General features: G+C 63.4%; 55 protein-coding genes and 1 pseudogene (2 of these 56 running past the window's edge). 28 read left to right on the forward strand and 28 right to left on the reverse strand.

The genetic code is table 11. The features are described 5' to 3' along the window. The 11 genes from RFM40_RS02850 to RFM40_RS02900 form a co-directional block, all read left to right on the forward strand. Positions 1-35, forward strand: partial view of a DUF1289 domain-containing protein gene (locus RFM40_RS02850; RefSeq protein WP_320277090.1) — the 3' portion only. Its footprint begins 196 nt before the window's first position; 35 of the gene's 231 nt are visible here — the last part of the coding sequence; its start codon lies off the left edge, out of view; its stop codon occupies positions 33-35. A 24-nt stretch (positions 36-59) separates the two neighbouring features. Beyond that, on the forward strand, positions 60-764 hold the full coding sequence (locus tag RFM40_RS02855; RefSeq protein WP_320225908.1) for a TIGR02281 family clan AA aspartic protease: 705 nt from the start codon (positions 60-62) through the stop codon (positions 762-764). Between the two features lie 229 nt (positions 765-993). Then, positions 994-1326, forward strand: a complete 333-nt coding sequence (locus RFM40_RS02860; RefSeq protein WP_320220468.1) for a BufA1 family periplasmic bufferin-type metallophore — start codon at positions 994-996, stop codon at positions 1324-1326. A 67-nt stretch (positions 1327-1393) separates the two neighbouring features. Then, a complete protein-coding gene (gene bufB, locus RFM40_RS02865; RefSeq protein WP_320277091.1) occupies positions 1394-2257 on the forward strand; it encodes an MNIO family bufferin maturase in 864 nt (287 codons plus the stop codon). After that, a complete protein-coding gene (locus tag RFM40_RS02870) occupies positions 2241-3032 on the forward strand; it encodes an HvfC/BufC N-terminal domain-containing protein (RefSeq protein WP_320273936.1) in 792 nt (263 codons plus the stop codon). The genes bufB and RFM40_RS02870 overlap by 17 nt, the downstream gene beginning before the upstream one ends. Further along, positions 3029-3514, forward strand: a complete 486-nt coding sequence (locus tag RFM40_RS02875) for a DoxX family protein (protein WP_320273935.1) — start codon at positions 3029-3031, stop codon at positions 3512-3514. Before RFM40_RS02870 ends, RFM40_RS02875 begins: the two co-directional genes overlap by 4 nt. After that, positions 3511-4116 carry a sigma-70 family RNA polymerase sigma factor gene (locus RFM40_RS02880; RefSeq protein ID WP_320220464.1) on the forward strand — a complete coding sequence of 202 codons (606 nt, stop codon included), beginning with the start codon at positions 3511-3513 and terminating at the stop codon, positions 4114-4116. The genes RFM40_RS02875 and RFM40_RS02880 overlap by 4 nt, the downstream gene beginning before the upstream one ends. Continuing rightward, positions 4113-4769: an NrsF family protein gene (locus RFM40_RS02885; protein ID WP_320277092.1), complete on the forward strand. Its 657-nt coding sequence runs from the start codon at positions 4113-4115 to the stop codon at positions 4767-4769. The genes RFM40_RS02880 and RFM40_RS02885 overlap by 4 nt, the downstream gene beginning before the upstream one ends. After that, positions 4766-5146 carry a mercuric transporter MerT family protein gene (locus tag RFM40_RS02890; protein WP_320277093.1) on the forward strand — a complete coding sequence of 127 codons (381 nt, stop codon included), beginning with the start codon at positions 4766-4768 and terminating at the stop codon, positions 5144-5146. The genes RFM40_RS02885 and RFM40_RS02890 overlap by 4 nt, the downstream gene beginning before the upstream one ends. A 9-nt stretch (positions 5147-5155) precedes the next feature. Then, positions 5156-5437 carry a heavy-metal-associated domain-containing protein gene (locus RFM40_RS02895; RefSeq protein WP_126100385.1) on the forward strand — a complete coding sequence of 94 codons (282 nt, stop codon included), beginning with the start codon at positions 5156-5158 and terminating at the stop codon, positions 5435-5437. Then, the gene (locus RFM40_RS02900) at positions 5434-5661 is read left to right on the forward strand and encodes a GDCCVxC domain-containing (seleno)protein (RefSeq protein WP_320277094.1); all 228 of its coding nucleotides are present in this window, start codon (positions 5434-5436) and stop codon (positions 5659-5661) included. Before RFM40_RS02895 ends, RFM40_RS02900 begins: the two co-directional genes overlap by 4 nt. Before the next feature lie 54 nt (positions 5662-5715). Here the strand turns inward: RFM40_RS02900 and dusA are convergent, their stop codons facing one another. After that, positions 5716-6702 (reverse strand): tRNA dihydrouridine(20/20a) synthase DusA, encoded by a 987-nt coding sequence (gene dusA, locus RFM40_RS02905; RefSeq protein WP_320277095.1) that lies wholly within the window; start codon positions 6700-6702, stop codon positions 5716-5718. Between the two features lie 526 nt (positions 6703-7228). On the opposite strand from dusA, the gene RFM40_RS02910 reads away from it, so the two are divergent. From RFM40_RS02910 to RFM40_RS02920, 3 genes are all read left to right on the forward strand, one after another. Next, positions 7229-10753 (forward strand): DUF5801 repeats-in-toxin domain-containing protein, encoded by a 3525-nt coding sequence (locus RFM40_RS02910; protein ID WP_320277096.1) that lies wholly within the window; start codon positions 7229-7231, stop codon positions 10751-10753. A 108-nt stretch (positions 10754-10861) separates the two neighbouring features. Further along, a complete protein-coding gene (locus RFM40_RS02915; RefSeq protein WP_320277097.1) occupies positions 10862-12610 on the forward strand; it encodes a type I secretion system permease/ATPase in 1749 nt (582 codons plus the stop codon). Between the two features lie 3 nt (positions 12611-12613). Beyond that, positions 12614-14140, forward strand: a complete 1527-nt coding sequence (locus tag RFM40_RS02920) for an HlyD family type I secretion periplasmic adaptor subunit (RefSeq protein WP_320277098.1) — start codon at positions 12614-12616, stop codon at positions 14138-14140. Positions 14141-14248: 108 nt separating this feature from the next. Here RFM40_RS02920 and RFM40_RS02925 read toward each other — a convergent pair whose 3' ends face one another. Further along, the gene (locus RFM40_RS02925; protein WP_126102720.1) at positions 14249-14551 is read right to left on the reverse strand and encodes a DUF982 domain-containing protein; all 303 of its coding nucleotides are present in this window, start codon (positions 14549-14551) and stop codon (positions 14249-14251) included. Positions 14552-14845: 294 nt separating this feature from the next. On the opposite strand from RFM40_RS02925, the gene RFM40_RS02930 reads away from it, so the two are divergent. Beyond that, positions 14846-16303 carry an NCS1 family nucleobase:cation symporter-1 gene (locus RFM40_RS02930; RefSeq protein ID WP_320277099.1) on the forward strand — a complete coding sequence of 486 codons (1458 nt, stop codon included), beginning with the start codon at positions 14846-14848 and terminating at the stop codon, positions 16301-16303. A 39-nt stretch (positions 16304-16342) separates the two neighbouring features. Here RFM40_RS02930 and RFM40_RS02935 read toward each other — a convergent pair whose 3' ends face one another. The 5 genes from RFM40_RS02935 to tpiA form a co-directional block, all read right to left on the reverse strand. Continuing rightward, positions 16343-16882, reverse strand: coding sequence for a DUF1697 domain-containing protein (locus tag RFM40_RS02935; RefSeq protein WP_320277100.1), 540 nt, complete (start codon positions 16880-16882; stop codon positions 16343-16345). A gap of 22 nt (positions 16883-16904) precedes the next feature. Continuing rightward, a complete protein-coding gene (gene pyrG / locus RFM40_RS02940; RefSeq protein WP_320277101.1) occupies positions 16905-18542 on the reverse strand; it encodes a CTP synthase in 1638 nt (545 codons plus the stop codon). A 195-nt stretch (positions 18543-18737) separates the two neighbouring features. Beyond that, complete coding sequence (locus RFM40_RS02945) at positions 18738-19856, reverse strand: L,D-transpeptidase (protein ID WP_320277102.1); 1119 nt, start codon at positions 19854-19856, stop codon at positions 18738-18740. A gap of 214 nt (positions 19857-20070) precedes the next feature. Continuing rightward, positions 20071-20589, reverse strand: coding sequence for a preprotein translocase subunit SecG (secG, locus tag RFM40_RS02950; protein ID WP_320277103.1), 519 nt, complete (start codon positions 20587-20589; stop codon positions 20071-20073). A gap of 168 nt (positions 20590-20757) precedes the next feature. Next, the gene (gene tpiA, locus RFM40_RS02955; protein WP_320229185.1) at positions 20758-21525 is read right to left on the reverse strand and encodes a triose-phosphate isomerase; all 768 of its coding nucleotides are present in this window, start codon (positions 21523-21525) and stop codon (positions 20758-20760) included. Positions 21526-21669: 144 nt separating this feature from the next. On the opposite strand from tpiA, the gene RFM40_RS02960 reads away from it, so the two are divergent. From RFM40_RS02960 to lexA, 6 genes are all read left to right on the forward strand, one after another. Further along, positions 21670-23562: a peptidyl-prolyl cis-trans isomerase gene (locus tag RFM40_RS02960; RefSeq protein ID WP_320277104.1), complete on the forward strand. Its 1893-nt coding sequence runs from the start codon at positions 21670-21672 to the stop codon at positions 23560-23562. After that, positions 23559-24569, forward strand: coding sequence for an anthranilate phosphoribosyltransferase (gene trpD / locus RFM40_RS02965; protein ID WP_320219248.1), 1011 nt, complete (start codon positions 23559-23561; stop codon positions 24567-24569). The genes RFM40_RS02960 and trpD overlap by 4 nt, the downstream gene beginning before the upstream one ends. Positions 24570-24573: 4 nt before the next feature. Continuing rightward, positions 24574-25386 carry an indole-3-glycerol phosphate synthase TrpC gene (gene trpC / locus RFM40_RS02970; RefSeq protein ID WP_320273920.1) on the forward strand — a complete coding sequence of 271 codons (813 nt, stop codon included), beginning with the start codon at positions 24574-24576 and terminating at the stop codon, positions 25384-25386. 2 nt (positions 25387-25388) lie between these two features. Next, positions 25389-25868 (forward strand): cyclic pyranopterin monophosphate synthase MoaC, encoded by a 480-nt coding sequence (gene moaC / locus RFM40_RS02975; RefSeq protein ID WP_320277105.1) that lies wholly within the window; start codon positions 25389-25391, stop codon positions 25866-25868. A gap of 1 nt (position 25869) precedes the next feature. Continuing rightward, positions 25870-27075, forward strand: coding sequence for a molybdopterin molybdotransferase MoeA (locus tag RFM40_RS02980; RefSeq protein WP_320277106.1), 1206 nt, complete (start codon positions 25870-25872; stop codon positions 27073-27075). 117 nt (positions 27076-27192) lie between these two features. Further along, entirely contained in the window at positions 27193-27927 is a 735-nt protein-coding gene (gene lexA / locus RFM40_RS02985) for a transcriptional repressor LexA (protein WP_126100401.1), read from the forward strand. On the opposite strand, the gene RFM40_RS02990 is transcribed toward lexA, so the two are convergent. Further along, positions 27911-30373, reverse strand: a complete 2463-nt coding sequence (locus RFM40_RS02990; RefSeq protein WP_320277107.1) for a ComEC/Rec2 family competence protein — start codon at positions 30371-30373, stop codon at positions 27911-27913. The genes lexA and RFM40_RS02990 overlap by 17 nt on opposite strands. A 102-nt stretch (positions 30374-30475) precedes the next feature. Here RFM40_RS02990 and gltX point away from each other — a divergent pair, with 102 nt between their 5' ends. Together gltX and gltA are read left to right on the forward strand one after the other, a co-directional pair. Further along, a complete protein-coding gene (gene gltX, locus RFM40_RS02995) occupies positions 30476-31900 on the forward strand; it encodes a glutamate--tRNA ligase (protein ID WP_320277108.1) in 1425 nt (474 codons plus the stop codon). A 182-nt stretch (positions 31901-32082) separates the two neighbouring features. Next, positions 32083-33411: a citrate synthase gene (gene gltA / locus RFM40_RS03000; RefSeq protein WP_320277109.1), complete on the forward strand. Its 1329-nt coding sequence runs from the start codon at positions 32083-32085 to the stop codon at positions 33409-33411. A 68-nt stretch (positions 33412-33479) separates the two neighbouring features. On the opposite strand, the gene lpxB is transcribed toward gltA, so the two are convergent. The 13 genes and pseudogenes from lpxB to RFM40_RS03065 form a co-directional block, all read right to left on the reverse strand. After that, the gene (lpxB, locus tag RFM40_RS03005) at positions 33480-34661 is read right to left on the reverse strand and encodes a lipid-A-disaccharide synthase (RefSeq protein WP_320277110.1); all 1182 of its coding nucleotides are present in this window, start codon (positions 34659-34661) and stop codon (positions 33480-33482) included. Continuing rightward, positions 34651-35553 carry an LpxI family protein gene (locus RFM40_RS03010; RefSeq protein WP_320277111.1) on the reverse strand — a complete coding sequence of 301 codons (903 nt, stop codon included), beginning with the start codon at positions 35551-35553 and terminating at the stop codon, positions 34651-34653. Before RFM40_RS03010 ends, lpxB begins: the two co-directional genes overlap by 11 nt. Further along, positions 35540-36376 (reverse strand): acyl-ACP--UDP-N-acetylglucosamine O-acyltransferase, encoded by an 837-nt coding sequence (gene lpxA / locus RFM40_RS03015; protein ID WP_320277112.1) that lies wholly within the window; start codon positions 36374-36376, stop codon positions 35540-35542. The genes RFM40_RS03010 and lpxA overlap by 14 nt, the downstream gene beginning before the upstream one ends. Before the next feature lie 15 nt (positions 36377-36391). Further along, positions 36392-36853, reverse strand: a complete 462-nt coding sequence (gene fabZ / locus RFM40_RS03020; RefSeq protein ID WP_320229175.1) for a 3-hydroxyacyl-ACP dehydratase FabZ — start codon at positions 36851-36853, stop codon at positions 36392-36394. Then, positions 36846-37901 (reverse strand): UDP-3-O-(3-hydroxymyristoyl)glucosamine N-acyltransferase, encoded by a 1056-nt coding sequence (gene lpxD, locus RFM40_RS03025; protein WP_320277113.1) that lies wholly within the window; start codon positions 37899-37901, stop codon positions 36846-36848. The genes fabZ and lpxD overlap by 8 nt, the downstream gene beginning before the upstream one ends. A gap of 78 nt (positions 37902-37979) precedes the next feature. Then, positions 37980-40349 carry an outer membrane protein assembly factor BamA gene (bamA, locus tag RFM40_RS03030; protein ID WP_320229173.1) on the reverse strand — a complete coding sequence of 790 codons (2370 nt, stop codon included), beginning with the start codon at positions 40347-40349 and terminating at the stop codon, positions 37980-37982. Between the two features lie 218 nt (positions 40350-40567). Beyond that, entirely contained in the window at positions 40568-41710 is a 1143-nt protein-coding gene (gene rseP / locus RFM40_RS03035; protein WP_320277114.1) for an RIP metalloprotease RseP, read from the reverse strand. A gap of 103 nt (positions 41711-41813) precedes the next feature. After that, complete coding sequence (locus tag RFM40_RS03040; RefSeq protein WP_320229171.1) at positions 41814-42629, reverse strand: phosphatidate cytidylyltransferase; 816 nt, start codon at positions 42627-42629, stop codon at positions 41814-41816. A gap of 12 nt (positions 42630-42641) precedes the next feature. Then, positions 42642-43376: pseudogene (locus RFM40_RS03045) on the reverse strand (isoprenyl transferase); the annotation flags it as partial. A gap of 17 nt (positions 43377-43393) precedes the next feature. Beyond that, positions 43394-43948, reverse strand: coding sequence for a ribosome recycling factor (frr, locus tag RFM40_RS03050; protein ID WP_126100414.1), 555 nt, complete (start codon positions 43946-43948; stop codon positions 43394-43396). Between the two features lie 90 nt (positions 43949-44038). After that, positions 44039-44761, reverse strand: coding sequence for a UMP kinase (gene pyrH, locus RFM40_RS03055; RefSeq protein WP_126100415.1), 723 nt, complete (start codon positions 44759-44761; stop codon positions 44039-44041). 149 nt (positions 44762-44910) lie between these two features. After that, positions 44911-46020 (reverse strand): aldo/keto reductase, encoded by a 1110-nt coding sequence (locus RFM40_RS03060; RefSeq protein WP_320277115.1) that lies wholly within the window; start codon positions 46018-46020, stop codon positions 44911-44913. A 28-nt stretch (positions 46021-46048) separates the two neighbouring features. Beyond that, positions 46049-46576: a nuclear transport factor 2 family protein gene (locus tag RFM40_RS03065; RefSeq protein WP_320277116.1), complete on the reverse strand. Its 528-nt coding sequence runs from the start codon at positions 46574-46576 to the stop codon at positions 46049-46051. Between the two features lie 114 nt (positions 46577-46690). Between RFM40_RS03065 and RFM40_RS03070 the strand changes: the two genes are divergently transcribed. Next, positions 46691-47617, forward strand: coding sequence for a LysR family transcriptional regulator (locus tag RFM40_RS03070; protein WP_320277117.1), 927 nt, complete (start codon positions 46691-46693; stop codon positions 47615-47617). A gap of 27 nt (positions 47618-47644) precedes the next feature. Here RFM40_RS03070 and tsf read toward each other — a convergent pair whose 3' ends face one another. From tsf to RFM40_RS03100, 6 genes are all read right to left on the reverse strand, one after another. Next, positions 47645-48565: a translation elongation factor Ts gene (gene tsf / locus RFM40_RS03075; protein WP_320229167.1), complete on the reverse strand. Its 921-nt coding sequence runs from the start codon at positions 48563-48565 to the stop codon at positions 47645-47647. 119 nt (positions 48566-48684) lie between these two features. Beyond that, complete coding sequence (rpsB, locus tag RFM40_RS03080) at positions 48685-49464, reverse strand: 30S ribosomal protein S2 (RefSeq protein WP_059188654.1); 780 nt, start codon at positions 49462-49464, stop codon at positions 48685-48687. 174 nt (positions 49465-49638) lie between these two features. Then, entirely contained in the window at positions 49639-50250 is a 612-nt protein-coding gene (locus RFM40_RS03085) for a LysE family translocator (protein ID WP_320229166.1), read from the reverse strand. Next, the gene (locus RFM40_RS03090; RefSeq protein ID WP_040971682.1) at positions 50247-50525 is read right to left on the reverse strand and encodes a DUF4031 domain-containing protein; all 279 of its coding nucleotides are present in this window, start codon (positions 50523-50525) and stop codon (positions 50247-50249) included. Before RFM40_RS03090 ends, RFM40_RS03085 begins: the two co-directional genes overlap by 4 nt. Before the next feature lie 63 nt (positions 50526-50588). Continuing rightward, positions 50589-51884 (reverse strand): hypothetical protein, encoded by a 1296-nt coding sequence (locus RFM40_RS03095; protein WP_320277118.1) that lies wholly within the window; start codon positions 51882-51884, stop codon positions 50589-50591. A 96-nt stretch (positions 51885-51980) separates the two neighbouring features. After that, positions 51981-52811 carry a cell envelope integrity EipB family protein gene (locus RFM40_RS03100; RefSeq protein WP_320273905.1) on the reverse strand — a complete coding sequence of 277 codons (831 nt, stop codon included), beginning with the start codon at positions 52809-52811 and terminating at the stop codon, positions 51981-51983. A 138-nt stretch (positions 52812-52949) separates the two neighbouring features. Between RFM40_RS03100 and RFM40_RS03105 the strand changes: the two genes are divergently transcribed. The 3 genes from RFM40_RS03105 to RFM40_RS03115 all read left to right on the forward strand — a co-directional run bounded on the left by RFM40_RS03105 (position 52950) and on the right by RFM40_RS03115 (position 55561). After that, complete coding sequence (locus RFM40_RS03105; RefSeq protein WP_320277119.1) at positions 52950-53414, forward strand: RidA family protein; 465 nt, start codon at positions 52950-52952, stop codon at positions 53412-53414. Between the two features lie 11 nt (positions 53415-53425). Then, entirely contained in the window at positions 53426-54154 is a 729-nt protein-coding gene (locus RFM40_RS03110) for a glycerophosphodiester phosphodiesterase (RefSeq protein ID WP_320277120.1), read from the forward strand. A 192-nt stretch (positions 54155-54346) separates the two neighbouring features. Next, positions 54347-55561, forward strand: coding sequence for a GNAT family N-acetyltransferase (locus RFM40_RS03115; protein WP_320277121.1), 1215 nt, complete (start codon positions 54347-54349; stop codon positions 55559-55561). 18 nt (positions 55562-55579) lie between these two features. Here RFM40_RS03115 and RFM40_RS03120 read toward each other — a convergent pair whose 3' ends face one another. After that, on the reverse strand, positions 55580-55744 hold the full coding sequence (locus RFM40_RS03120; RefSeq protein ID WP_320277122.1) for a cytochrome oxidase subunit III: 165 nt from the start codon (positions 55742-55744) through the stop codon (positions 55580-55582). Between the two features lie 168 nt (positions 55745-55912). Here RFM40_RS03120 and RFM40_RS03125 point away from each other — a divergent pair, with 168 nt between their 5' ends. Beyond that, positions 55913-56863, forward strand: partial view of a sulfatase-like hydrolase/transferase gene (locus tag RFM40_RS03125; RefSeq protein ID WP_320277123.1) — the 5' portion only. 717 nt of this gene lie beyond the right edge of the window; the window shows 951 of its 1668 coding nt (coding positions 1-951); the start codon lies at positions 55913-55915; the stop codon falls past the right edge of the window.

Consider the following 56863-nt stretch of genomic DNA (forward strand, 5'->3'; position numbering starts at 1 on the left):
GCGCCCGCATGGCGCGCGAGCGCGGCATGTTGTGAGCAAGGACTGAGAAAGGGCTGGCCATGAACCGCCTGTTCTGGATCGTCATGCTGGTGATCGGCGCCGGGCTGATCCTGCTGATGATGAATGATTCCGCCGGCCGTACCTTCGGCATCGAGAACCACGATTTCAGCCGGCTGATCTGGGTTGGCGTCCTAGTAACGGTGATTGGCGCCAGCCTCGTTCGCTCGGGCCGGCCGCTCGGTGACATGGCGCGCAATATCGGCGTCTGGGCGGCCATCGTGCTGGCGCTGATTGCCGGCTACCAATACCGCTACGAGCTGCAGGACGTTGCCAGCCGCGTCACGGCCGGCCTTGTTCCGGGAAGCCCGCTGGCGCTGGGCGTTGACAATGGCCGCGCCACCGTCACGCTCGACAAGGCCGACAACGGCCATTTCGAAGCGCGAATCCTGGTCAACGGTACTCCGGTGCGGACGGTTGTCGACACCGGCGCGACCAGCACGGTGCTGACGGCGCAGGACGCCCAGGCGGCCGGGTTCAATCCGGCGGCGCTCAGCTACACCGTGGACGTTTCGACCGCCAACGGCATGGCGCGCGCCGCCACCGTGAGGGCCAATGAAATGGCTATCGGCGGCATCGTGCGCAAGGATATGCCGGTGATGGTCGCGGCGCCCGGCATGCTCGAGCAGAGCCTGCTCGGCATGAACTTCATCAGTTCGCTGTCGGGCTTCGACGTGCGCGGAGACCGCATGGTGCTGCGCGATTAGACCCTCAAGCCGGTTCGGCTGACGCCTTGCTGAGGCCGGCTTTATGGCTGTGCTTCAAGTGCATCGTTTTTTGCCAACCATTCCTGACCCCAACTACACGAATTCGTGAACCGCGGCGATCTGAACCGCCGTAACCTCAGAAGGCGCCGCCGCGAACCTCCAGAAGAACCTGCCGCTTCCAGCATCGCCGGGGGAGAAGGTTCGTCCAACAATGCCAATGGAGGATAGCATGTCAAACCGCCTGATTTCCGCCGTCGTCGCCAGTGCCTTTGCCGGAGCAATTGGCGCCGCCGCCATCGGCTCCGCATCCGCCGCTATGAGCGAGGCAGAGATGATGAAGATGCGGGAGATGACCAAGAAAGAGGTCGCTTCCGGCAAGATGGAGAAGTGCTTCGGCGTAGCGCTGAAAGGCCATAACGACTGCTATGCGGGCGCTGGAACCACCTGCGCGGGCACCTCCACCAAGAACTACCAAGGCAATGCCTTCAAGCTGGTGAAGAAGGGAACCTGCACCGCCATGACCACGCCCAATGGCCATGGCTCGCTGAAGCCGATCGGCTGATCTCCAGGAAACTCCGGCGGATGGCGAGGCCATCCGCCTCCTGTCCGTGACTTTCCGGGAGATCGACATGAACATACCTCGGCGCGCCGGAGTGGGACTTAAGCCGCAGCACTACCGCGAGATCCTGGAAACTGTGCCGGATATCGGCTTTTTCGAGGTCCACGCCGAAAACTACATGGGGGCTGGTGGACCGCCGCACCGCTACCTTGCGGCAGTGCGCGATCTCTATCCGCTGTCGCTGCACGGCGTCGGCCTGTCGATCGGCGCGGCCGGGCCCCTCGATCAAGACCATCTGAGGCGCCTGAAGGACCTGATCGCCCGTTACCAGCCTGGGCTTTTCTCCGAGCACCTTGCATGGTCGAGCCATGGCGAGGCGTTTCTGAACGATCTGCTGCCGATGCCCTACACCAAGGAAACGCTCCAGCGCATCGTCTCTCATATCGACGAGGTGCAGGAGACGCTCGGCCGCCAGATGCTGCTGGAAAATCCCTCCACCTACATCGCCTTCGCCGAAAGCACCTATGCCGAGCCTGATTTCATCGCCGAGGTGCAGCGGCGCACCGGCTGCGGTCTGCTGCTCGATGTGAGCAACGTCCACGTCGCTTCGACCAATCAGCAATGGGATCCCTTCGCCTATATCGATGCCTATCCGCTCGTCGCCGTGCAGGAAATACACCTTGCCGGCTTCACGCCGGAGACCGACGAGAAACAGAGGCCGCTGCTTATCGATACCCACAACCGGCCGGTCGATCCGTTGGTTTGGCAGCTCTACGCCTACGCTATCGGCAAGCTCGGTCCCACGCCGACGCTGATCGAATGGGATGCCGATTTGCCATCATGGGGCGAGCTGCACGCCGAGGCCATGCGGGCCGAAGCGCATATGAAGCCTCACGCGACACCGCAGGAGGTGCGCCTTGCAAGGACTGGCTGAACGGCAGCAGGACTTCGCGATGGCCCTGCTCGATGCTGCTCGCGCCACGCCGCCGGGCATCGTGGGTCCCGACGGCTTGCCAAGTCCACGCCGCTTTGCGGTCTATCGCAACAACGTCGTGGCCGGCCTCATCGAGACACTGAAGGAAAATTACCCAGCGGTTCATCGCATCGTCGGGGATGAATTCTTCCGTGCCATGGCCGGGCAATTCGCAACAACACATCCGCCGCAGTCTCCGATCATGCTGGGCTACGGCACGGGCTTCCCGGAATTCATTGACGGATTCGAGCCTGTGGCGACATTGCCCTATCTCGCCGACGTGGCGAGGATCGAGCGCGCCTGGATCGAGGCCTATCACGCGGCCGATGCGGAACCGCTTACAGCCGCCGATCTCCTCGCCATCGATCAGGACCGCCTCGCCCAGGTCAGGCTGGCGCTCCACCCTTCGCTGCGTGTTACGCAATCGCAGTTTCCCGCCCTCACCATCTGGCGCATGAACATTGCGGGTGGCGAGCCCGCAGTCGTCGATCTCGACGCGGGCGGCGAGGATGCTCTCATCATCCGGCCAGGCGCAGAAGTTCGTGTTCACCAGATCCCGGTGGGCGCAGCGGCCCTTGTCAGGAGCCTGGGCGCCGGCAGGCCAGTGGTGGCCGCCGCCATCGCCGCACTTGAGGTCACAGTCCACTTCGATCTCAGCGCTGCGTTGGCCGGACTGATCGAAGCCGGCGCTTTCGTCGGTTGGAGCCTCGAACGGGATGCCGGAGGTGAGCCATGACGATCTCAACTCCGGAACTCGTCCGTACACTGACAAGGCGGCTTTCCTCGGTTGCCATGGCTGTGGCGCCCGTGTTTCTGCGAGCAGCACTCGCGGTGCCGTTTTTCCGCTCCGGCCTTACCCGCTGGGACGGCTTCCTGCAGCTCTCGGACAGCACCGTCTATCTGTTCGAAGAGGAGTTCAAGTTGCACATCTTCGGTGCCGAGTATGGTTTCCCCATGCCAGATGCCGTGGCCTATCTGGTCGCGACCGCCGAACTCGTTTTGCCGGTGCTGCTGGTCCTGGGCCTCGCCACCCGCTTTGCCGCGCTGGCGATGCTCGTCATGACCGGTGTCATCCAGCTTGTGGTGCCCGATGGCTGGGCCAACTTCCACCTGCCCTGGGCCGCCATGGCGATCTCCATCATCGCCCTGGGCGCAGGGCCGATTTCCCTCGATCGGCTGATAGCCTTACGATTTGCTTCGGAGGCACACCGGCAATGACCACCAAACCGGTGCTGAAACTTGTGCGGGGGCCGGCTGCTCCCTCGCCGCAGGTGCGAGAACTGGATTGGTCGATCCTCATGGCCAGGGCTCAGGACGGTGACGCCGATGCCTACCGGCGGCTCCTCGAGGGCATCACGCCTTACCTCCGCGCTCACGCGGCGCGCTGCCACCGCAATCCCAGCGATGTCGAGGATGCGGTGCAAGATATACTGCTCAGCCTGCATACCGTGCGCCGGACCTATGATCCCGCGCGGCCGTTCGGTCCCTGGGTTACGGCCATTGCCCGGCGCAGGCTGATCGACCGCCTGCGCCGTCAGGGCCGCCGCCGGGCCTACGAAACGGAATTTGAATCTGCTCACGAAACCTTTGCCGATCCGCCCGCGAACCTTGAGGGCATGACGAATATCCATGAGATTGCGGCGGCCCTCGACCGCCTTCCTGCCGGACAGCGCGAAGCCGTCCGGCTCACCAAGATCGAAGGGCTGTCGCTGAAAGAAGCCTCGGCGGTGAGTGGTACGAGCGTGGCGGCGCTTAAAATCGCCACGCACCGCGCCATCCAGCGTCTGCGGCGATTCTTCCATGGCGGGAGTGAAACATGATCCCCACGGATGATCTCATTTCCGCGCTTGCGGCCAATCTGAGACCGGTCAGGCGGCTCCGCCCACCGCTGCTGCGCGCCACCGGTTTCCTGCTTCTGGCCGCATTGATCCTCACCATGATCGCCGCTGCCCATGGCTGGCGGCCAGGCCTCCTTGTTCGCCTGGCCGATATCCGCTTCGCCTTGAGCCTCACAGGGGCTGTCCTAACCGGCATCCTTGCCGCGCTGGCGGCATTCTTCATCAGCCTTCCCGGCCGTTCACGTCACTGGCTTTGGCTGCCGCTTCCGGCGCTTGCCTTGTGGCTTTTCTCGATCGGCTATCAGTGCCTGCGTTTCTGGACCCCGATGGTTCCCGGTGGCGCGGCTCCTGGTGAGACGGCCTCCTGCATTGCCACATTGGTGCTGACCAGCCTGCCGTTGTCGCTCGCCTTGGCTCTGATGCTGCGCCATGCCGCCAGTTTCAACCCAGCGCCGGTGATCTTCGCCGCAAGTCTCTCCGTCGCTGGAATTACTGCGGCGGCGCTGACCCTGTTCCATCCAATCGACGCCAGCATCGAGATTCTGATGTTCAATCTTGGCACCGGATTGTTGATCATGCTGTCGGGCGCCGCCATCAACCTGTTCCTGTCGAGCCGCGTGGAGATGCCGGAATGATCGCACCATCGCCCGTCAGCAACCCAACGACATCACAGACTGGCCTGTCGTTCGCTCTTGGCGGCCTTTCGGCAGGTCTCCTCGCCTCCGCCTGCTGTATCCTTCCGCTCGCTTTCGCACTCGCCGGAATTAGCGGCGCCTGGATCGCGCGCCTCACTGCGCTGGCGCCCTACCAGCCGTACTTCCTCACGCTCGCAGCCGTCTCCATCGCTCTCGGATACTGGCGCTACCGCCGCAGTGAAGCGGCCGCCTGCCTTCCGGGCTCCCTCTGCGCCAGTCCCGTCTATCGCAACTCCACCCGATGGATCCTATTGGCCGCGAGCCTGATTGCAGCGTCTGCGGCCGCTGTCGATGTCTTCGGACGGCTCAATCTGTAGGAGATCTCCATGCGCATTGCGATTGCAATCGCTGTCCTGCTCCTCGTCGCCGCGCCCGCTGCTGCGGGGCAGCGTACCGCCACGTTCTCGGTGCCCGACATGACGTGTCCGCTCTGCCCGGCCACCGTTACGACCGCAATCAAGCACCTCGACGGCATTGTCTCCGTTTCAACCGACGTCGATGCCAAGACTGCGACGGTTGTCTTCGACGACAGCAAGACGAGCCCGGCAGCGATTGCCGATGCTTCCACAAACGCCGGCTATGCTGCAGCCTTGGTGAATGAGCAATGACCGGACTCACCAGCACCATCACCTGTCCGGCCTGCGGTCACCGCAAAACCGAGACGATGCCGGCCGATGCCTGCCAGTATTTCTACGAATGCGAAAGCTGCGGGGTTCTCCTCAAGCCCCTGGCGGGAGATTGCTGCGTATTCTGCTCTTACGGTGATCACCCCTGTCCGCCGAGACAGAAGGAACTGCAGTTCAGTCCCGCAGGCCAGCATTGTTGCTGCTGAGATCTGTGACATCAATACGGACAGGATGGCCTGCGAGATTTGAGTTGCAGCCTCTTAGGCGGCTTCGGCTGCAGCCTCGCTGAGATCGACCGCCGCAAAGGCTGCCTTCAGCACCTCCGGCCCCGCTCCGGGTTTGTTGGCATCGGTGGACAGAATCTGCCGGTAGCGGCGCGCGCCCGCAAGGCCATGGAACAGGCCGACCATATGGCGCGTAATATGGCCGAGCCGCCCGCCCTTCTCGATGTGGCGCGCGGCGTAAGCAGCCATTGCATCCATCAGCGCTGCGTAGTCGAAAGCGATCCGCGCCTCGCCATAGAAAGCCGCATCGACGCCGGCAAGGATGCCCGGCGTATGATAGGCCGCACGGCCAAGCATGGCGCCGTCGACATGGCCGAGATGTTCGGAAACCTCGTCGAGCGATTGAATACCGCCATTGATGCCGATGAATTCGTTCGGCTTTCTGGCCTTCAGCCGATAGACGCGCGAATAATCGAGCGGTGGGATATCGCGGTTTTCCTTAGGGCTCAGCCCCTCCAGCCACGCCTTGCGGGCATGCACCCAGAGGGCATCGGCACCGGCCGCGAGCACACCGTCGGCCAGCGTATCGAGAGCCGGTTCGGGGTCCTGCTCGTCGACGCCGATGCGGCATTTGACGGTGACGGGGATTTTCACCGCCGCCTTCATCGCAGAGACGCATTCCGCCACCAGCAGCGGCGTCTTCATCAGGCAGGCGCCGAACGTGCCCGACTGGACCCGATCCGACGGACAGCCGACATTGAGATTGATCTCGTCATAACCGAACGCCTCGCCGATGACGGCCGCCTCGGCGAGCTTGCGCGGATCCGAACCGCCAAGCTGCAGCGCAACCGGATGCTCGGCGTCATCAAAGCCAAGCAGCCGCTCGCGCACACCATGGATGACCGCGTCCGCCACCACCATCTCGGTGTAGAGCAGCGCACGGCGCGTCAACTGACGGTGGAAAAACCGGCAATGACGGTCTGTCCAGTCCATCATAGGTGCTATAGCGAGCGTCGTTTGCATTAGGTGCTATTCATTCTTTCAGGCGGTCCCAAATCCAAGGACACGATCTAGTGTGTTCCTTTTGATTTTAAATGGTTCGAATCATGGGGACAAAAGTCCGTGCCCTGGAGGGACTATTTCCGATTCACACTTTTTATTAAAAGGCAATAGTCCGATTTCAAATCTCCACAAATAAGAGTAAAGTTTTCGCGCTCATGTTCTGAGCGGGAGGCGTACAGGCAGTCAATAGCCTGTTGAAGAGGGGCGGGGTTGAGTATGCCCTCATTGTCGATCCTTGGTGCCCGCCGTTGGTGGGTCACCGATGCGCATAGGACGCATCCGCCCAGAATTGCCTGACGGGGCAAGGGGCGGAGGATTAGCGGCGGCTCCTCCTACCCCCTCTACCCCCTGAGTCAATCGAAACTTCAGGTCCCTTTTAACAATGGCGCGCAGCGCCGGCCCTGCCGGCGAATGCACGCCCATGCGACCGGTTGCCAGCGTTGGGGCTGATTTCGCGCCTGTCGCATTGAACCAGGGAGAATTCGCAATGGCACTCGACATCACAGCTCAAGACATCATCATCGACGAAACAAGCGGCTTAACAGACGACGATATCAATCCGGCCGTTCCGCCGCACGACACCAACACCACACTGACATATCTTCTCACTCTCGGCACATCAATAGAGGTCGCCTTCCAGTCCGACTTCGTGGTGGCCTCGGCGAGCGCAGGGGAAACCATCACATCGGTCGTTCTCACCCAGAACGCCTCCGGAACCCCGTTTTCCACCACCGTCGGCGTGAACAGCGGCATTCAGACGGTCGACGGCAATTATGTCTGGCTGTTCCAGGACGCAACTCACCCAAATGTCGTGATCGGCGTCATTGGTACAGCCGATCCGAACGTTGCACCCGCCGCGAACGGCCCGCTCGCCTTCTCGTTCGGGTTGGATGGCGGCGGCACCAGTCCAGACCTGTACCTGGTCCAGTATGTGCCGTTGTTCAATCCGATCGCGACCGATCCGGACGACCGCATCGATCTGACCGACAAGGTGTTCGCATCGATCGAGGGGACCTCCCAGATCAGCTTCTCCGGCCAGAATGCTGCTCCCGGCAATCATGATTTCTACCTGATCAATTCGCCCGATGACGCCTCCAAGCAGCTTCTGGTGATCGGTTTGAACGGCGGCACCGCCAACGTGAGCACGCAGGGCTTCGGCATCAACAACCAGAGCATAAATCCGAACGAAACGCTGCAGGTCGACTTTGTGACCGGCGGCGACCTCGCCGCAGGTAGCGCTTCGCAAATCCAGTACGACAACCATATCGAGACCATCACCGAGGCCGGGTTCACGATCAACCAGATCACGCCCTCCCAACCGGATAAGCGGGTGGACATCACGATCAAGGCCTTCGACAACACGGCCGACCAGCAAGGCACGGACTTCTTTGACGGCACCACGACCAACCCGGTTGACATCACCAGCATCAAGTTGACGGGCACATCGGGGTTTGCTTCCACCATCACCGTTGATGGCACCTATGCAACGGGAAGCGGCAACGTCACCATCACAGGGCTTAGCGGCACCGGCAACGCGGTCACCATTACCGGGCTCGACAACGTCACCACGGTCGATATCACGACCGCCACCAAGATGGATCGGATGACGGTTACGGGGGTCGACGCGAATGAAGGCTGCGACATCACCGAGTTCCACTTCTCGGCGACGACAACCAACGCCCACACCGAAGAGGTCGGCTCCTTCATCAACTTCGATGACGACGGCCCGAGCATCACGGCAACTGGTGAGCCGCCGACGCTCACGGTTGACGAGTCCGACTTTTCAATCGACGACAGCGCGGATTTCTCGACTGTCTTCACCTCGAATGCCGGTGCGGATGGTGACGCCATCAGCTATGCCCTCGGCATCAGCCAGATCACCAACGATAGCGGCCTGACCGACACCTTGAGCGGCCAGTCCGTTCTGCTTTTCGTCGAAGGCGACGACGTGGTCGGTCGTGCCGGTTCAGCCGTCGGCGATATCGTGTTCACGGTCAGCGTCGATGATCAGGGTAACGTGACACTCGATCAGGCGCGTGCCGTCGTGCACTCGCCCGACACCGGGCCGGATCAGGAAACAACTCTAGCATCCGCCGATCTCGTCACCTTGACGGCAACCATCACCGATGGCGACGGCGATGAGGACTCGGATTCTGTCAATATCGGCACAAGCCTCGTCTTCAAGGACGATGCTCCGACGATCACGGCAACCGGCGAGCCGCCAACGCTCACGGTTGACGAGACTAATTTGGGCAACAATAGCGGCGACTTCTCCACTGCCTTCACTTCGAATGCCGGTGCGGATGGTGACGCCGTCAGCTATGCCCTCGGCATCAGCCAGATCACAAACGATAGCGGCCTGACCGACACCTTGACCGGCCAGTCGGTTCTGCTTTTCGTCGAAAGCGGCGAGGTGGTCGGCCGCGCTGGCTCAGCCGTTGGCGATATTGTGTTCACGGTGAGCGTCGATGCTGACGGCAACGTGACACTCGATCAGGCGCGTGCCGTCATACACTCGCCCGACACTGGGCCGGATCAGGAGACGACTTTGGCGTCCGCCGATCTCGTCACGTTGACGGCGACCATCACCGACGGTGACGGCGATGAGGACTCGGATTCTGTCGATATCGGCACAAGCCTCGTCTTCAAGGACGATGCTCCGACGATCACGGTGCCATTCGACGGTGACCCTAGTACGGTGGCTATCGAGCACGAGACCCTGGCCAACGCGGCCAACGCATTTGCCAGCGGAGCCTTCGGCTACGATATCGGCGCGGATGCTCACCCGGCCGCGTTCTACGACGCCACGCATTCGGACTTTGTCGACCAGGACCTCGTGACTGCCGGCATCCAGATCGGGCTCACCGGCTCGATCACCGGCGGCGGCGGCGGCAGTATCCTGACCCCGGACGTGACGCTGGCATCGGAGACTGATGCCTCCGCGACGTTCAACTTCAGCTTCACCTACGACAAGGATCCGGCCGCCGGCGTCCAGACAGGCACAGCGGGCGGTACCCTGGTCTTCGACAAGGTCGCCGGTACTTACACCATCACCCTGACCGACCCGCTGGAGGGCTTCAGCTTCGACGTCATCCACACCGCCGAACTCCTGTCCAAGCAGCCCACGAGCAACGTGGGCCACCCACCGATCGTGTTGGAAAAACTGCAGGCGGATGACCCGAACACGCCGGCAGACGAAGACTTCTACGTGCAATTCACCGGTAACGCGATCAACAAGGCCAATCCGTTCAGCCTGACGAACAATGGCCAGGGATCGTCCTCCGACACCTCGTTCAACACGCCGACCGGCAGCCACGACATGGTCAGCAACAACAATCAAACGTGGGTGTCCGCGACGCAGAGCACCAACGGTGTCGCCGGCGACACGATCCAGAAGGGCGAGTTGCTGACCTTGCGGTTCTTCAGCAGCGACGTCGGTATCGTGAACGAGGCTACCGTCCCGACTGCGACCGCCGGCGCCATGGCCATCAAGTTCGACGGCATCGGCAACAGCGAGGATCTGATGCTGATCCTCAACCTGGTCGACGATGGCGCCGACAACATCCTCGGCACCGCGGACGACACCTCGATCACGCGGGCCGTCTACGCGGCCAACGCCGACATCTTCAAGACGGGTCAGGTCCCGGCCCCGTACAACACCGAGTTCACGCTCGACAACAACGACGGTCTCCTGATCATCGAGCGGAACGACTACAACGCGGCCGGCGAAGACTATGTCCTGCAAGGTGTCCAGATCATGCAGTCGAGCAACGGCATAAGCGGCCAGGCGATCAACCTGAACGGGGCGACCGGTGCAGGCGGCGGCAGCAATGCCACCGGCGGTCTGGTGGGCTTCGACGCCGTCGACAACGACGTGCTGAAGATCACGGATATCGGCTTCACCTCGACCGTGAGCGAGACGCCGAATGCCAACCTCGACTTCTCCTTCCAGGTGGCGGACGCGGACGGCGACACGACTGACTTCCAGCACATCCTCGTCGACATCGCCTGACACTCGACTAACGGGGGCAGCATTAGCTGCCCCCGTACCGTCATCGGCCACACGCGGCTGAGCGCCCGGCCGAGCACTCGCACAAGCATCGAAACGGGGGGATCCGTCATGCAGCCAAGACCGCAATTCCAGGAGGTGATGCGCCTGGCGCGCCATCAAGCGCCGGCCCTTCTCCTCTTCAGCCTGCTCACCAATGTCCTCCTGCTCGCCAGCACCGTCTACATGCTGCAGATATACGACCGGGTGCTGTCGAGCGGCTCGATCGACACGCTGCTGTGGCTCACTCTGGCCGTCATCGGCGCCATCGCCGTGTATGGCCTGCTGGAACATGCCCGCCGGATGATGCTGGGCCATATCAGCCAATGGCTGGACGACCAGCTCAGCGTGCCGGTGATCGAACGCGCCATGGAGGCGCGCCTGGCCGGCAGCAACCTCGAGGCCGGCCTGAAGGACGTGGGCGATCTGCGCGGCTTCATTGCCGGCGACGGCATACTGACCTTTCTCGACGCGCCTTGGACACCGGTGTTCCTGGCGTTCATGTGGTTTCTGCATCCGGCATTGGGCGTGCTCGGTCTCGCCGGCGCCGTGCTGCTGTTCTGCTGCGCTTTAGCCAACGATTTCCTCACCCGCCGCAAGGGTCAGGAGGCGGCGGCTGGGTTGCGTCGCAGCCAGGCCGCCGTCGGTCAATACATCGATGGCGCCGAGACGTTGTGCTCGCTCGGCATGTCCGAGCCGGCGCTGCTGCGGTGGGAACAGAACCAGCAATCGCTGACGGATCTGCAGTCCCGGATTTTCCAACGCACCACCGTGATCGGCAGCCTGTCGCGCTCGCTGCGCCTCGCCCTGCAGGTGGCCGTGCTGGGGCTCGGCGCCTATTTCGTCCTGCGCCGCGAACTGACGGGCGGGTCGATGATAGCAGCTTCCATTCTGCTCAGCCGCGCGCTGGCGCCGATCGAACGTTCGATCGGCGCCTGGCGCAGCCTGGTCAACGCGCGGACGGCGCGCCAGAACCTGATCAAGCTCTTCGCCGCCACCGCGTCGATGCAGAACGCCGGCGTCACCCTGCCGCGTCCGCAAGGGCGGCTGAAACTCGAAAATCTGCACTACTATGCGCCGGGAACTTCGCAAGCCCTGTTGAACGCGATCGGCTTCGGTGTCGAGCCTGGCCAAACCTGTGGCGTGATCGGCTCGTCCGGCTCCGGCAAGACGACGCTCTGCCGTCTCATCGTCGGCACGATGCGGCCTTCGCTCGGCCATGTCAGGCTGGATGGGGCGGAGGTCTGGAACTGGCCTTCCGACCAGTTGGGCCAGCATATCGGCTACCTGCCGCAACAGATCGAATTGTTCCCGGGAACGATCGCCGAGAACATTTCGCGTCTGCGCGACGAAGTCGACAGCGAAGCCGTCATCGCCGCGGCGCAGCTCGCGGGCATCCACGAGATGATCCTGCGGCTGCCGAACGGTTATCGGACCGAGGTCGGGCCGCACGGCGTCAAGATCTCGCGCGGCCAGCGCCAGCGCATCGCGCTGGCCCGGGCCCTGTTCGGCGACCCGCCGCTGATCGTTCTCGACGAGCCGAATACCGGCCTCGACGGCGAAGGCGAGGTGGCGCTGTTCAACGTGCTCCAGCAACTGAAGGAGCGGGGCCGCACGGTCGTTATCGTCAGCCATCAGACCAATCTTCTGCGCACGGCCGATAATGTCGTCTTCCTCCGCGACGGTTCCGTCGCGATGTTCGGCCCGCGCGACGAAGTGCTCGGCGCGTTGGCAGGCCAGCCCAGGCGCATTCCGGTGCCGGCGGCAATACGGGACAAGATCGCCGCCAATGCGGCCACAAATCTGAAGGCGGTGGAGTGAGCCATGGACGAGCGATTTGGCGACTTCTCGACGATGGCGAACGGGCTGGCGGATAGCCTGCGCGAATTGACCGGCAGGCTAGCCATCTCCGCCGGCCAACTCATTGCCGCGGTGTCGGTCTGGTTCGACGGGCTCGACCAGCCGAAACGCATCGCTCTGGCAGCGGCCGCAAGCGCGCTCTTCCTGTTCCTGATTGCGCGACTCGTCCGGCGACGGTCGCCTGCGGCCCGGGCCAGCAAGCGCGACCTCAATCAACGGACGCGGCCCGCACGCATGCTGGGCTACGTTTCGTCGATCTTCTTCGTCGGCGGTGTCGCCGCATGGTCCAGCGTCGCGCTTCTGGCAAGCGCCGTCGTCGCCAACGGCGTCGTCAGCCCGGAAGGCTATCGCAAGACGGTCCAGCATCTCGAAGGCGGCATCATCGGGGCGATCCATGTCAAGGAAGGCGACAAGGTCAGCGCCGGCCAGGTTCTGATCAGCCTGAAGACAACGGAGGCGCAAGGGCGTTACGACGAGTTGCAGGGGCACTACATCCGCCTGCTGGCAACCGAGGCGCGCCTGGTGGCGGAGCTTGCCGGACAGAATCGGATCGCCTTCCCCAAGGAGTTGACGTCGATCGATAGCGAGTTGGCGCGAAAGGTCGTCGTCGAGGAGCAGGCGCTGCTCGACAGCCGCCTCGCAACCCGCGACGGGCGCACGCAGATCCTCAACAAGCGCATCGCACAGATTAAGGAGCAAAGCGCGGGATCACGAGACGTGATCGCCGCAGAGACCGAACAGCTCGGCCTGATCGAACAGGAGATCGCCTCCGCGCAGGAGATGTATAAGAAGGGCCTCGAACGCCTGCCGCGGATATTGGCGCTGCAGCGTTCCCAGGCCGACATCCGCGCCAACCAGGCATCGAACCGGGCGCAGGTGGCGAAGAACGATCAGCAGATCGGCGAGACCGAGTTCCAGCTCCTCAACCTGCGCCAGCAGGACAGCGAGACCGCCAACGAGGATCTTGCCAAAGCGCGTACAGACCTCGCCGAATTGCGCAGCCAATTGCCTTCGCGCCAGGATGTGCTGGCCAGAACGGACATCGTCGCGCCGATCGCCGGAACTGTGATGAACCTGCGGGTAACGACCGAATCGGGCGTGATCTCCAGCGGTCAGCCGCTTCTCGACATCGTCCCCAACGAGCCCAATCTGATCATCGATTCACGAATCCGGCCCACGGATATCGACGTGGTGCATCCGGACATGCCCGCCCGCGTGGTGCTGACGGCCTATCCGAGCCGGCATTTGCCGCAAATCCATGGCCTGCTTACGTCGGTGTCGGCCGACCGGCTGACGGACGAGAAGACCGGCGAGCCTTATTTCCTCGCTAAGGTCAAGGTCGACACGGCCGATCTTAAAGACCTGCATGACATCCGTCTGTCGCCCGGCATGCCGGCGGAAGTCATGATCCTGACCGGAGAACATACCCTGCTCGACTATATGCTGGCGCCGCTGCAGGCCTCGCTCACGCGCTCTTTCAGGGAGAATTGAAACAAGAGGGCGGCACGCGGACGAAAACAAAAGGCGGCCTGGCGTCGGCCATAAGCCAACGCCTCATCATCCGGATCTGTCAGCAGCAGCCGCGGGGGCGCGACGGTGCTACCGCCTCAGAGCGTAGACATTGTCCGTGGACGGACCACCCAGCGGCAGCGCCATGTCGTCATCGAGAAGGCGGGTGATACGGGCAAAGCCGACGAAAGCCTTTCTCGCCTCCTCGGCCGACATTTTGCCCGACATTGCCGCCGAACAGCAATTCACGGCGCATTGATAAACGGGGCCGCGTCTGCCCGTAGGCCACTTCCGCAGGAACACCATCGCTTCGGAGACGCTATCGACTTCCTCCAAGGGATATCCCTGCCCACGCGCAATCCGCACTGGGGTAAAGAAATGCAAGCGATCCATAGTTTCCTCCCGGTTCGACCGCAGAGCAGCCGAACCCGAATAAACGCATATCCTGTGGATTAGTTCCAAACAAATTTGGTTGCCGCTTGAAAATTTTGGAACCGCCGATCTGCGGCGAAAACGCCTACGTCGACTCAGGCTCCGGTGAGATCAGTGTCAGCGATAAGGGCCATTCTCATTGAATGTCTTTAAGGCGAAAGCCGGCAAATGGATTGCTTGCCGGTTCCCCAGCGTCAGGCTTAACCTCGGCGGTTAACGCGTGAGGGCGCGTTTTGCAAAAGGGGAACACTTGCAATGACCATACAAGGCGCATCGCCCGGCCTCTACAACGAGGATCTGGCTCCGGCAACGGTCAGGAACTGGGGACCGTTTTCGATCTTCAACGTCTGGACATCCGACGTCCACAGCCTCTGGGGCTACTATCTCGCCGCAAGTCTGTTCCTGTTCTGCGGCGGCTTCGTCAACTTCATCATCGCCATCGGCATCGGGTCGCTGATCATCTATTTCCTGATGAACCTTGTCGGCTATGCCGGCGTGAAGACCGGCGTGCCCTACCCCGTGCTCGCCCGCGCTTCCTTCGGCATCTGGGGCGCCAACATCCCGGCGCTGGTGCGGGCCGTCGTCGCCTGCTTCTGGTACGGCGCGCAGACGGCTGCGGCATCGGGTGCGATCGTCGCGCTGCTGACGCGGCTGCCATGGTTCAACGAATTCAACCAGACCTCGCACCTGCTCGGCCATTCCACCCTGGAAGTGATCTGCTTCGTCGTCATCTGGGCGCTGCAGCTCCTGATCATCCAGAAGGGCATGGAAACCGTGCGCCGCTTCCAGGATTGGGCCGGCCCCGCCGTGTGGGTGATGATGCTGATCCTGGCGATCTATCTCTGCGTGAAGTCGGGTACCTTCGCCTTCACCAGCGACATCCCGATGGACGTGCTGCTCGACAAGACCAAGGACGCCGGCGTGCCCGGCGAGCCGGGTTCGTGGACGGCGCTGTTCGCGGTGGCGGCGATCTGGGTGACCTATTTCTCGGCGCTCTACCTCAACTTCTGCGACTTTGCCCGCTATGCGCCCGACAAGGCATCGCTGCGCAAGGGCAACATCTGGGGCCTGCCGGTCAACCTCATCCTGTTCTCGCTGGTCGCCGGCGTCACCACGATCGCCGCCTACGACGTCTATCACGAGGTGCTGCTGCATCCCGACCAGATCTCGGCCAAATTCGACAGCTGGTTCCTGGCGGCTCTGGCGGCGCTGACCTTCGCGGTGGCGACGCTCGGCATCAACGTCGTGGCGAACTTCGTCTCGCCGGCATTCGACTTCTCCAACGTCTTCCCGCGCCAGATCGACTTCAAGAAGGGCGGCTACATCGCAGCACTTATCGCATTGGTGCTCTACCCCTTCGCGCCGTGGGAAGGCAGTGCCGCGTCCTTCGTCAACATCATCGGCGCGACGATGGGGCCGATCTTCGGCGTGATGATGGTCGACTACTACCTGATCCGCAAAAGCGAGGTCGACGTCGAGGCGCTCTACCGCGAAGACGGCGAGTTCCGCTTCCAGGGGGGCTGGCACGTCAACGCCTTCATCGCCGCCGGTATCGGCGCGATCTTCTCCTCGATCCTGCCGAACTTCACCAGCTGGCTGCCGTCATGGTGGGGCGTCTACGGCTGGTTCTTCGGCGTGGCGATCGCCGGTGCGGTCTACTACGTGCTGCGCACCATGGCGCTGGGTGCTGGAGCGCGGACGGCGAAGGCCTGAAGCAAATGGGGCGGCGAAAGCCGCCCCCTCTCCATCTGGCTAATTCCGGACTATCTCGGCCAGCCGGCGCACCGTGTTCCAGTTGCGCGAAGTACCGATGCCAAAGCGCTTATGATTGGCGGCTGCAAGCAGGCGAGAGCTTGGCCTCTCGCGCGAAAACACCAGCCAGATATCGCCGTCGACCAAAAGAACCTTCTCGTCTTCAGCAGCACGGGCCTGAAGCGCGGATAGGGCATCCGTCGGTACAGGCTCGCGCATGACGCGCACAGCGACCTGATCGCCGGTGGCCGCGGATTCGGCCGGAAACGGATTTCCAGTCGCGAGCTTCAGCCAATCTTCGGCGCCGCGCACGATGATGTCGACATGGCGGCCGAAAGTCTCTTCGAAGGCCCTCTCCAGCTGCTGTTCGAGGGCGGAAATTTTGGTCGACCGCGTCTCGAAGACCAGATTGCCCGTCGCCACCAGCGTGCGGACATTTTTCAGCCCTAGGCCTTCGGCCATCGCCTTGAGGTCCGACATGACGAGGCGCCGCCCCTCGCTGAGGAGAATGCTGTAGAGCAGCGCGACATAGGTCTGCATGGCTGATCTGCCAGCCAACGGCCTAAACGAGCCGCGACTGTTCCACCGCGGCCGAGATGAAGCTCGCGAACAGCGGGTGCGGTTCGAGCGGCCGGCTCTTCAATTCCGGATGGTACTGCACGCCGATGAACCAGGGATGGTCGGGATACTCGACCGTCTCCGGCAGCACGCCGTCGGGCGACATGCCGGCAAACACCAGCCCGCAATCCTCGAGCCGCTCCTTATAGTCGACATTGACCTCGTAGCGGTGGCGGTGGCGCTCGGAAATCTGGGTGTCGCCATAGATCTCGGCGATCTTCGACCCCTTGGCCAGTTCGGCCTGGTAAGCGCCGAGCCGCATCGTGCCGCCAAGATCGCCGGTGGCCCGGCGTTTCTCCAGCATATTGCCCTTCAGCCACTCGGTCATCAGGCCGACGACCGGCTCCCCGGTCGGGCCGAACTCGGTCGACGAGGCCTTCTCGACGCCGGCCAGCGACCGCGCCGCCTCGATGCAGGCCATCTGCATGCCGAAGCAGATGCCGAAGTAAGGCACCTTGCGCTCGCGCGCGAATTTCGCGGCGAGAATCTTGCCTTCCGAGCCGCGTTCGCCGAAACCGCCGGGAACGAGGATGCCATGAACCTTTTCCAGCCACGGCGTCGGGTCTTCCTTCTCAAAAATCTCGCTCTCGATCCAGTCGAGCTTGACCTTGACGCGGTTGGCGAGGCCGCCATGCGAGAGCGCCTCGATCAGCGATTTATAGGCGTCCTTCAGCCCTGTGTACTTGCCGACGACGGCAATCGTCACCTCGCCTTCGGGATTGTGGATGCGGTTGGAGAGCGCCTGCCACGGCTCCATGCGCGGCTTCGGCGCCGGGTCGATACCGAAGGCGGCGAGCACTTCGGAATCCAGCCCCTCCTGGTGGTAGGCCATCGGCACGTCATAGATATGCGGCACGTCGAGCGCCTGGATGACGGCGCTTTCGCGCACGTTGCAGAACAGCGAAAGCTTTCTGCGCTCTTCCTTGGGGATCGGCCGGTCGGCGCGCACCAAGAGGATGTCGGGCGCGATGCCGATGCCGCGCAATTCCTTGACCGAATGCTGCGTCGGCTTGGTCTTCAACTCGCCCGCCGTCGGGATGTAGGGCATCAACGTCAGATGCACATAGACCGCGTTGTTGCGCGGCAGGTCGTTGCCGAGCTGGCGGATCGCCTCCAGGAACGGCATCGCCTCGATATCGCCGACCGTGCCGCCGATCTCGCACAGGACGAAATCGTAGTCGTCATTGCCGTCGAGGACGAAATGCTTGATCTCGTCGGTGACGTGCGGGATCACCTGCACGGTGGCGCCGAGATAGTCGCCGCGCCGCTCGCGCTCGATGATGTTCTTGTAGATGCGGCCGGTGGTGATGTTGTCCTGCTGGTTGGCCGAGCGGCCGGTGAAGCGCTCATAGTGGCCGAGATCGAGATCGGTCTCGGCGCCGTCGTCGGTCACGAACACTTCGCCATGCTGATATGGCGACATCGTTCCAGGGTCGACGTTGAGGTAGGGATCGAGCTTTTTGATCCGCGCGCGATAGCCTCGCGCCTGCAGAAGAGCCCCAAGAGCTGCTGCGGCGATGCCTTTTCCGAGTGAGGAAACCACGCCGCCTGTGATGAATACATATCGCGCCATGGGAGTCATCGCTTAACGCGGCCTGATTGATTCCGCCAGAGAAAAAACCGCCGCGAAGGCTTTTTCCCAAGATGGCGCCGGTGCCCGTGACAGGCGATTTGCTTATGTCAAAACGAAAGGGCCGGCGGTGCCGGCCCTTTCGGCAGTTGTTCGAACGCGTCAGATGATGACGACTGGGTCGTTATATAGGTAACGACCTTGTCGTCAGATAATAACAACCTTGGTGCCGATCTTGACGCGGCTGTAAAGATCCATGACGTGCTCGTTGATCATGCGGAAGCAGCCGTTGGAGGCGCTGGTTCCGATCGACTGCGGCGCAATGGTGCCGTGGATGCGCAGATGCGTGTCCTTCTTGCCGTCATAGAGATAGATGGCGCGCGCGCCGAGCGGATTCTCGCCGCCGCCGGGCATGCCGTCCTTGTATTGGCCATAGTGCTTCGGCTCGCGCTTCTGCATATCGAGCGTCGGGATCCAGCGCGGCCACTCCTGCTTGTCGCCGACCGCCACGGTGCCCTTGAACTGCAGGCCTTCGCGGCCGACCGCTATGGCATAGCGGCGTGCGGTGGAAAACGATTCGACGAGGTAGAGGCGGCGCGCGCTGGTGTCGATGACGATCGTGCCCGGCTCATAGCCGGTGAACGTAACGTCCTGCGGCACAAACTCCGGCTTCACCTTGAACGGCCTCTTGGCATCCTTCCTGGCGAGCGCCGAATCGAGCGCGCGGGTCTCGGGGAGGTAGCTGATCGAGGATACCGACTGGCCGCCGAACAGGCCGGCGAACAGCCCGCCGCTGCTCGTCTGCTTCTGGCCGGGCTGCTCGCTGCGCAGTTCACCGTTGTTGCCCGCGGCTGCGATGTTCATCGCCTCGGCCGAGATCGGCTCGTCGGTCTGGATCGGCGCGATCGGGGCGAGAGGCTCGAGCGGCGCGATGATCTTGACGGTCTTCTTCGCCGGCTTGGCGTCAGCCACTTCGGCTTCCGTACCCTTCTTGGCAAGCCATTCCTGGCGGGCCGCGTCAGCCTTGGCCTTGGCCGCCTCGCGCATCGCCATCTTGCGGGCTTCGAGCGCCTTGGCCTTGGCGGCTTCCTTGTCGGCCGCGATCTTGGCCTCGAGCTTGCTGATCTGTGCGAGGTCGTCCGAGGTTGGGTTTTTCTTCTTCTTGAGAAGCCTCAGCTGCGATGCGTCGCTCTTGGCTGCGACGGGAATTGCGTCGGTCTTCTCTACCGACGGCGTGGCGGCCAGGTTTGCCGGCGAGGCGATGGCCGCGGAACCCATGCCGAGGACGGCACAGAATCCCAAAAGGATGAAGCTGCGAAGCTGCATGGCGAAGATCCGATCGTTCAATGCTTGTTGCCCACGGCGTCGCCCGGCGCCCCCCAAGGACGCCGAAAAGTGCCGCGCGCAATCTATAATCGATTAGCCGCGGGCGGCTCAAGCTGAGCTACGCGCTACGCCCGGTTGAATCTTCGTGATCAAGCGGCATTTGCCGCGACTGTGTTCAAACAACAACAGATCGCGGCGGCGAATGCTTGTCCGGCTACTGGTTCGGAACCTGCGGGGTGACCGGCAAGGTGACGCCGTTCGCAGCCGGCGGCGCGGTCGGATTCGCCGGCGCCGGCGTGGTGGGAGCAGTGGCCGGAGCTGTCGTGGTGCCGCCGTTCGACAGCGGGGTGGTGGTCGTCGTGCCGCCCGACGGAGCCGCGGGCGCGGTACCGCCGGCCGGCGCTGCAGGCTGCGAGGTGCCCACCGGGCCATTGGCGCCCGGAAGCTGGTTTAGCACGCCCTTACCCGCGTTGTCCGTTGCCGCCGGCCGGTCGAGGATGTCGATCGGCTTCTCGCCGTAGCGGGCGAGGATGGAGAGCGCAAGCGAGGTTACGAAGAACGCCGCGGCGAGGATCGCCGTCGCGCGGGTCAGCGCATTGGCGGCGCCCCGCGCGGTCATGAAACCGGAACCGCCGCCAATGCCGAGACCACCGCCTTCGGAGCGCTGCAGCAGCACCACGCCGACAAGGGCAAGCACGACCATAAGGTGGATGACGATCAGTACGGTTTCCATAATTTATCCTGGCGAGGCCTTGCGCGGCCGCGCATACGACCGGTGATTTGGAGGCGGCTCCTTACAATGCTTTGGCGGCATTTCCAAGCCCGTGGCCGGGAATATGGGAAGCAATGCGGCCATTGCAACGATTTGGCCGCGTCCCTGCCGCTCCGGCTGCGCCAGCGGCTATGAGATATTCATATAGGCTTCCGCGATGGCGAGGAAGTCGGCCGCCTTCAGGCTTGCGCCGCCGACCAGCGCGCCATCGACATTCTCGACGCCAAGCAGCTCCACCGCATTGGAAGGCTTGACCGAACCGCCATAGAGAATGCGCATCCTGGCCGCGGCTTCACCGAGCAGCGCCGTGAGCTTGCCGCGGATATGCGCATGCGCCTCGGCGACGTCGGCTGCGGTCGGCGTCAGGCCGGTGCCGATGGCCCAGACCGGCTCATAGGCAATGATGGTGTTGGCGGCGGTGGCGCTCGGCGGCACGGAACCGTCGAGCTGGCGCGACAGGATGTCGAGCGTCGCGCCCGCCTCGCGTTCGGCGCGCGTTTCGCCGATGCAGATGATGGCCACCAGCCCTGCCCGCCAGGCGGCCGACGCCTTGGCATGGACAATAGCGTCGTCCTCCCCTCCCTGTTCGCGGCGTTCGGAATGGCCGACGATGACGTGGCTGGCTCCGGCATCCTTCAGCATCTCGGCCGAAATGCAGCCGGTATAGGCGCCGCTTTCCTTGGGGTGGCAATCCTCGCCGCCGGCGCGGACGGGCGTGCGCGACAGGATCTCGGCAGCCTGGTGAAGCAAGGTCGCCGGCACGCAGACCAGCGCTTCCGTCTCCGCATCGAGGCCGCTCATGAAGCCGTTGCCGATCATCCTCAACTCGTTGAGCGAGGCGCTGGTGCCGTTCATTTTCCAGTTGCCGGCGACGAGCGGACGGATTCCAGGGGTCATGGGGTCGGGTTCTCCAGGCGACATAAGGCAGCGCCCTCACTACCAAAATCAGGCCACAAAGCAATCGACAGTGGGCAGGAAGGGCGCTATTGCGCTTGTTTCAGACTCGGCGCATGCGAAAATTCGCAAAAATCGGAAGTAAGTATGCTTGGTTTATTGAGAAGCGCGGCAGGCACCTGGGTCGCGAAGGCGTTGCTGTCCTTGCTGGTGGTGAGCTTTGCTGTCTGGGGTATTTCGGGGCGCCTGTCGGGGACGTTGGGCGGTCATCATTCGGTGATCACGGCCGGCGGCACGACGGTTTCGATCAACGAATACCGGCTCGCCTACGACCGCCAGATCAACATGCTCTCGCAGCAATACGGCCAGCGCATCACCCAAGAGCAGGCCAAGCTGCTCGGCCTCGACAACCAGGTTCTGGCGCAGCTCGTTTCGGGTGCTGTGCTCGACGAGCAAGCCCGCAAGCTCGGGCTTGGCCTTTCCAAGGACCGGCTGGCCGAGCTGACGCGCGAGGATCCGGCTTTCAAAGGCCCGAGCGGCCAGTTCGACCGCAGGACCTTCGAATATCTGCTTCGCCAGGTTGGCATGCGGCCGGAGGACTATCTCAGGAACCGCTCGCAAGTGGCGGTGCGCCAGCAGATCGTCGAGGCGATTTCCGACGGTCTCAAAGCGCCGCAGACCTTCCTGAAGGCGGTCGCGCTCTATCGCGGCGAGGATCGCACGATCGACTATCTCGTCCTGCCGAAGACATTGGTGCAGCCGATAGAGGCGCCGTCCGACAGCGCGCTGAAAACCTATTTCGAAGCCAACAAGAAGAACTACGCTGCGCCGGAATACCGCAAATTCTCCTATATCCGGTTGGAGCCGCAGGACATCATGGACCCGACGGCGGTGACCGACAGCCAAGTCGCCGACGACTACAACAAGAACAAAGCGCGCTACACCACGCCCGAAATGCGCACCATCGAACAGCTGGTGTTCAAGACGCCGGATGCGGCCAAGGCGGCATATGATTCCCTGAAAACCGGCGCCACCTTCGACAAGATCGTCACCGCCGAAGGCAAGACCCAGGCAGATACGCTGCTCGGCACGCTGGCCAAGGACAAGATCGCCGACAAGGCGGTGGCCGACGCGGCCTTCTCGCTCAATGCCAACGAGGTCAGCCCGGTGGTCCAGGGCGCCTTCGGCCCGGTGCTGCTGCGCGTCACCGAGATCAAGCCGCAAGTGGTGAAGCCGCTTTCGGAAGTATCGGATCAGATCCGCAAGGACCTGGCGCTCGGCGAGGCTAGCCGCATCCTGCTCGACGTACACGACAGCTACGAGGACACCCGCGCTTCGGGCGCCTCGCTTGCTCAGGCCGCCGAAAAGCTGAAGCTCAAGGTCGTCGCCATCGACGCCATCGAGCGCACCGGCCAGCGGCCGGACGGCACGATCGTCAACGACCTGCCGCAATCGGCCGATCTCATCAAGGCGGTCTTCGAGGCCGAGCCGAACCAGGAAAACGAAGGCCTGACCACCGCCGACAACGGCTTCGTCTTCTATGAAGTCCAGTCGATCACGCCGGCGCGCGACCGCACGCTGGACGAGGTTCGCCAGAAGGTGGCGGCCGACTGGACGGCCGCCGAGACCGACAAGCGGCTCGACGCGAAGGCTGAGGAGCTGGAAAAGCGCCTGAAGGCCGGCACGACGCTCGACGTGATCGCGGGCGAGCTGAAGCTCGAGAAACAGACCAAGCGCGGCTTGAAGCGGGAAGCCGACGATGCCGACTTCGGCAAGGAAGGTGCCGCGGCCATGTTCGGCGTCGGCGAAGGCGGCACGGGCGTGATCCCCTCGCCCACCGGCGATGGCCAGATCCTGTTCAAGGTCGCCGAAGTCTTCGAGCCGGCAGGCGCCGATGGCAGCTCGGTTCCCGACGATGCGCAGAAATCCTTCAGCGCCGGCATGTCCGACGACCTGCTCGACCAGCTGGTGGCGCAACTGCAGTCGCAATACGACGTTCGCATCGATCCGTCCGCCGTTTCCCAGGCACAGACCCGATGAGCGCTCTCAAGACACACATAGCCAAGGTCGCCACCGGCAGCGCGCTCTCCTTCGAGGAAGCGCGTGAGGCTTTCGACATCATCATGTCGGGCGACGCGACGCCGGGCCAGATCGGCGGCTTCCTGATGGCGCTGCGCGTGCGCGGCGAGGCGGTGAGCGAGATTTCGGGCGCGGTCGCCACCATGCGCGCCAAGATGCTGCGCGTCGAAGCCCCGCTCGGCGCTATCGACATCGTCGGCACCGGCGGCGACAACTCGCACTCGGTCAACATCTCGACCGCCTCGGCCTTCGTCATTGCGGCGGTCGGCGTTCCGGTCGCCAAGCACGGCAATCGCGGCCTCTCCTCGCTGACCGGTTCGGCCGATGTGCTGACGGCGCTCGGTGTCAAGATCGACATCTCGCCGGAGACGATCGGCCGCTGCATCCACGAGGCGGGCGTCGGTTTCATGTTCGCGCCGGCGCATCACCCTGCGATGAAGCATGTCGGCCCGATCCGGGGCGAGCTCGGCACGCGCACCATCTTCAACCTGCTCGGACCGCTGTCCAACCCGGCCGGCGTCAGCCGCCAGATGGTCGGCGTCTTCCTGCCGGAATGGATCATGCCGGTGGCCGAGACGCTGAAGGCGCTTGGCGCCGATCACGCCTGGGTCGTGCATGGCGACGGCTACGACGAGATCACCACCACCGGCGAGACTCAAGTTGCCGAGCTCGCCGGCGGAGAAATCCGCAACTTCACGCTCACTCCGGAAGCGGTGGGACTGAAGCGGCACAGCAAGGAAGAGCTGCGCGGCGGCGATGCGGCCTATAACGCCACGGCATTACGCGATATGCTGGGCGGCGCTGCTGGCGCCTATCGCGACACCGTGCTGATGAATGCCGGCGCCGGGCTGGTGGTGGCTGGCAAGGCGACGACGCTCGCCGACGGCATTGAAGCGGCCGCACAGGCCATCGACAGCGGTCGCGCGCTCGCAGTGCTCGACAAGCTCATCGAGATTTCGAACGGTTAGAACTTTGTCCGATATCCTGCGCAAGATCGAAGCCTATAAGCGCGAAGAAATCGCCGCGGCGAAGCTCAGCGTGCCGCTTGCCGATATCAAGGCGAAGGCGAAGGATGCAGAACCGCCGCGCGGCTTCCTCGCGGCACTCGAGGCCAAGCGGAAGGCCGGCGGCTTCGCGCTGATCGCCGAGATCAAGAAGGCAAGCCCTTCCAAGGGGTTGATCCGCGCCGACTTCGATCCGCCGGCGCTTGCCAGGGCCTACCAGCAAGGCGGTGCTGCCTGCCTTTCGGTGTTGACCGACGCTCCGTCCTTCCAGGGCGCGCCCGCATTCCTCACCGCCGCGCGCGCCGCTGTTCGCCTGCCCGCTTTGCGCAAGGATTTCCTCTTCGACCCATACCAGGTCCACGAGGCACGGGCCTGGGGCGCGGACGCGATCCTCATCATCATGGCAAGCGTCGACGACACTCTGGCCGCCGAGCTCGAGGCCACAGCCTTCGAGCTCAACATGGACGCGCTGGTGGAGGTGCATGACGAGAAGGAGATGGAGCGCGCGCTTCGCCTCTCGTCGCGGCTGATCGGCATCAACAACCGCGATCTGCGGACATTCGAGACCAGCCTCGACGTTTCCGAGCGCCTTGCCGCCATGGTGCCGGCTGACCGGCTGCTGGTCAGCGAGAGCGGCATCTTCACCCATCAGGACTGCCGCCGGCTGGAGAAGAGCAGCATCGGCACCTTCCTGGTCGGCGAAAGCCTGATGCGGCAGGCCGACGTCGCCGCGGCAACGCAGCTTCTGCTGACCGGCAAGGCGCCGGCCGAGGCCGTTTGAGGATGCCTGTCCTCACCCATCTTGGCACCAAGGGCGAAGCCAACATGGTCGATGTCGGCGACAAGGCCGAGACGACGCGTACGGCAATCGCCGAAGGTTTTGTCACCATGCAGCCGCAAACGCTGGAGATGATCCTGGCCGGCGACGCCAAGAAGGGCGACGTGCTGGGCACCGCGCGCATCGCCGGCATCATGGCGGCCAAGAAGACGCATGAACTCGTTCCGCTCTGCCACCCGTTGCTTCTGACCAAGGTTGCGGTCGATATCGAGCCCGACCGCGCGCTGCCCGGCCTGAAGGTGACCGCGCTTGCCCGTGTCACCGGCAAGACGGGCGTGGAGATGGAGGCGCTGACCGCGGCGTCGGTCGCGTGCCTCACCATCTACGACATGGCCAAGGCGGCCGACCGCGCTATGGTGATTTCCGGCATCAGGCTGGTCGAGAAGACCGGCGGCAAGTCGGGCGACTACAAGGCGGGTTCCTAAGATGGCGCTGGTTCCGGTCGCCGAGGCGCTCGAGCGCCTGCTGGACGGCGCGACTGCGCTGCCGGGCGAAAGCGTACCGTTGGCTGACGCGGCGGATAGGGTTCTGACCGAACCGGTGGTGGCGCTGCGCACCCAGCCGCCCTTCAATGCTTCGGCCATGGACGGCTATGCCGCACGCTTTGCGGATGTGGGCTCGGTGCCGGCGCGGCTCTCCGTGATCGGCATGGCGCCCGCCGGGCGTGGCTTTGCCGGCACTGTCGGCAAGGGCGAGTCGGTGCGCATTTTCACCGGCGCGCCTGTGCCCGAAGGCGCCGACACGATCGTCATCCAGGAGAATGTCCGCGACCTCGGCGGCGGCCAGATCGAGGTGACCGAGCCGACGTCCGCAGGACGCAACATCCGGCGAGCCGGTCTCGACTTCTTGCAAGGCGACGTTCTCTTGGAAAAAGGCCGCCTGCTCGATCCGGCAGCGCTTTCATTGGCGGCGTCGGCCAACCATCCAAGCCTCACCGTAGTGCGCCGACCGCTGGTTGCCATCATCGCCACCGGCGACGAACTGCTGCCGCCGGGCAGTGAACTCGGCCCCGACCAGATCATCTCGTCCAATGCCTATGGCGTCGTTGCGGCCGCGCAGGCGGTTGGCGCGCGCGCTCTCGATCTCGGCATCGCCGCCGACCGCCATGACGCGATCGCGGCTCTGGTCGGAAAGGCCGTCGAGGCCGGCGCCGATGTCATCGTCACCCTCGGTGGCGCGTCGGTCGGCGATCATGACCTGATCCACGACGTGCTGACTGGCCAAGGCATGCAGCTCGATTTCTGGAAGATCGCCATGCGCCCCGGCAAACCGTTGATGTTTGGCCGGCTTGGCAACATCCGCTGCATCGGCCTGCCCGGCAATCCGGTGGCAAGCCTTGTCTGCTCGCAATTGTTCCTGAAGCCGCTTCTGGCGCGTCTCGGCGGCCGCAGCTATCGGCAGGACATCCGCACTGCGCGGCTGGCTGCCGCAATGCACGCCAACGATCTCAGGCAGGACTATGTGCGGGCCGTCGTGCGCGAGGAGGCGGGGCAGCTGGTCGCGACGCCGTTCAGCGTCCAGGATTCCTCGATGCTCAAGATGCTGGCCGACGCCAACGGCCTCATCGTGCGCCAGCCCTTCGCCCCGACGGCCGAGGCCGGCGCCGAATGCAGCGTTCTGATGTTACGCTGAACAAAACGTCAACACATTCACTAAACTTTAAACGGTTGCGGAACACAACTGGAACAGATAGTGTTTGTTCTGGGTTTGTTTTTCTGATTCTGGTTTCAGGACCCGTTGGGGGCAGCCATGCTGACGCGCAAACAACATGAACTTCTGATGTTCATCCACGAACGGCTCAAGGAGAGCGGCATTCCGCCGTCTTTCGATGAGATGAAGGAAGCGCTCGACCTTGCCTCGAAGTCGGGCATCCATCGGCTGATCACGGCGTTGGAAGAGCGCGGCTTCATTCGCCGGCTGCCGAACAGGGCGCGCGCACTGGAAGTGCTGCGCCTGCCCGATTCGATCGCGCCCGGCCTCAATGCGGCCAGGAAGTTTTCGCCAAGCGTCATCCAGGGCGGCCAAGGCAATCTCGGCCGGCAGATCAAGCCAGCGGCGCCCTCGCGCGCGCCAACGCCCAGCAATGACGACGATGCCGTTTCGGCCGTGTCCATTCCGGTGATGGGCCGCATCGCCGCCGGCGTGCCGATCGACGCCATCCAGCATCAGACGCATTCGATCACGGTGCCGCCGGACATGATCGCGGGCGGCGAGCATTACGCGCTGGAGGTCAAGGGCGACTCGATGATCGAGGCCGGCATCTTCGACGGCGACACGGTCATCATCCGCAACGCCAACACCGCGAGCCCGGGCGAGATCGTGGTCGCGCTGGTCGACGACGAGGAAGCGACGCTGAAGCGCTTCCGCCGCAAGGGCGCCTCGATCGCGCTCGAAGCCGCCAACCCGGCCTATGAGACCCGCATCTTCGGCCCCGATCGCGTCAAGGTTCAGGGCAAGCTCGTCGGGCTCATTCGCCGCTACTGACTGGCTGGGGCGGCTTGGACTCTGACTTTTCGGGCTTCTTGTGGGGCGCCAGCCCTCTAGCCTCGCGCGAATACCGTCGTTGCTCGCGCCAGGGGCGGTAAGGCTTTTGCACGGCATACTGAATAGCCGGCCGCGCCGTTGCCGATTGCGGATCAAAGAAGACGGCGGCACTGCCATCGCGTGCCAGCTGCCGCTTGGTGACGACGAGAACCCGTGGATCGCGGCAAGGATTGTAGGCCGTGGCGTCGTTGATGACGACGAGATCAGCGAAGCCGCAGGCCGGTCGTGCACTCTCGCGGTTTTCCGCCAACGCGACGATCGCACCGGAAGGATGCCGGCCGATGCAGAGGTCACCGGTGCAATAGAACGGCGAACCTGGCGGCAGGTCGACGGGATCGGCTATGTCGAGCGCGTCTTTGGCGAACGTCTCCGGCGGCACGATCGCCTCGGCCTTCAGCGCGCGTTTCCAGTTGTCGGTGGTGAATTCGTTGGAGCGGGCACGGTTGATGGCGAGTTCGCCGCCGCCGATCGGCATGGCCACCAGATTCGCGTCCTCGGAGATCAGCAGGTCCGGCGTGCGCACCTGCGGAATGGTCAGCAAGGCCGCAACTGCGAAAGGAATTGCGGCCAGCCTGAGCCAGGTTGTGGCCATGGTGGCAATGACGAGCGCGATTGTTGCCAGCAGCACCGACTGGATCGAGATCAGCCCCACGGCATCGACCGGCGACCATTGCGAAATCCAGGCCGAGATCGCGATCATCGCCGTCAGGCCTTTGCCCATCAAATAGAGGAAAGGCCCATCGAAGCCGAACGGCATCATCACCGCGCTGGCGACGGCAAGGAACATCACGACCGTGACGATCGGCATGATCGCCAGATTTGCCAATAGGCTGAGCGGCGAGACGCGCTGGAAATGCCAGATGGCAAACAGCGCCGTAGCACTTCCGGCGATGATCGAGGTCATGGCGGCGCCACCCGCTCCGACCGCCAGCTTTCGCGACAGGAACCGCAGGAACGAACGCTTTGCCGGCGGCGCCCTCACTTTGTCGGCGCGGTAGTCGGCCCAGCCGGCATAGGCGCCGACAAGGGCGGCGGTTGCGGCGAACGACATCTGGAAGCTTGGGCCGACCACTTCATGTGGCGACACAAGGATGACGGCGATGGCCGAGATCGCCTGGTTGCGCATCGTCAGCGCCGCGCGGTCGAACAGCACGGCAACCAGCATGACGGCCAGCATGATGAAGCTTCGCTCGGCGGCGACCACCACGCCGGAGATGACGAGATAGGCGGCGATCGAGACAAGCGCGATGGCAGCGGCATATTTCTTCACCGGGCGCCGCGAAGAGAAATCCGGAAACAGCGCGAAGGCGCCGCGCAGCAGAAGCATGATCGTGCCGGCGACCAGCGCCATATGCAGGCCTGAAATCGAGATGTGGTAGATGCCGGTCCGCCGCATCGCCTCGTTGATGTCTTCGGGGATGCCGGCGCGAACGCCGACGATCAGCGCCGCGGCAATCTCGCCTTCAGGTCCGCCGACGGTGCTTCTGATGTGATCGGCAATGTTTTCGCGCGCGTTCTCGATCGCCGAGGCGATGCTCGCCCCGGGGGCAGGATCGGTTGTCGAAATGGCTTTCGGGTCGCCGAGGAAAAAGCCGCTGCCGCCGATGCCGGAAAAATAGCTATCGAAGGAAAAGTCATAACTTTCGGGGCGGACCGGTCCGGTCGGCGGCAAGAGCCGTGCATAGCCTGTCACCAGCGACCCTGCCTTCGTATCGGGCGGAATCCTGCGTGCCGAGAGCCTGACGCGATCCGGCGCGTAGCGCAGCGTCGGATGCGCGGTCGAGATGAGGTCAATGGTCAGCCGCACACGGCCATTGGCCATTTCCTCGGCGATGACGACGCGACCGGTCAGCCGCGTCTGGATCTCGGAGCCGAGCATCGGCGTTGCGGTCCGCCATGTCTCGACCTTCGCGGCGACAAAGCCCAATGCGCAAAGCAGCGCCGCCATGAAGAGAAGATGCGTCTTTGGCCAAGAGCGGGAAATGGCCGCGCAGACCGCCATCAGCGCTACCGCCGCCTGCGGCCTGTAGAGATCGGGCTCCGTGTTCAGGGAAAAATAGAAGATCACGCCGGCAGCCAGGAACACCGGCACCAGCAGGAAGCCGATGCCGCGGTCGAGCTCGGTCGTAGCGGCTACAACGACGCTTTGGCGAAACGCGGAAAACGAGGCGCGGTGGAACTGCCGTCGGATCCGGTCGATGGTTGCCGACTTTGGCGGCTGCAGGGCGGCACCGCCGTCCGGCGGTAAAATCTCACCAGCCGGCCGCGGCATCGGAAGCGAAACCGGCGCCGCTTCAGCAGGCGCGGTGCCGGCAAACAGCAGGCGCTCGCTGACGCCAGCCGTCGTCCCCTCGCCCTCCACCGCGCCCCGGCCACGTCCAGCCATCGGGTCTGCCCCTTGCGCCCCAGACCTCCTATGCTACATGAACCGCGACAGCGCGAAAGTCCGCGCAACCACGCCTGTTTTCAGTGCCATTCTGAGAGTTCCATGTCCGATAAGGTCGTCACCCGTTTTGCCCCCTCGCCCACCGGCTACCTGCACATCGGCGGGGCGCGCACGGCGCTGTTCAACTGGCTCTATGCCAAGCACACGGGCGGCACGATGCTGCTGCGCATCGAGGACACCGATCGCGAGCGCTCCACCGAGGCTGCGACGGCTGCCATTCTGGATGGACTGACCTGGCTCAGCCTCTCTTGGGACGGCGAAGCAGTGTCGCAGTTCGCGCGTGCGCCGCGCCACCGCGAGGTGGCCGAGGAGCTCGTGCGTCTCGGCAAGGCTTACTACAGCTACGAGACGCCGGCAGAGCTCGAGGCGATGCGCGAGGCGGCGCGGGCCAAGGGCCTGCCGCCGCGCTACAACGGCCAGTGGCGCGACCGCAACCCCTCCGAGGCGCCTCCCGGCGTCAAGGGCGCGATCCGTATCAAGGCGCCTATCGAGGGCGAGACCATCGTGCACGACCGCGTGCAGGGCGAGGTGCGTTTCCCGAACAAAGATCTCGACGACTTCATCATCCTGCGCTCGGACGGCAACCCGACTTACATGCATGCCGTCGTTGTCGACGACCATGACATGGGTGTCACCCACATCATCCGCGGCGACGATCATCTGACCAACGCGGCGCGCCAGACCGTGATCTACAACGCCATGGGCTGGGCTGTGCCGTCGATGTCGCACATCCCGCTGATCCATGGCGCGGACGGCGCCAAGCTGTCTAAGCGCCACGGCGCGCTCGGTGTCGAGGCCTACCGCGCCATGGGCTATCTGCCCGAGGCGCTGCTCAACTATCTGGCCAGGCTCGGCTGGAGCCATGGCGACGACGAGGTGATGTCGATCGAGGACATGATCTCATGGTTCGACATCGGCGACGTCAACAAGGGTGCCGCGCGCTTCGACTTCGCCAAGCTCGAGGCGCTGAACGGCGTGCACATGCGCCAGATGGACGACAAGGCCCTCTTCGACATCTTCGTCGCCACCTTGCCCTATCTCGAGGGCGGACCGGCGCTCGCGGCAAAGCTCGACGACAGGCGCAAGGCACAGCTGCTGGCCGCCATGCCCGGCCTCAAGGAGCGGGCAAAGACGCTGGTCGAGCTCGTTGACGGAGCCGCCTTCCTGTTCGTGGAGCGACCCCTGCAGCTCGATGAGAAGGCCGCAGGATTGCTTGGCGCTGACGCGCGCGCCATCCTTCGTGGTGCCCATGCAGCGCTCGCGGCGGTCCCCGGCAACTGGAGTGCGGCAACCGCAGAAGCCGCTATTCGTGACTTTGCGCAGGCCGGCGGCCACAAACTTGGCGCCGTGGCTCAACCGTTGAGAGCCGCGCTCACCGGCCGGAGCACCTCGCCCGGCGTGTTCGACGTGCTTGCCGTCTTGGGGCGCGCGGAGAGCCTGGCGCGGATCGGAGATCAAATCGATTAGGAGCGAACTGGCCCAAGAAGATTGGCATTGAAAGGTGTGTTTCGCAGTGCAACATTAGGCCTTGGCCCAATCTGGCACGCACCTCCTAAAATGCGGTGGTAAGTTCGCGCATTCCGGTGATTTCGACGTGTCGTTTGCAGGAATTGCCTTGCCGGCATGAGGAAACATAAAGGAGTTTGAGAATGAGCGACGCTGCGACAAAACTGGAATCGGGCGGCAGGGCGCATGAGTCGACCGCCAGGCTCGAACTCGCCGGCAAGACCCATGAATTCAAGGTGCGAAGCGGCTCGACCGGACCTGACGTCATCGACATCGGCGCGCTCTACAGCACCACTGGCGCCTTCACCTACGATCCGGGCTTCACGTCGACGGCGAGCTGCGAGTCGGCGATCACCTTCATCGACGGCGATGCCGGCATCCTCTTGCATCGCGGCTATCCGATCGACCAGCTTGCCGAGCATGGCGACTTCCTCGAGGTCTGCTACCTCCTACTCTACGGCGAATTGCCGACCAAGGCGCAGAAGGACGACTTCGACTATCGCGTGACGCGTCACACCATGGTTCATGAGCAGATGTCGCGTTTCTTCACCGGCTTCCGCCGGGACGCGCATCCGATGGCCGTCATGTGCGGCGTGGTCGGCGCGCTGTCGGCCTTCTACCATGACTCGACCGACATCTCGGACCCGTACCAGCGCATGGTCGCCTCGATGCGCCTGATCGCCAAGATGCCGACGATCGCCGCGATGGCCTACAAATACCATATCGGCCAGCCCTTCATTTATCCGAAGAACGAGCTGAACTTCGCCGCCAACTTCCTGCATATGTGCTTTGCGGTGCCCTGCGAGGAGTACAAGATCAATCCGGTGCTGGCGCGCGCCATGGAGCGCATCTTCATCCTGCATGCCGACCACGAGCAGAACGCCTCGACCTCTACCGTGCGGCTTGCCGGCTCGTCGGGCGCCAACCCGTTCGCTTGCATCGCCGCCGGCATCGCCTGCCTGTGGGGCCCCGCGCATGGCGGCGCCAATGAGGCGGCCCTCAACATGCTGGGCGAGATCGGCCATGTCGACCAGATCCCGGAATTCATCGCCCGCGCCAAGGACAAGAACGATCCGTTCCGGCTGATGGGCTTCGGCCACCGCGTCTACAAGAACTATGATCCGCGAGCAAAGATCATGCAGAAGACCGCGCATGAGGTGCTGGGCGAGCTCGGCATCAAGGACGATCCGCTGCTCGACATCGCGATGGAGCTGGAAAAGATCGCACTCACCGATTCCTACTTCATCGAGAAGAAGCTCTATCCGAACGTCGACTTCTATTCGGGCATCACGCTGAAGGCGCTGGGCTTCCCCACCACCATGTTCACCGTGCTATTCGCGGTCGCCCGCACCGTCGGCTGGATCGCGCAGTGGAAGGAAATGATCGAGGATCCCCACCAGAAGATCGGCCGCCCGCGCCAGCTCTACACCGGCGCCACGGAACGCGACTACGTGCCGATTGCGAAAAGGTGAGCGAATAGCGAATAGTGCAGGTTTCGCCAGCAGTTCCCGGCTTTTTGCTACTCGCTACTCGCTACTCGCTACTCGCTATTCGCTCTCTTGATGCATCCCATCACCACCTCGACGGCGATCTCGCCCGCGGGCTTCTCGGTTGCCATGCGCCTGGCGATCTCGGCGAAGCCTGCCTTCTGCCAGGCGCGCATGCCGGTATCGGCAAACAGGGCTTCCAACTGGCGGGCCAGGTTCTCCGGCCGGACATACTGGTTGTAGAATTCAGGAACCAGCGTACGGTCCGAAATCAGGTTGGGCAGCAGTGCCGACCATGTGGTCACCAGATAGCGCGAAATGAGACGCGCGATCGGATCGAGCTTGTAGCTGGAGACCATCGGAACGCCCGACAGCGCGAGTTCGAGCGAAACCGTTCCGGACGCGATCAAAGCCGCATCGGCCTTGCCGAACGCCTGCCATTTGCGCTCCGCATCGGTGATGATCTCCGGCTTCTCGTCCCAGCTCGCGACAGAGGTCCTGACCAGATCGGCGACATGCGGCACCGTCGGCAACAGCAGGCGCAGCCGGTGCCCGCGCTGGCGCAGAACCGACACCGCCTTACCGAAAGGGTCGGTCAGACGGCGCACCTCGCCACGGCGCGAGCCCGGCAGCACAAGCAGCGTCTTGACGCGATCCTCCGACAGGTCGCGCGGCAAGCTCTGCGCTGTGGCGGCGCCAAGCACGCCGGGATCCTGTGTCAGCCGGTGGCCGACATAAGTGCCGGGCGGTCCGCCAAGGCGGGCAAGCGCTTTCACCTCGAAAGGCAGGATGCAGAGGATGTGATCGATATAAGGCTTCATCGCTACCGCCCTGCCCGGCCGCCACGCCCATACACTCGGACACACATAGTGGACGATCGGAATGGCGGGCGCGGCAGCGCGGACCTTTTTGGCGACGCGCAACGAAAAATCGGGGCTGTCGATGGTGATCAGGCAATCCGGTCGCTCCGCCGCGATTGCGGCGGCTGTCTGGCTGATTCGCCGTATCAGCCGCGGCAGGTCGCGCAAGACGGCGCTGAAGCCCATCAGCGCGATCTCGCTGCCGTCGAACAGCGGCGTCAGCCCCATTTCCTGCAGATGCCGGCCGCCAATGCCGACAAGCTGGATCGTGCGGCCAGTGGTTTTCTCCAGCGCGCGCACGATGTCGGCGCCGAGCAGATCGCCGGATTCCTCGCCGGCGACGATGGCGATCTTGAGCGGCTTCTCACCGGCCATCAGCCGGCTCCGTTGCTGGAAGACCGACGATGAACAGGCCAAGCGCCTTGGCCCGCGCCAATGTCGTCGGGCCTTCGAGAATGAGCGAGCAGCCCGCCTCCACGGCTATGCCGGCAAGCCCTGCAGCATGCGCCGCCTCTACCGTCTGCGGGCCTATCGAAGGCAGATCCGCGCGCAACTCCTGACCCGGCTTGGCGCATTTGACGAGGACGCCGCGCGTCTTTCCGGCGAGTCTGCCGTGCCCGCGCAATTCGCGCGTTCTTTCAAGCAGGCCTTTTGTGCCTTCGATGCCTTCAAGCGCAATGGCCCGGCCGCCGATCGCAATCGCCGCCTGCCCGATATCCAGCGCGCCGATGGCCTTGGCCGCCGCGAGGCCCGCTTCGATATCGCGCCAGTCGGACTTGATTGGCTCGGTTGCCGTGAGCGTGCCTCTACCGGCGGTCAGTTCGGGGACGACCTCATGCGCGCCGACCACCTTGATGCCGCGCTTTTCCAGGCCCCGTGTCAGAATCTTTAGGAGTCCGTCATCGCCGCGCGCCAGTGCGACGATCACCGACGGTACGATCGCAAGCAATCCGAGGCTGGGGCGCATGTTGCTCAGCCTTGGCCTGCGCTTGATCTCCCCGGCAAGGACCAGATGGGTGACGCCGTGGCGTTTCAGCGTCGACACCAAGGAACCGATCTGCTCGAGCGCCAAGGTGACGTGCTCGTATCGGCTAAGCTGCTGCTTGCGGTCAGCCTCGCCTTCCATCAACAGAATGAAAGGCGGATGGCCGTGTGCGGCGAGACCGTCGGCGACCTCGACCGGCAGGCTGCCGCCACCGGCAATGATGCCGACCCTGGAGCCCGGCGCGAGTGCAAGCGCTGATCCGGCGGGCTCAGCCCTCGTCATCGCCGTTATCATCGTCGCCGCCACCCTTGAGAGACGGGACGGCATAGTGCCGCTTACCGCGGCTGGTGATGAAGTCGATGATCTTCATGGCCGTCGGCGAGGAGGCGAATTCCGCCTTGGCGATTTCGACATTCTCGGCGACGGTGCGGGAACGGTCGAAAATCGTCCTGTAGGCCTTGCGCAGCAGGTAGATTTCTGAGCGCGGCAGCCCGGCCCGCTTCAGACCGATGATGTTCAGGCCGCGCAAGCTAGCGCGATTGCCGACGGCAATGGCATAGGGGATTACGTCGCCGACAAAGGCCGAGCACCCACCGAGAAAGGCGTTGTCACCGACACGCACGAATTGATGAACAGCGCTTAGGCCGCCGATATAGACGTTGTCGCCGATCTCGCAATGTCCGCCCAGCGTCGCCCCATTGGCGAAAGTGGCGTTCTTGCCGACAACGCAATCGTGGGCGATATGGGCATAGGCCAGGAAATTGCCGTTGTCGCCCACTGTCGTCTCGCCGCGGCTGGAATCCGTGCCGACATGCATGGTGACGTTTTCGCGGATCGTGCAATTCTCGCCGATGACCAGCGTGGTGCGCCCGCCCTTATGCTTAGTATTCTGCGGCGGCGCTCCCAGCGTCGTCATCGGATAGACCTTGGTCGCGGCGCCGATAGTGGTTGCGCCTATTACCGAGACGTGACTGACCAGTTCGACGCGATCGCCGATAATGGCGTCGGCGCCGATGTAGCAGAAGGGCCCGATGCGGACGCCTTCGCCGAGCTGGGCTCCTTCTTCGACGACCGCAGAAGGGTGGATTGATGTCTGAACTTTCATGAGCATTTCGAACCGTCAGCCGGTGACCATCATCGCCGAAATTTCGGCTTCAGCCGCCTTCGCACCGTCCACCATGGCCTCGCAGGCGAATTTGAGCAGGTTGCCGCGCATCTTGATTTTCTTGACGTGAATCCGGAGCTGGTCGCCGGGACCGACCGGTTTGCGGAATTTCGCGTTGTCGATGGTCAGGAAATAGACCAGCGATGGCTTTTCCGTATTGAGGCTGCGAATGCAGATCGCACCGGCCGTCTGCGCCATCGCCTCGATGATCAGCACGCCCGGCATCACCGGCTGCTCCGGGAAATGGCCTTGGAAATGCGGCTCGTTGATGGTGACGTTCTTGATACCGACGGCCGAGTCGTTGCCATCGATATCGACGATCCGGTCGATCAGCAGGAACGGATAGCGGTGCGGCAGGAGCTTCATGAGCCCCATTATGTCGACCGCCTCGAGTGTCGTCGCAACCATGTCAGCCATTTCCGTCGCCCTGCTTGCGCGTCCTGGCCAGCCTGCGCAGCATCGCGATCTCGCGCATGGCTTCCGCCATCGGCTGCGCCGGATAGCCTCCCCAGACCTCGCCCGCAGGCACGTTGCTCATGAATCCGCTTCTCGCAGCAAGCTTGGCTCCCGGACCGATGGTCAAATGATCGGCGAGGCCGACACCGCCACCCATGGTGACGTTGTCGCCGACGACGACGGAACCGGAAATACCCGAAAGCCCGGCTATAATGCAATTGCGGCCGATGCGAACATTGTGGGCGATCTGCACCAGATTGTCGATCTTGGTGCCTTGTCCGATGACTGTGTCGGACATCGCGCCGCGATCGACGGTCGAGTTGGAGCCGATCTCGACATCGTCCTGGACGACGACGCGGCCGATCTGCGGCACGCGCTCGGGTCCCTTGGCGCCGCCCACGAAGCCGAATCCGTCCTGGCCGATCCTGGCGCCGCCATGGATGATGACGCGGTTGCCGATCAGCGCGTATTGGATGCTGGCGCCCGGGCCGACGTAGCCGTCGCGGCCTATCTTGCAGGAGCGGCCAATGACGGCATGCGGCGCAATGACCGTGCCTGCGCCAATAGACGCATCGGGACCGATCACCGCGCCCGCCTCCACGATCGCGCCGGTTTCGACATGCGCGGACGGATCGATATGCGCCTGCGGCGAAACACCGGTTTCCCCGGTCATCGGCCCTGGAGTGGCAGCTTGCGGAAAGAGCAGCCGCCCGACCATGGCGAAGGCCTGCTGCGGGCGCGGATGCACCAGCACCGCGATCCCTTGCGGGGCTCTGTTGGCAAAGTCGGCGGGACACAGGACCGCGGCCGCCTTGAGCGACTGCATCAAAGCAAAATTGCGCTTGCCGTCGACGAAGACGAGCGCACCATCGCCGCCCTCACTGGCCGGCGCCAGCGCTTCGATGGCGATGTCGGCTTGCGAAGAATCGACGAGGTTGGCGCCGGTCAGATTCGCGACCTCACCAGCCGTATACCGGCGTGAAGGCGCGAAGAACACCGGATCGGTCATTCCACAAACATTATCCAGCTCGGTCGGATCAGTCTATTCCGGGCCGTCAGGCAGCCCGGAAACATCGTAACCCGCGGATTAGAAACGGGTCGCAATGCCGAAGTTGAATTCCTCTACGTCGTCGCCCGGCTGCTTCTCGACCGGAATCGCATAATCAATGCGGATCGGGCCGAACGGCGACGCCCACATCAAGCCGACACCGACCGAAGCACGCAAATGCATGTCAGCCGATCCCGCCTTTACCAGGCTTGGATCAAGCTTGTTGCCATAGAGCGTTGCCGCGTCGGCAAACACCGCGCCGCGCAGACCGAAGCTTTCCGGAATGACCGGCATCGGGAACTGGGCTTCCGCCGAGGCATTGAAATAAGTCGTGCCGCCGAGATGGTCGCCGCTGTTGTCGCTGGCGATCGGACCGATACCACCATAGGCGAAACCGCGGATCATGCGGTTACTGCTCTGGAAGTGGTCGAAGATGCGCAGATCGCCATTGCCGTAGCCCGCGATATAGCCCGCGCCGCCCGACACCAGGCCGACCAGGTCGAGCTGCTCCGACAAGGTCTGATACACGCTTGCACGCCCGGTCACCTTCACCCACTTGGCGTCACCGCCGAGACCGGCGAACTCGGTCGTGCCGGTGATGTAGAGACCCTCATGCGGGTTCTTCATGTCGTCGATGGTGTTATAGACCAGACCGAGGCTGACCGAGGACTTGAGCCACGGGCTTTCCTCGACGCCGTCCCGTATCGCCTGCGAGATGGTGCACTTGCTCGGATCGTAGATCCCGCTGGTCAAACAGCCGTCGGCGATCGAGTATTTCTCTTGCGAAATGTTATACGCCAACTGCGTCGAGATACTGTCGGTGATCGGCAGGCCGAAGCGGATGGTCGCGCCAGTCACGTCCGTGTCGTAGTGATTGTACTCGCGGGTCGACTTGTAGATATCGAAGCCCGCCGCGATACGCCGGCCGAGGAAATACGGCTCCGTGAACGAAATCGCGTAGTCGCGCGAATGCCTGCCGCCGCCGGCCGATAGCTTGATATACTGGCCGCGACCGAGGAAATTGCGCTCGGTGATCGAGCCTTCAACGGACGGACCGGGCGTGTCGCCGCCGGTCGAATAGCCCGCGCCGACCGAGAACTCACCGGTCGACTTCTCGACCACGTCGACGACCAGAACGACCTGGTCGGGAGCCGACCCGGGAACAGTCGAGATGTCGACTTTTTCAAAGTAATCCAGCGCTTCCAGCCGCTTCTTCGCGCGCTGGATGAGAACCTGGTTGAAGGCGTCGCCTTCGCTGACGTCGAATTCGCGACGGATGACATAGTCGCGCGTGCGGTCGTTGCCGCGGATTTCGATGCGCTCGACATAGGCTTTGGTGCCCTGGTCGATGGTGTAGACGACCGAAATCGTGTGATTCTCGAAATTGCGGTCGCCACGCGGCGTCACCTGGGCAAAAGCATAGCCCGAACCGGCGACCTTCTCCGTCAAAGCGACAATCGAATCCTCGACGTCCTTGGCGTTGTAGACATCGCCCTTGTGGGTCTCGACCACCGATTCCAGCGACTTGGAGTCGACTTCGGGAATGCTGCTCTCGACGCTGATGTCGCCGAAGGTGTAGCGCTCGCCTTCCTGAACGGTGATCGTGACCGTGTATTTGTTCGTGGTGTCGTCGAGCTCGCCGACAGCGGAAACGACCTGGAAGTCGGCATAGCCGTGATTGTAGTAGAAGCGGCGCAGCAACTCCTGGTCGGCGCGCAGCTTGTCTTCGTCATAGACATCGTCGCGCAGCACGAACGAAAGCCAGGACGAACGCTTGGTGTTGATCACGTCCGACAGACGGCGGCTGGAATAGGCGCTGTTGCCGACGAAGTTGATGGCCGCGATCTGGGTACGGCCGCCTTCCGTGATGTTGAAGACCACGTTCACGCGATTGTCGCCGAGATCCATGATCTGGGTGGTCACGGCGGCGTCGTCACGACCGATGCGCCGATAGGCAGCCTTGACCGCCTCGACGTCGGCATCGAGCGCCTGCTGCGAGAAGGTCGCGCGCGGCTTCAGCTGGATGGCCGCCTGGAGCGCGTTGTCCTTGAGCTTCTTGTTGCCCTGGAACAGGATCTGATTGACGACCTTGTATTCGGAAACCTTGACGACCAGCGTCGAGCCGACCTGGTTGATCTGGACGTCCGAGAACAGCCCGGTGCCGAACAGAGCCTTCACGGCGCTGTCGATGTCGGCGCTTGAGAACGCCTTGCCAGGCTTGATCGAAATGTAATTGCGGATGGTTTCGGCATCGACACGCTGGTTGCCGCTGACCTCGACCCTGCTGACGACTGCTGCTTCGGCTACCGATGTGGCAACGAACTGCACTGCGAGCGCGCCTGGCAAAACCAGCGCGGCGGACAAAGCCGCCGCGGACGCGGCGCTCAGAAACTTGGATGCTGCCTTCATCGGGCTTTTGTACCTTTTTCTCGTAGTCCCCACGGCGAGAAAACCGGACGTGCGGTATTTTCCCTTACCGTATTAACCGGATTTCCCCTACACGCAAGGCTCCCGGTTAATTTGTATTTACTTAACCCTGTTGCGTGGCTTTCGTGTCACGCATATCCCCACGCATGGTAAACGGCGTCTCAATATGGTCGGAGCCGAAGCCAAATTCCTTCATGATTTCAGCACCCAAACAGATCATTCCAAAAAACGAAGCCCATGAACCCGAGCACCAGAAGAAGACCGGCCCGGTAGGCTATCTCCATCATCCGCTCCGACACAGGCCGCCTTATGACGGCCTCCACGCCGTAGAACAAGAGGTGGCCGCCGTCGAGAGGGGGAATCGGCAGAAGATTGAGAATCCCTATCCCGACTGACAGGAATGCAACAAGCTGCACCAGCCACTCGAAGCCGAGTTTGGCAGCCTGTCCCGACATTTTTGCGATCTTGATCGGTCCGCCCAGCTGGCATTTGTCCTCGCGCCCGACGACAAACCGCTTCAGGAACTGGCCGGTGCGCTCGATGACGTGCCCGGTTTCCTCGACGGCCGCCGCCAGCGCGCCCGCGGGCGTATAAGAGATCAGCCTCGGCTGCCCGAGTTCGGCATTGTTGGCGACGCCGATGACCGCGACTTTGACCTTGTTGCCCAGCGCATCCTGCTGTTCCATCGGCTCCGGCGTGGCCGTGACGGTGATTTCCTTGCCGTCGCGCAGCATCGTGAAAGTGATGGCGTCGCCGGCGCGGCCCGAGACCAGGCGCTGAACGTCGGCGAAGGTCTCCACCTTGTTGCCGTCAACCCTGACGAATCGGTCGCCGGGCTGGATGCCTGCCCGCGCCGCTGGACTGCCGGCGGTGACTTCGGCCACCGTCGGCTCCATGACTGGACGACCGTAGAGCGAAAACAGCACTGCGAAGACGGCGATCGTCAGCAGGAAATTGAACAGCGGCCCGGCAACGACAGTCGCCGCGCGTTTCCAGATCGGCTGAGTGTGGAACGCGACCTCGCGCTCGGCCTCGGTCAACGATTCGATCTCTTCGGCGCTCGGCTGGCTCGACGTCGCGTTCATGTCGCCGACGAATTTGACATAGCCGCCAAGCGGGATGGCGCAAAGCTTCCAGCGCGTGCCGTGGCGGTCGTTGAAGCCGAAGAGCTCCGGCCCAAAGCCGATCGAAAACGCCTTCACGCCGATGCCGCACCAGCGGCCGATGAGATAGTGGCCCATCTCGTGGACGAACACCACGACGGTAAGGACGAACAGGAACGGCACCAGGGTGCCAAGGACAAAGCCTTGAGTGCTGAAGAGCGCGTGAAGAATGTCGTTCAAGTCATGCCCTCAAATTCGCCCAGCGCGACAGTCCGCCGCGACTGTGGCATCAATCCGGGCGAATCCGTGGCACGCGTCGTTTTTCGCCCAGTGGCGACGCCATTCAGTTCGGAAACAGCCCCATTGCCGGATGGTCGGCGCCCGCCGCGATCCAACCGATGACGTACAGGGCGAAAGCCGCCGCGACAAGCCCATCGACTCTATCCATGACGCCGCCATGACCGGGAATCAGATTGCTCGAATCCTTGCAGCCATGCCGGCGCTTGACCCAGGACTCGAATAGATCGCCGATCTGCGAGACGATTGAGAGCGCCAAGGCAACGAATCCGAGCTGTACGAGGTTGCCGGCCCCGCTCACGATTGCCAGCAGCAATCCGGCAACCACGCCGCCGACGGCGCCGCCCAGCGCGCCGCTCTGCGTCTTGCCGGGCGAGATCGACGGCGCGAGCTTCGGGCCGCCGACCGCGCGGCCGACGAAATAAGCCGCTATGTCGGTCGCCCAGACCACCGCGAACAGGAAGAGAATGGCGATCAGCCCTGAGTGATTGTCATCGCGCAGGTAGGCGAGCGAAAGGCCGGACAGAGCCGCATAGGCCAGCCCACAGGCTTCCCACTGCGCCCCGCCCTGAATGCGCGCGGCGATGACCGCGACTGCCACCAGGATCGCGACAAGGACCAGCAGCCACAAGGCCGGCAGGCCGGCAATCAGCGCGCCGATGAAGACCAGAATCAGCGCTTCCGCCAGGAAACCGAGCGCCGCACCGTTCCCAGGGCGCGACATCCGCGTCCATTCGTAAAAGATCAGCGCCGCGATCGCCGCGCAGAACAGGCGGAACGGCAGCCCGCCCAGCCAGGTGAGCGCGAGCGTGACGCCCGCCATCACGATGGCCGAGATGACGCGCTGCTGGAGATTGCTCATTTTGGGCGGCGCCTAGGAGGCGACGTCGCGGGCGGCGAGCCCGCCGAAACGTCGTTCGCGGCCGGCAAAGTCCCGCAGGGCGTCGGCAAGATGCTCCCGGCTGAAGTCCGGCCAGTAGCAAGGCAGGAAGACGAGTTCGCTGTAGGCGGCCTGCCACAAGAGGAAGTTCGACAGCCGGAGCTCGCCGCTGGTGCGGATCACCAGGTCGGGATCTGGAATGTCTTCGGTGTCGAGCGAACCGGCAAAGCTCTCCATCGTGATGGCATCGCTTGTCATTTCGCCGCGCGCCACGGCATCGGCGAGCTTGCGCGCAGTGCGCACGATCTCGTCGCGGCCGCCATAATTGAAGGCGATGACCAACGTCAGCGCTTCGTTGCCGGCGGTCAGCGATTCGGCTTCCTGCAGCAGGCCCCTAATGTCGGGTTGCAGCCCCTCCTTGTCGCCGATCACCCTCACCCGCACGCCATTCTGGTGCAGTTCGGCGAGATCTCGGCGGATGAAGAGCTTCAAGAGACCCATCAGGTCGCTGACTTCGGATTTCGGCCGCGACCAGTTTTCCGAGGAGAAGGCATAGACCGTCAGATAGGAGATGCCGAGTTCGGGCGCGGCGCGCACCGTCTTGCGCAAGGCCTCGACGCCGGCGCGATGGCCGGCAAGCCTCGGCATGCCGCGCGCCTTGGCCCAGCGTCCATTTCCATCCATGATGATCGCGACATGCGCGGGCGTTGCCATGGTCTCGCTTTCGAGCCGCTGAGAAGCCGACCCTAAACCTGCATGATTTCAGCTTCCTTATCGGAAAGCAGGTGATCGATGGTGCTGATCATCTCGTCGGTCAGCTTCTGAACCTGGTCGGAGCGCTTGCGATGATCGTCTTCGCTGAGCGTGCCGTCCTTTTCGGCTTTCTTGAGGAAATCCATGCCGTCGCGGCGAACGTGGCGCACCGCGACGCGGGCGTTCTCGGCATAGCCGTGCGAGATCTTGACCAGTTCCTTGCGGCGCTGCTCGTTGAGCTCGGGCAGCGGAATCCTCAGATTGGTGCCGTCGACGATCGGATTGAAGCCGAGATTGGCTTCGCGGATAGCGCGGTCGACGGCGCTGACCATCGACTTGTCCCAGACCGAGACCGAAATCATGCGCGGCTCCGGCACCGTCACATTGGCCACCTGGTTGATCGGCATCGTCGTGCCGTAGGCCTGGACCTGGATAGCGTCGAGCAGGTTGCTGGAAGCGCGGCCGGTGCGCAGCGAAGCGAGATCGTGCTTGAAGGCCGAGATCGCCCCGTCCATGCGCCGCTTGAGGTCGTCATACTCGCCACTCATGATCATCTCCTCGACCCGTTCCCCGGGTTTCACTGTTTGTGTTCAGGTTCCCGTCCGGAACCAACGCTCGTTTAGCCGGTTCTGATCCGATCAATTGTCGGCGACGATCGTGCAACGGCCGCCGCCCCTCAGAATTTCGCCGAAACCACCCTTTTCGTGGATCGAATAGACGATTATCGGAATGTTGTTTTCGCGCGCAAGAGCAATCGCGGCCGTATCCATGATCGTAAGCCCGCGTTTGATGACTTCGGCATGGCTTATGCGATCGAAGCGCACCGCGTCCGGATCCTTCTTGGGGTCGGCCGAATAGACGCCGTCGACCTGCGTGCCCTTGAACAGGGCGTCGGCGCCGATCTCGGCGGCGCGCAGCGCCGCGGCCGAATCGGTGGTGAAGAACGGATTGCCAGTGCCGCCGGCGAAGATCACCACCTTGCCCTGGTTCATGTAGGCGGTCGCCTGGCGCTGCGAGAAGCTCTCGCAGAGCTCGGGCATGGCGATGGCCGAAAGCACCACGGCGTCGACGCCGATCTTGTTCAGCGAGGTGCGCAGCGCCAGCGAGTTGATGACGGTGGCGAGCATTCCCATGTGGTCGCCGGTGACGCGGTCGCCGCCCTTGGAGGCGACGGCCACGCCGCGGAAGATGTTGCCGCCGCCGATGACGACACCGACTTCGATGCCAAGCGCGCGCGCCTCGGCAATGTCGGCGGCGATGCGGTCGACGACAGAAACGTCGATGCCGAAATGCTGTTCTCCCATCAACGCTTCGCCTGAAGCTTTCAGCAAGACACGTCGATAGAGGGGCTTCACCGTCATCTGGTTCCTCGAAAATCTCGGCGCGGCAAATCTGGGGACGAAAGCTGCCCCGCTTCGCCTGGCGGCGCTGGCATGATGGATCGACCCGATACACGAAGGGCGCGGCGATGTCACGCCGCGCCCTTGCGCAAAATCCCAGGCTTTTTCGATCAGTTGCTGCTGATGCTGACCGCCTCGCCTTCGACCATGACCGGCAGCGAATAGCCCGAAGGCTTGTCGCCGGTCGCGGTACCGCCTGTGACCCTGACCTGAATCTGCGAGCCGAAATACGGATGAGGAAATGGCGCCGGAACGCTGCTGACCGCTTCCAGCCGCTGGCGAAATGCGGCGGGAATTTCGAAATCCAGCGCCGTGAGATTGTCCTGCAGTTGCGCGAGCTTCGTCGCCCCGAGGATGACGGTTGCGACGCCGGGCTGCGTCGCAACCCAGTTAAGCGCCACCTCAGCCATGCTGGGGCCGAGTTCGGCTGCAACCTTCTCGAGCTCCGCCACGATCGCCCAGTTGCGGTCGCTGAATTTCTGGAAGCCCGGATGCGTGGTGTTGCGGAACCCGTCGAGCCGGCCGGCGTTCCCGGCCTGCGTCGGGCGGTATTTGCCGCTCAGCAACCCGCTGGCCAGCGGGCTCCAGACCATGATGCCGGCGCCGTGTCGTGTGGCCAAAGGCACGAATTCGTTCTCGATCGTGCGCTCAGTGAGCGAATATTCGAGCTGCAGGGCCGAGATCGGCTCATAGCCGCGCAGTTCGGCGATCGCCTGCGCCCGGCCGGCATACCAGGCCGGCACGTCCGAGAGGCCGACATGACGCACCTTGCCCGCGCGCACCAAATCGTCGAGCGTGCGGAGCACCTCCTCGGCCGGCGTCAGCCTGTCCCACACATGCATGAGATAGAGGTCGATATAGTCGGTTCCGAGCCGCCTCAGCGAAGCGTCGATGGCGCGCATGATGTTCTTGCGGCCATTGCCGCCGGCATTCGGATTGCCCGGTTCACAATTGAAGGTGAATTTGGTGGCGATCACCGCCTTGTCGCGCAAGTCGCGCTCGGCGACGAATTCGCCGAGCCAGGTCTCGGCAGTGCCGCCGGTGTATAGGTCGGCGGTGTCGAAGAAATTGCCGCCAGCCTCGACATAGGCGTCGAACATGGCGCGGGCGGTATCCCTGTCGGCGCCCCAGCCCCATTCGGTGCCGAAGGTCATGGTGCCCAACGCCAGCCGGCTGACGCGCAGACCGCTGTTGCCGAGCGTGTAATAGGTCATGCTCATGATGTTCTCCGATCGTGTTGATGTGGGCTTATTGACCAGGGGTAGTTTTCACCCAAGGATTGCCGCGCTCATGCGTCATGCGGAAGGTGAAGCCGTCGACCTCCCATCCGGCGCCGGAGCGTGTCAGGTGGTGCTCATAGGTGCCCCACACCTCCCAGAGCGGGTCGCCATTGCCTTCCATCCGGTTCCAGGCATAGCCGTTGGAACGGACGGTCGCGGCATCGGCATCGATGACGACTTGGTGGTTGGTGCGTAGATGCAGGCTGGTCTTGCTACCCTTGAGGTTGGCCGCCCACGCGCCGATCAGATCGTCGGAGGCGATGGTGGCCGCAGGCTGTCCGGTAAGGCTGCTGAAGTCTGCGGTGACCCGGTCCGCGAAATAGCTGCGCGCAAGCTTCCAGTCCTGCGCATCGACGGCGCGGTCGATCGCATCCGCGATACGAATGACGGCGCGCTCGTCGGCGAGCGCCCGCCAGTCCGCTGGTTCGGCTCCGCCGGCGTCGATCGGCGCCAGCGCCAATCCTGCCGCGAAGGTCACATGTCTCAACGCATTCATGTCTCTTCTCCTTGAGCTATCGGCCCGCCGCCGATGTGTGACGGTAATGTGGGCCGTCGCGCCGGCATCGATAAGATTGCATTGTTCGCAAGGACCATGCGATATCATTCATGAATGGACCGGGACCTGCTCACGCATCTGCCAGTGGTTGTCGCCGTGGCGAGGCGCGGCGGCTTCGCGCTTGCCGCAGCCGAGCTCGGCATGAGCCCGTCGGCCGTCAGCCATGCCGTGCGGCTGGTGGAAGAGCGTATCGGCCAGCCGTTGTTCGCGCGCACGACGCGCAGCGTTTCGCTGACCGAAGCCGGCAAGGCACTGGTGGAGACGGCTGCCCCTGCCCTCCAGGACATCGCCGAGCGCATGGACCGCATCCGTGGCGTCAAGGGCCGGCCCTCCGGTCTGCTTCGGATCAACGCCTCCAACATCGCGATCCCCTTGGCGGTGACGCCCGTGGTCGCGGCCATGGCCGATCGCTATCCGGATGTGACGGTCGAGGTCTTCGCCGAGCAGGGCCTGGTCGATATCGCCGGCGAGGGTTTCGATGCCGGCATCAGGTTGGGCGAGATGATCGCGCAGGACATGGTCACCGTGCGGCTGACGCCGCCCTTCAAGGCCGTGATCGTCGCTTCGCCCACCTATGTCGGAAAGCGCGGCCGTCCGCGCGACGTCGCCGACCTCGCCAACCACAATTGCATCGGCTACCGGCTCGTCCGCTCCGGCGGGCTCTATCGCTGGGATTTGAACGAGGACGGTAAGGACGTCGTGGTCGAGACGCGCGGCACGGCCGTCGTCACCGATTCGCTGGCAGCGGTCGACCTTGCGCTTGCCGGCGTCGGGCTCGCCTATGTGTTCGAGCCGCTCGTGCGGGCCGATCTTGCCGCCGGGCGCCTCGTCCATATCCTGCCGAAGACGGCAATCGATGAGCCGGGCCTCTTCCTTTACTTCCCGCGCCGGGCGTCGATGGCGCCGAAGCTCAGGGCCTTTATCGACACCGCGCAAGAGATCGGCCGGGCATCCATGCGGACACCCGGCCGAGTTGCCTGAGCTGTTTAGCCTTACTTTTTCTTCGGGCTATTTCTTGACCGCGGCCGCGACTTCCGCCGCGAAGTCGGTCGTTTCCTTCTCGATGCCCTCGCCAAGCGCGAAGCGCAGGTAAGCACTGATCTTGGCCGGAGCGCCGATTTCCTTCTCGGCATCCTTCAGCGCCTTCTCGACGGTGATGTCGGGATTGAGCACGAAGGCCTGCTTCAGAAGCACCACCTCTTCGTAGAACTTGCGCAGGCGGCCCTCGACCATCTTCTCGATGATCGCCTCGGGCTTGCCGGTCTGGCGCGCCTGGTCGGCGAAGATCGCCTTCTCGCGTTCGACCGCGGCCGGATCGAGTTCTTCCGTGGTCAGCGCCATCGGGTTGGTGGCGGCGACATGCATGGCGACCTGACGGCCGAAAGCGTTCGCCGCATGCTCGTTGCCGGTGGTCTCGATCGCGACCAGCACGCCGAGCTTGCCGAGGCCGTCGGCAACCGCGTTGTGGACATAGGTCGCCACCGCACCATGCGGAACGGTGAGCTTGGCCGAGCGGCGGAAGCCCATGTTCTCGCCGATGGTGCCGACCGCGTCCTTGATGGTGTCGGTGACCGACTTGTCGGAGCCCGGATACTTGGCCGCGGCCACGGCCTCGGTCGTGCCGTAGGCGAGCGCGACCTTGGCAACGTTGGCGACGATCTCCTGGAAGGCGGCGTTGCGCGCGACGAAGTCGGTCTCCGAATTGACCTCGACGACGGCGGCTTCGCGGACGCCGGAATCGACGCCGATCAGGCCCTCGGCCGCGGTGCGGCCGGCCTTTTTGTCGGCCTTGGAGATGCCCTTCTTGCGCAGCCAGTCGACGGCCTCTTCCATGTTGCCGTTGGTTTCGTTCAACGCCGCCTTGCAGTCCATCATGCCCGCGCCGGTCAAGTCGCGGAGTTCTTTGACCTGTGCAGCCGAAATGCTCATTGTCGCCTCTTTGTTTCAAATGCGCCGACGCACCATCGAGTCTCGATGATGCGCCCGGCAAAAGCGCTTTAGCGCGCCAACTTATTGGAAAGATGAAGGCCGGAGCCGGCCTTCGCTTTTCAAGCTTCCGGAGCTTCAGTGGCCGGGGTGTCGAGCGCCGGCTCGACCGGGGCCTCGGCAGATGCGCCGATATCCATGCCGAGCGCGCCCTGCTGGCGGGCGATGCCGTCGATGGCAGCCTTGGCGATCAGATCGCAATAGAGCTGGATGGCGCGGGCCGCGTCGTCATTGCCGGGGATCGGGAAGTCGATCTTGTCCGGATCGCAGTTCGAATCGATGATGGCGACGACCGGGATGCCGAGGCGCTTGGCCTCGAGGATGGCGATCGCTTCCTTGTTGGTGTCGATGACGAACATCAGGTCCGGTGTCGAGCCCATATCCTTGATGCCGCCCAGCGCCTTGTTGAGCTTCTCGCGCTCGCGGTCGAGGTTGAGGCGCTCCTTCTTGGTGAGGCCCTGGGCCTCGCCGGCCAGCGTCTCGTCGAGCTTGCGCAGGCGCTGGATCGAGTTCGAGATCGTCTTCCAGTTGGTCAGCATGCCGCCCAGCCAGCGCGAGTTGACATAGTACTGCGCCGAGCGCTGAGCGGCGTCGGCGACGATGTCCGAAGCCTGGCGCTTGGTGCCGACGAACAGCACGCGGCCGCCCTTGGCGACGGTGTCGGAAACCTGCTTCAGGGCCTGGTGCAGCAGCGGCACCGTCTGCGACAGGTCGATGATATGGATGTTGTTGCGGGCGCCGTAGATGTAGGGCGCCATCTTCGGGTTCCAGCGGTGGGTCTGGTGGCCGAAGTGAACGCCAGCTTCCAAAAGCTGGCGCATGCTGAAATCAGGCAGAGCCATTCTTAGTTCCTTTCCGGTTGGCCTCCACGGACACAGGCATTTCGGACGGATGTCCTGATGCCACCGGAGGTTTCAGCCGGATTTCTCCCGGGCAGACACCAAAGTCCGTGTGTGGAATGAGCGCGCATATAGAGGGGAAGCGCCATAAACGCAAGCGCCCCAGCGCCTTGGTGATCAGCGTGCGACGATCAGCGCACCGGTGCCGATCATGGCGCCGCCGGCGAACCTATTCATCAGGCGCATGCGCCGCGGTGTCCTGAACCAGCCCGAAGCCCGCCCGGCAAGTGCCGCGTAGGTCCCCATGGTGACGATGTTGACGCCGATCACGACCATGACCACCAGCACCCCGTCGGCAAAGGTCATGGCGTTGAGGTCGAGGATCAGCGGCATGATCGAGGCATGGAAAAGGATTGCCTTTGGATTGCCGAGAGCGATCGAGGCCCCGAGGAAAAACGATCTGGAGAGCCCTGCCTCGGTCATGCGTGCCCCGCCTTCATGGGCAGCGGCCGACCGCCACATCCTGATGCCGAAGAAGACCAGATAGGCGGCGCCCGCATATTTCAGCGCAAGGAACACCCACTCGAAGGTTTGTGCCAGCGCCACGAGACCCAACAGCGCCAGGGTCACCAGCACCGCATCGCCGGCGGCGACGCCGACACCGGCCATCAAGGCGCGGACGAACCCACGCGAGATGCCATTGGTGATGACGGTGAACATGGCGGGACCAGGCGTGGCGGCGGCGAGCGTTATCGCACCGCAGTAAGCCAGAAATGCCGTCAGCGTCATGGTCTTATTTTCCCGTTTGGCACTCGCACTCGGCGGAAGATCGCGACGATCTCCTCGCGGCTGCATTCGACCGCGCCAAGTCGCACGGCACGGTCGCGCTCGAAACCAGTGATATCGTAATGCGGCGCCGAAGTCTTCGGTGGCCCCTGATATGACGAGCGCTTGACGCCGAGCTCGGCGGCAAAGCGGTGGAGTTCGTCAGTGTCGTCGGCAAGCAGATGGCACCAGCGGTGGCCGGCCCATTTCCAGATCGCCGCATCGACATAGACAGCCATCGAGCTTGCCGCACTCCTACCGACATGGGTGGCCCGCTCACGGTCACCCGGGCCGAAATGAAGTCAGCGATGATAGAAGGGATTCGGATAGGAAATGAAGCCGCCGGCGGCTTCGAGCTCGCCGACGATCCCTGTCACCGCTTCCTGCATGCGCGAGCGCAGTTCGGCAAGCGCCTCGTCGACCGAGCCCTCGTAGTCGTGCAATCCCAAAGGCTCCGGCACCCGGATGTTGGCGCAGCGCGGTCCCGCGGGTTGCGGGACGAAGCGGTTGATCGTGTCGCGAAGGGTGCCCTTGCAATAATCGTTGCGGATGCGCTTCAGATGCTCGGCGATTTCTTCCTGGGTGATCGTTTGATTGGCGAAGGCCCAGGGGCCGACGCGCTGAATGCGCTGGATCGTTTCCGTCAGCTTTCGCACACGTTTCTGCTCATCGGCATCGGCCTTTCCGTCGCGCAGCCAGCGGCGCGAGCGCCGCGGCAGCTCGGCCATATCCAGGCCCGGCTCGGCAGCAATGGCTGCGGCTAGCTCCCGTCCAAGCACAGCCAGAACGCCTTGCTGGCGGTCGGCATAGGAAGCGCCCTCCGCCGCCGCCAGGCCACAGGCCTGTTCGTCGCGGGACAGCAAGGTCGAATAAATACGATAGACGCGTTCCGGCAGAGAGCCGTTTGCGGCGCTTGCGGTTTTGAGACTCTTCTCGACATAGGCGCATTCGCGAGCGAGCGCCCGCTCGACATTGCCGGTGAAAGCGAGCTTCCAGACGACCGGAGCGACCCACACCCTGAAATCCTGGTTCGTCTCGCGACCGCGCTTCAAGGCTTCGAGCCCCATCTCCACCGCGCCGGGAAGCAATGGCCCGACATAGTTACTGTGCCAGCCGACAGCGCCTTCCGGATGAAGCAGCACGCCATGGCCTTTGAGGGCCCAGTCGACCGAATGCGCCTTGGCGGCTTCGGTGTTGCCGGGGATTTGCGCGATCAGATTGTTGGCCAGCCAGAATTTCTGCATCAGCCGGCCAAGCCCGTTGACCACGCCATGCGTCGCCCATGAGGCGGCAAGCGGACTGACGCGCGAGACGATCTCCTTGTCGATCATCCAGTCGGTGAAGAATTCCGGATGGTTCGGCGTGATGAACGTCGCTTGGCCCCCGCCGCAGCAGGCCTGCAGTCTTTGCCGGTCGGCGGCGGGAAAGTCGATGTGGCGGACGTTTGAGACACCGCGCAGGCCGGCCAGCCAGTTGAACGGCAACAGATCGCGAAACCCGGGAACGCCCCTCAACATGACGACGCGGTTGACGATCGTCATCACATTGATCAGCGCCGGATTGGGCCGCGGCGCCACGAACACGTCTATCCTGCCCAAGCTTCTCCCCCGAAATGCCCGCAAGGAAGCTGGAACCGGATTGCGGCGCCTTCAAGTCGAGCCGCCCCGGCAGGTCGCTTTGTGGTTAACTCGCCGCTATTTCGACGCCGGGCAGGGCTTGGCCTGATCGAACAGCGACAGGTTGACCAGCTTGCCGGTCATCGAGAAGTCGCCATAGTCCATGACGAGATCGCGCGTGATGCCGTTCTCGTGCAGCTTGAAGCTGATCCGGTACTCCGGCACTTCCTCGCCGCTTTTGTCGGTATCGTCGAAATAGGCGATGTCGACCGGCCAGTACTTGTCGGTCGCGAGCTTGGCGAGCGCCGGCGCTTCGGGGTCCAACTTGTCGGCGTCGGTCTTCTTGCCGACGACGACAGTGGTCGTCATCACCTTGTTGGCGTCCTCGGAGCCGTCGAACAGATTGGTCTGATAGAAATTTTCTCCCCGCTCGGCCTTGCCGATCAACTCGACCAGGTGCTGGGTCGGGAACTGCGTGGCGGCGAGCTCGAGGGTGTTCTTCTCGGGCTTGTCGATATCCACCTTGAGGCCCTTCGGCTCCCTGGTCGCCATGCCCTTGACTTCCTTGTCGAGGTTCTGATCGACGAAGGATTTCGTCACGAAGGAGAAGGTCTTGCCCTCGGCGTCCTCGAACGTCGTCGTCTGCTGGTCGGTCAGCCTGGTGTTGTCGCTGGTGACGATCTGGGTGACGAAGCGGAATTTTACCGTGTAGCCCTCGCAGGGCGAGCCGTTGAACTCGTACACCATGCGGCCGGAAATGCCGGTGATGCCCGATCGGTCCGACGCCTTGTTGAGGGTGAGATCGTAGACGGCGCGGTGCGCCTGCAGCGCGGGCACGGCAAAGGCCGGAGCCATCGGGAGGGCCGTCGACAGGAGAGCGGCGGAAAGGAACAGGCGCGTCACGCGCATGAAGTGCTCCGATCGTCGCGGCCGATGGCAGGCCGCAGGGAAAGATGGTCCAGCTTAAAAAAAGTCGTGGCGGAAGCGAGGCAAAAATAGCAATTTCGGCCCGGCCAACGCGGTGCCTTCCAGCAATAGGGAAAACCAATGAGCGAAACAATCGAAAAGCGGCTAAGCGATCTCGGCGTCACCATTCCGGCCGCCGCCGCGCCCGCCGCCAACTACGTGCCCTACTGCCGGACCGGCAACACGCTGTTCACCGCCGGCCAGCTGCCGCTCAAGGACGGCAAGCTGCAGGCAAGCGGGCTGCTTGGCCGCGACATCGACACCGCGGCCGGCAGGGACGGCGCGAAATTCTGCGCCATCAATATACTGGCGCAGGCCAAGGCAGCCCTTGGCGATCTCGAGAAGATCCGGCGGCTGGTCAAGATCACGGTCTTCGTCGCTTCGGCGCCGGACTTCGTCGAGCAGCATCTGGTCGCCAACGGCGCTTCCGACTTCCTTGTCGCCGCGCTCGGCGAACGCGGCAAGCATGCCCGCTCCGCGGTCGGCACCGCTTCGCTGCCGCTCAACGCCGCGGTGGAAATCGAAGCGATCTTCGAAGTCGAGTGAACGAGCCAGACATGACCGACCTTTCCTGGCTGATTGCTCAGCCTGTCGCGCATCGCGGCTTTCACGATATGAACAAGACGCGCTGGGAGAACACGCTGCCGGCCTTCGCAGCTGCCGCGGAGCGCGGCTATGCGATCGAATGCGACGTGCATATCTCGTCCGATGGCGTTCCCATCATCATCCACGACGGCGACCTGAAGCGCCTGACCGGCGAGGACGGTTTTGTTTGGCAGCGCACCGCGGCCGAGCTGACGGAGCTGAAGGTGGGCGGCACCGCCGATCATGTACCGACGCTGCAGGAGGCGCTCGACTTGATCGACGGCAGGGTGCCGCTGGTGGTCGAGCTGAAAGGTGTTCCAGGCCACGACAAAGGATTGGTGGCGAGCGTCGGCAGGCTGCTCAAGCGCTACAACGGCAAGGTGGCGATCATGTCGTTCGACCACTGGCTGATCCGCGATTTCGCCAAGGATGCTCCGGGCATCCCTGGCGGGCTGACTGCCTACGGCAGGGATAATCAGCTGATCGAGGCGCATTTTGCCATGCTGGCGCACAACCTCGCCTTCACCTCCTACGCCGCCGGCGATCTGCCCAACCAGTTCGTCAGTTTTGTGCGCGAGAAGCTCGGGATGCCGGTCATCACCTGGACGGTGCACGACCAGCCGGCGGTCGACCTCACCTTCAAATATGCCGACCAGATGACCTTCGAGGGTTTTGAGCCCGATGTGGTCAAGGTCGCCTAGAGCCGGATGATTTCAGGTCGAAACGACCTGAAATCTGATCCGCCTCTAAATTAATCTAAAAAGAGAGAGCATGATGTCGTCCGAACCGAAGGTCAGCGAAGCAAAAACCGCTTCACACTTTTCGGCATCGTGCTCTGAGGCGGTGCCTGAAACGTGACTTGTAGCTGCCCTGAAGACGCTTAAATAAGCCGCATGGATCAGGGTGAAAACGACGATGGACGGGCAACGAATGCGGACTATGCGATCCGCGTCGCGGCGGGCATCGGCGCATTCACCTGCGAGGAATGGAACGGCTTCGCCGGGACCACGCGCGGCGACAAGGAAAACGGCTACAACCCGCTCGTTTCATTCGCTTTTCTGAGCGCGCTGGAGGAATCCGGCTGCGCCGTGCGGCGTACCGGCTGGCAGGGCCATCATCTCAGGCTCGAGAATGCGCAAGGCAAGCTGCTCGGCGCCGTGCCTTGCTATCTGAAATCGCACAGCCAGGGCGAATATGTCTTCGACCATGGCTGGTCGGATGCGTTCGAGCGTGCCGGCGGGCGCTATTATCCCAAGCTGCAATGCTCGGTGCCGTTCACGCCGGTCACCGGCCCTCGCCTGCTGGTGAGCAAGGATGAGGACGAAGGCGCCGTGAGAGCCGGACTTGCCGCTGGCCTGAAATTGGTGACCGATAAGCTGGGCGTGTCTTCCGCCCATGTCACATTCGCCACGGAGCCCGACGTTGCGACGCTGGAGGCGGCCGGCTTCCTGCACCGCACCGACCAGCAGTTCCATTTCTTCAACGAAGGCTTTTCAAACTATGACGACTTCCTCGCCACGCTTGCCTCGCGCAAACGCAAGGCGATGAAAAAGGAGCGTCGCGAGGCGCTGACAGACGGCATCAGCATCGACTGGCTGACAGGCAAGGATATCACCGAACGCGCCTGGGACGATTTCTTTGCCTTCTACATGGATACTGGCGGCCGGAAATGGGGCCGGCCCTACCTCAACCGCCAGTTCTTCTCGCTGATCGGCGAACGCATGGCCGACGACATCCTTCTGGTGATGGCCAAGCGCAACGGCCGCTACATTGCCGGCGCCATCAACTTCATCGGCTCGGACGCGCTCTACGGGCGCAACTGGGGCTGCATCGAGGACCACCCCTTCCTGCATTTCGAGGTCTGCTACCACCAGGCGATCGACTTCGCGATCGACCGCAAGCTGAAGGTGGTGGAGGCCGGCGCGCAAGGCGAGCACAAGCTGGCGCGCGGCTATCAGCCGGTGACCATGCATTCGGCGCACTACATTGCGCATCCGGGCCTGCGCAACGCCGTCGCCGACTATCTGCGCCGCGAACGCAGCGAAGTCGAGCGGATGGGCGAATATCTCGAAGAGCACACGCCGTTCCGCAAGGATCTCAAGGAGTAGGCGACGCCCATCCCATGGTCATTGCGGCTTTCGGGCCTCGACAGGGACGAGAAACGAAAAGCAAGCGACCAGGAAAAAGATGCCATCCGCAAGCGCCAGCAGATCGCCCGCCCGCCATGCGGCGGAGATGAAGAACAACGCCGACACAATGAACAACAGCCAGCCGGTAACGATCCACTTCATAGCCGCCAATCCTCATCTTCGCCTATCAGACGAAAAACATCGGCCGCCATGCAACTTCGATGAGCCATGGACGCCTATGACACGAACAACATTCTGCAAAAAAGAACTCTTTAGGCTGCAACTTTACCGAGCACGCTGAATCCGCTAAGCCTCCTGCCAGGGGAAAATATGCAGGGGTTGGCATCCATGGATGCCGGGCAATGGCTCGGCGTGGCGGGTCTCTTGATCATCTTGCCGCTGGTCGCCTGGTTCGAGCGCAGGCCGGCGACATGGCATCTTGGCTTTGCGACAGTCATTCTCTTCTTCGGCCTGACGCATCTTTTGCTGCCGGGGAGGACCATGGCGTTGTGGACGACGCTCGCGCTGGTGGCGACGATCGGAGCCGTCTCCAAGCTCAAATACCGCCAGCTCGGCTTCAATCTGCTCGCTGGCGATCTCTATCACCTCGCCCCAAGCAGTTTTCGCGGCGTGCTTGCCGATCATGCCAAGATGGTCGTCCCTGCCCTTTTCGGCATGGCGGCCGTCGCAGCGTTGACTGTCACAATCGACATGATGCTGGACGAACCCGCGACGCCGCTGCCAATCCGCCTCGAGGTGTTCGCTGCTGCCGCGTGCCTGTACCTGATCACCTTCCGCTCGAGCGGCGGCACATCGCGTTTCAGGTTCCAATTGCTGACGCAGGACCGTGCCCACCTTTCGGCCTTCGTCGCTTCCCTGTTCGGCGCCGGACCGTCGCGGCGGCCGGCCTTTGTCGACATCGACGCCGAGCCATCGCCATTGCTGCCGCCGGCGCCGGCGAAGCAGCCGCCAGGCGATCCCTGGCCGCACATCATCATGGTCCTGCATGAATCGACCTTCGACCCGCGGCGCTTCGGCCTGCCCGTCGACGTCGCGCGCTTCTTCTCCCCGACCGCCGGCCTCTCCGGCACGCTCAACGTCGAGGTTTTCGGCGGCAGCTCGCTGCAAAGCGAGTTCTCGATCCTGACGGGACTCTCGACACGCTCGTTCGGCTCGGACAGCCGCTACGTCTTCCACCTGCTTGACGGGCGTATCCGCCATTCGCTTCCGCTTCACCTTTCCGCGATCGGCTACAGCCATGCCTATCTCAGCTGCGACAGC

The sequence above is a fragment of the Mesorhizobium captivum genome, from assembly GCF_033977165.1.
In the GTDB taxonomy this organism is placed as follows: Bacteria; Pseudomonadota; Alphaproteobacteria; order Rhizobiales; family Rhizobiaceae; genus Mesorhizobium; species Mesorhizobium captivum.

Coding starts and splice junctions, on each gene's coding strand:
- lpxD (WP_320277113.1), bottom strand. CDS start 37,901: ATGACCGATCCGGTGTTCTTCGCGCCTTCACGCCGGTATACGGCTGGT.
- RFM40_RS02925 (WP_126102720.1), bottom strand. CDS start 14,551: ATGGATCGCTTGCATTTCTTTACCCCAGTGCGGATTGCGCGTGGGCAG.
- RFM40_RS02930 (WP_320277099.1), top strand. CDS start 14,846: ATGACCATACAAGGCGCATCGCCCGGCCTCTACAACGAGGATCTGGCT.
- RFM40_RS03120 (WP_320277122.1), bottom strand. CDS start 55,744: ATGAAGTGGATCGTTACCGGCTGGCTGTTGTTCATTGTGTCGGCGTTG.
- RFM40_RS02860 (WP_320220468.1), top strand. CDS start 994: ATGTCAAACCGCCTGATTTCCGCCGTCGTCGCCAGTGCCTTTGCCGGA.
- RFM40_RS02910 (WP_320277096.1), top strand. CDS start 7,229: ATGGCACTCGACATCACAGCTCAAGACATCATCATCGACGAAACAAGC.
- RFM40_RS03070 (WP_320277117.1), top strand. CDS start 46,691: ATGGACCGGGACCTGCTCACGCATCTGCCAGTGGTTGTCGCCGTGGCG.
- RFM40_RS02895 (WP_126100385.1), top strand. CDS start 5,156: ATGCGCATTGCGATTGCAATCGCTGTCCTGCTCCTCGTCGCCGCGCCC.
- pyrG (WP_320277101.1), bottom strand. CDS start 18,542: ATGACTCCCATGGCGCGATATGTATTCATCACAGGCGGCGTGGTTTCC.
- RFM40_RS02890 (WP_320277093.1), top strand. CDS start 4,766: ATGATCGCACCATCGCCCGTCAGCAACCCAACGACATCACAGACTGGC.
- RFM40_RS03065 (WP_320277116.1), bottom strand. CDS start 46,576: ATGAATGCGTTGAGACATGTGACCTTCGCGGCAGGATTGGCGCTGGCG.
- RFM40_RS02980 (WP_320277106.1), top strand. CDS start 25,870: ATGGCGCTGGTTCCGGTCGCCGAGGCGCTCGAGCGCCTGCTGGACGGC.
- fabZ (WP_320229175.1), bottom strand. CDS start 36,853: ATGGCTGACATGGTTGCGACGACACTCGAGGCGGTCGACATAATGGGG.
- RFM40_RS03085 (WP_320229166.1), bottom strand. CDS start 50,250: ATGACGCTGACGGCATTTCTGGCTTACTGCGGTGCGATAACGCTCGCC.
- bufB (WP_320277091.1), top strand. CDS start 1,394: ATGAACATACCTCGGCGCGCCGGAGTGGGACTTAAGCCGCAGCACTAC.
- RFM40_RS03100 (WP_320273905.1), bottom strand. CDS start 52,811: ATGCGCGTGACGCGCCTGTTCCTTTCCGCCGCTCTCCTGTCGACGGCC.
- RFM40_RS02935 (WP_320277100.1), bottom strand. CDS start 16,882: ATGCAGACCTATGTCGCGCTGCTCTACAGCATTCTCCTCAGCGAGGGG.
- lpxB (WP_320277110.1), bottom strand. CDS start 34,661: ATGGCCGGTGAGAAGCCGCTCAAGATCGCCATCGTCGCCGGCGAGGAA.
- RFM40_RS03040 (WP_320229171.1), bottom strand. CDS start 42,629: ATGAGCAATCTCCAGCAGCGCGTCATCTCGGCCATCGTGATGGCGGGC.
- RFM40_RS02900 (WP_320277094.1), top strand. CDS start 5,434: ATGACCGGACTCACCAGCACCATCACCTGTCCGGCCTGCGGTCACCGC.
- RFM40_RS02960 (WP_320277104.1), top strand. CDS start 21,670: ATGCTTGGTTTATTGAGAAGCGCGGCAGGCACCTGGGTCGCGAAGGCG.
- lpxA (WP_320277112.1), bottom strand. CDS start 36,376: ATGAAAGTTCAGACATCAATCCACCCTTCTGCGGTCGTCGAAGAAGGA.
- RFM40_RS02855 (WP_320225908.1), top strand. CDS start 60: ATGAACCGCCTGTTCTGGATCGTCATGCTGGTGATCGGCGCCGGGCTG.
- RFM40_RS02990 (WP_320277107.1), bottom strand. CDS start 30,373: ATGGCTGGACGTGGCCGGGGCGCGGTGGAGGGCGAGGGGACGACGGCT.
- tpiA (WP_320229185.1), bottom strand. CDS start 21,525: ATGACCCCTGGAATCCGTCCGCTCGTCGCCGGCAACTGGAAAATGAAC.
- pyrH (WP_126100415.1), bottom strand. CDS start 44,761: ATGACGGTGAAGCCCCTCTATCGACGTGTCTTGCTGAAAGCTTCAGGC.
- bamA (WP_320229173.1), bottom strand. CDS start 40,349: ATGAAGGCAGCATCCAAGTTTCTGAGCGCCGCGTCCGCGGCGGCTTTG.
- RFM40_RS02885 (WP_320277092.1), top strand. CDS start 4,113: ATGATCCCCACGGATGATCTCATTTCCGCGCTTGCGGCCAATCTGAGA.
- rpsB (WP_059188654.1), bottom strand. CDS start 49,464: ATGGCTCTGCCTGATTTCAGCATGCGCCAGCTTTTGGAAGCTGGCGTT.
- RFM40_RS03060 (WP_320277115.1), bottom strand. CDS start 46,020: ATGAGCATGACCTATTACACGCTCGGCAACAGCGGTCTGCGCGTCAGC.
- secG (WP_320277103.1), bottom strand. CDS start 20,589: ATGGAAACCGTACTGATCGTCATCCACCTTATGGTCGTGCTTGCCCTT.
- RFM40_RS03090 (WP_040971682.1), bottom strand. CDS start 50,525: ATGGCTGTCTATGTCGATGCGGCGATCTGGAAATGGGCCGGCCACCGC.
- RFM40_RS02880 (WP_320220464.1), top strand. CDS start 3,511: ATGACCACCAAACCGGTGCTGAAACTTGTGCGGGGGCCGGCTGCTCCC.
- trpD (WP_320219248.1), top strand. CDS start 23,559: ATGAGCGCTCTCAAGACACACATAGCCAAGGTCGCCACCGGCAGCGCG.
- gltA (WP_320277109.1), top strand. CDS start 32,083: ATGAGCGACGCTGCGACAAAACTGGAATCGGGCGGCAGGGCGCATGAG.
- moaC (WP_320277105.1), top strand. CDS start 25,389: ATGCCTGTCCTCACCCATCTTGGCACCAAGGGCGAAGCCAACATGGTC.
- tsf (WP_320229167.1), bottom strand. CDS start 48,565: ATGAGCATTTCGGCTGCACAGGTCAAAGAACTCCGCGACTTGACCGGC.
- RFM40_RS03010 (WP_320277111.1), bottom strand. CDS start 35,553: ATGACGAGGGCTGAGCCCGCCGGATCAGCGCTTGCACTCGCGCCGGGC.
- RFM40_RS02945 (WP_320277102.1), bottom strand. CDS start 19,856: ATGCAGCTTCGCAGCTTCATCCTTTTGGGATTCTGTGCCGTCCTCGGC.
- RFM40_RS02920 (WP_320277098.1), top strand. CDS start 12,614: ATGGACGAGCGATTTGGCGACTTCTCGACGATGGCGAACGGGCTGGCG.
- RFM40_RS03105 (WP_320277119.1), top strand. CDS start 52,950: ATGAGCGAAACAATCGAAAAGCGGCTAAGCGATCTCGGCGTCACCATT.
- RFM40_RS03115 (WP_320277121.1), top strand. CDS start 54,347: ATGGATCAGGGTGAAAACGACGATGGACGGGCAACGAATGCGGACTAT.
- lexA (WP_126100401.1), top strand. CDS start 27,193: ATGCTGACGCGCAAACAACATGAACTTCTGATGTTCATCCACGAACGG.
- frr (WP_126100414.1), bottom strand. CDS start 43,948: ATGAGTGGCGAGTATGACGACCTCAAGCGGCGCATGGACGGGGCGATC.
- gltX (WP_320277108.1), top strand. CDS start 30,476: ATGTCCGATAAGGTCGTCACCCGTTTTGCCCCCTCGCCCACCGGCTAC.
- RFM40_RS02915 (WP_320277097.1), top strand. CDS start 10,862: ATGCAGCCAAGACCGCAATTCCAGGAGGTGATGCGCCTGGCGCGCCAT.
- RFM40_RS02875 (WP_320273935.1), top strand. CDS start 3,029: ATGACGATCTCAACTCCGGAACTCGTCCGTACACTGACAAGGCGGCTT.
- dusA (WP_320277095.1), bottom strand. CDS start 6,702: ATGCAAACGACGCTCGCTATAGCACCTATGATGGACTGGACAGACCGT.
- RFM40_RS03110 (WP_320277120.1), top strand. CDS start 53,426: ATGACCGACCTTTCCTGGCTGATTGCTCAGCCTGTCGCGCATCGCGGC.